This window comes from Hungatella effluvii, from assembly GCF_003201875.1.
GTDB lineage: Bacteria > Bacillota > Clostridia > Lachnospirales > Lachnospiraceae > Hungatella > Hungatella effluvii.
The window spans coordinates 1-57,671 of record NZ_QJKD01000001.1 but is presented as its reverse complement, the minus strand read 5'-3'; the positions used below and the strand labels follow the sequence as shown (position 1 = coordinate 57,671).

Below are 57,671 nucleotides of genomic sequence, written 5' to 3'. Positions count from 1 at the left end.
CTGACGGCACTGGCGCTGATTGCATCTTATATTGATAAGGTCAAACAGCTGAATCCGGATATCGCGCTGAATCTGACCATCACAAATCCGACAGTCTTAATCGGCCTGTTCATCGGCGGCATGCTTCCGTTTTTATTCGCCGCCCTGACCATGGATGCGGTGGGAAAGGCCGCTCAGTCTATCGTGGTCGAGGTGCGCCGGCAGTTTAAGGAGATCAAAGGGCTGATGGAGGGAAAGGCGGAACCGGATTACGCCGCCTGTGTGGATATGTGCACGAAATCGGCACAGAAGCTGATGCTGGCGCCGGCTCTGATCGCAGTGATCATTCCCATCGTTGTCGGGCTTTTGCTGGGGGTGAATGGTGTCGCAGGCCTGCTGGCCGGCAATACCGTGACCGGCTTCGTCCTGGCGGTCATGATGGCCAACTCCGGCGGAGCATGGGATAATGCGAAGAAATATATTGAGAGCGGAGCCCACGGCGGAAAAGGAAGCGACCAGCATAAAGCCGCGGTCGTGGGAGATACGGTCGGCGATCCGTTTAAGGATACGTCGGGACCCTCCATTAATATTCTGATTAAACTTACCTCCATGGTCTCCATTGTATTTGCAGGATTGATTGTGGCGGTGCATTTGCTGTAGCTTTTAGAACGGCGGTGGAGGAACGGTTATGAAAAGAAGGAGAAGGCGTCTGCCTTCTCCTTCTGTATGCCGTGGTTTTGATATTCTGTTTTGTGGCGGGAACAATCCAGCCGCGGCTACTCTTCCTCTTCGGAATCCTTGAACGCTCTTTTTTTCCCGATGCGGAAAATAAGGGAATCCACCAGGTACATGAGCCCAAACATGAAAAAGAACAGAAGAAGGAAAGAGATGACGGCTATCGTGAGGGAATAGCGGACGTAAAAGCTGTAGGCGATAATCAGTGACGCTGCCAGGGAACTGATGAAGTAGAGCAGGAACAGCTTTTTGCGATTCGCATTTTCCGCAGTGTAAATGTTGCCGTCCCTGGCATCCAGAAATAAATTATAAACAGACGCGGCAAGGACGACGACTGCCTGCGGTGCTATGTATTTCAGCTCCCATTGGAGTAAATGAAGCTCCGCCAAAAGGCAGAAGCCGGTTGCAAGGAGAAGAAAATTCCAGCTCTTTCTGGCATTCCTAAGACTTTGAAGTTCCATTCGTTCATCTACGATACGTTTCTTAAACAGTGATTTCATTCTGATACCTCCCAAAATAATTCATCCAGTGTCCTGTTCAGTTCTTTACAGATTGCGATACAGAGATTCAGTGTCGGGTTATAGTTCCCGGATTCGATCATACTGATGGTCTGCCGCGTGACGCCAACCCGTTCCCCTAACTGCTCCTGTGATAAATCGTGTTCCACACGGGCAATTTTCATCCGTTTGTTCTTCAATAAAAATCCACCTCCAGTTTCTGCGTTATTCTCGTTTCTTACCTACATAGTACACTAAAAAAGACTAAATGTCAAATATAATTTACAAAAAGAGTGATTAAGATGGCAAAACGAAAACACGTTTGTAAATTTTACAAAATGTGGTAAAATATTAAATAAATGTTACAGGAGAATACCATAAAACCATCAGGAAAGTGAACGGGAATAATATGAAAAAATGGCTTTTGGCAGTACTTGTCTGTACGCTGGCGGTTACGGGATGCAGCAAATATAAGCAGGTATCCGACTTGCCGGAAACGGATGAGACAACAGAAACAGAGAGTATGAGCGGAGAAACCACGGAGGAGACGCTGGAAGTCCAGCAGGAGACAGAACCGGCAGAACCGCAGAAGGAACGGGTTCGGGTGAAGGGCGTCTATATTTCCGGATATATGGCAGGATCAGAAGGCTTTCAGGCGATTCTTGACAAGATCGATCAGACGGAGATTAACGCGGTGGTCATCGATGTGAAGAACGACGACGGAAGAATTACATTTTCCATGGATGATGCGCCTACGGTCAATGAGATCGGCGCATCGGAGCGGTATATCAGGGATATCGGAGCGCTCATGGCGGATTTAAAGGCCCGGGGCATCTATACCATCGCCCGGGTCGTGGCTTTCCGCGATCCTTATCTGGCTGAGAAGAAGCCGGAGTGGAGCTTAAAGAACGCGGATGGCAGCCTTCACCGCGACAATAAGGGGCTGGCCTGGGTCAATCCCTACCGCCAGGAGGTCTGGGACTACCTGGTAGAAGTGGGCACGCAGGCGGCGAAGGTCGGGTTTGATGAGATACAGTTTGATTATATCCGGTTTGCCACGGACAGCACCATGAAGCAGGTCGCATTTGATGAGGCGGATACGAAGGGACGCTCCAAGACGGACATCATCACGGAGTTTATTACGTATGCCTATGACAAGCTGTCGGCGGAGGGCATCTTCGTTTCGGCCGATGTTTTCGGCACCATTATCGGAAGTAAGATTGACGCGGATGCGGTGGGCCAGGTGTATAATGATATGGCCAGGCATTTAGACTATATCTGCCCGATGATTTATCCGTCCCATTACGGCGACGGCAATTTCGGAATCGAGCATCCGGATACTCAGCCCTACGATACGATCCATGCGGCATTGATGAAATCGAAGCAGGATCTGGCCATTGTGACGGCGGCGGGGGAGGACCATGCCATCGTGCGCCCGTGGCTCCAGGATTTCACCGCTTCCTATTTACAGCATTACATCAAATACGGTCCCGCCGAGGTGAGGGCCCAGATTCAGGCCGTCTATGACGCCGGATACGATGAATGGATCCTTTGGAGCGCATCCAACAAATATACGTGGGATGGCCTTCTCTCACCGGAAGAAGCCAGCCAGGAGGATCAGAAGATTGCCGAATCGAGAGCGGCCCTGCCTCCGGAAACGACGGCAGCGCCGCCGACAGAAGCGGCGAAGCCGGAGACGGCGCCGACACCGGAGGAGACGCTTCCGCAGGAGGGACAGCCTTCTGAAGAGACCTCGATGGAGGAGACAGAGGCGCCGGTGGATGAGACATCCGCCAGCGAAGAACTGCAGACCAGCGAAGACCCGGAAACAGAGGCCACGGATCAGGCCGCTTCCGCCCAGCCGGAGACAACGGCGCAGGGAGAGAAGAGAAGCAAGCCCAATGTTGTGATCGTCACGACAGGCGGGGCAGGAGAATAGCGCGGTACTGCGCAGGTATGACAGAAAATCAGGAAAGGAAACGCATATGGGCAGAATACCAAAACCAGGAGAATGTTACAGGCATTTTAAGAATAAGCTGTATCAGATCATTACAGTAGCCGAACATTCCGAGACAGGAGAGAGGATGGTGGTTTACCAGGCGCTGTACGGCACATTTGGGACGTATGTGCGGCCGCTGTCCATGTTCATCAGCGAAGTGGACCATGAGAAATATCCGGAGGTGAAGCAGAAATACCGGTTTGAGCGGGTCGAACTTAAAGAAGAGACGGCGGGAGAAACGAGTGGGGAACATGCGGCATTGACGGAGACTGAGGAATCCGAAGAAGAAACAGCTGTTTCCAGTAAAATTCTTCTTGCTTTTTTAGACGCGGAGACGTATTATGAAAAGCTGGAAGTTTTAAAAGAACGCCGTGAGATATTTTCCGAGGAGGAGCTTGCGGCCGTCTGCGAATCCCTGGATATCGGAAGCGGAACGGGTACGCGGGAAGGCATGTACCGCGCCGCCGTCAATTATCTGGAGATGCAGACGAAATACGATGGAGCGAGACTGAGGTGACAAATACGTGGAGCAATCCGGATACAATGGATTTAATATAGAAGAAGAACTAAAGAAACTGCCCGCCCAGCCGGGGGTCTACATCATGCACGATAAAAGGGATGAGATCATCTATGTGGGAAAGGCCATCAGCTTAAAGAACAGGGTCCGGCAGTATTTCCAGAGCAGCAGGAATAAGACGTCAAAGATTGAGCAGATGGTTTCCCGGATCGCCAGGTTCGAGTATATCATAACGGATTCGGAGCTGGAAGCCCTGGTTCTGGAGTGCAACTTAATCAAGGAACATCGTCCCAGATACAACACAATGTTAAAGGACGACAAGACGTATCCGTATATCAAGGTGACGGTCTACGAGGATTTTCCCCGGGTATTATTTTCCAGGGACATGAAAAAGGACAAAAGTAAGTATTTTGGGCCATACACCAGCGCAGGAGCGGTTAAGGATACGATTGATCTGATCCATAAGCTGTATAAGATCCGTACCTGTAACCGCAATCTGCCGAAGGATATCGGCAAGGACCGCCCCTGCTTAAATTACCACATCAAGCAGTGCTCGGCGCCCTGCCAGGGATACATTAATAAAGAAGAGTACGGAAGGGCCATCAGTCAGGCCCTTGATTTTCTGGGCGGCAAATACGATCCGGTCATCTCCATGCTGGAGGAAAAGATGCAGACGGCGTCGGACGAGATGGATTTCGAAAAAGCCATCGAATACCGGGATTTGCTGACCAGCGTCAAGGCGGTGGCCCAGAAACAGAAGATCACTAGCAGCAGTATGGAGGACCGCGATATCATCGCCATGGCGAAGGACGACAAGGACGCGGTAGTCCAGGTCTTTTTCGTAAGGGAAGGCCGTCTGATCGGCCGGGAGCATTACCACGTTACCATTGCCACGGCAGAGGATGACAGGCAGATCCTGACCAGCTTCGTCAAGCAGTTTTACGCCGGCACGCCGTTCGTTCCAAGGGAGCTCTGGGTTCAGACAGAGCTTGAGGACAGCGAGATCATCAGAGAGTGGCTCAGCGCCAAACGCGGCCAGAAGGTGAAGCTCGTCGTCCCTCAGAAGGGGGAGAAGGAGCGCCTGGTAGAGCTTGCGGAACGCAACGCTGCCCTGGTGCTTTCCCAGGACAAAGAGAAGATCAAACGCGAGGAGCTGCGGACCATCGGCGCCATGAACGAGGTCTGCGGCTGGCTCGGCATAACCGGAGTCCACAGGATCGAGGCCTTCGATATTTCCAATATCAGCGGTTTCGAATCGGTAGGTTCCATGATTGTTTATGAGGATGGCAAGCCCAAGCGGAACGATTACCGCAAATTCAAGATCAAATGGGTCAAAGGCGCCAACGACTACGCCTCCATGCGTGAGGTCCTTACGCGCCGCTTTTCCCACGGTCTCGATGAAGCTGCTTCTTTAAAGGAAAAGGGCGTGGACGAGGAGTTCGGCAGCTTCACAAAATTCCCGGACTTACTCATGATGGACGGCGGCCGCGGCCAGGTCAATATCGCCCTGGAGGTACTCGATGAGCTGAAGCTTTCCATCCCTGTCTGCGGCATGGTAAAGGACGACAACCACAGAACGCGCGGTTTATACTACAACAATGTGGAGATTCCCATCGACAAGCGTTCTGAAGGCTTCAAGCTGATCACCCGTGTCCAGGATGAGGCTCACCGCTTTGCCATCGAATACCACCGCAGCCTCCGCAGCAAAGGCCAGGTCCATTCCATCCTGGACGATATCCCCGACATTGGACCCACCCGCCGCAAGGCGCTGATGCGTCATTTCAAGGATATCGAAGCCATAAAAGAAGCGTCCATAGAGTCCCTGACGGCCACACCGGGCATGAATGGTAAATCGGCGAAGAGCGTCTATGACTTCTTTCATTAAAAGTGTGGAGGGAAAGTGTTTTGTTGGCTTGGCTATCTCGCTAATCAAACCAGAGGGAGCCGGCAGCGCAGGACCGGAAAGCAAGGGGACCTGGGGCGGATTGAGGAATTTCCTCCCTCTTATCTCTTTTCAAAACACGAAATCTGTGTTAGTATGAGAAAAACAGATGGAAAAGGAGCATGAGACCATGCATGGAGTTGCGATTACAGAGTTAATTGAAAAAATGAACCTCCGGAACATGACACCGGAGATCGATGCGGAGAAAATCGTGCTGAGCCATCCGGATGTCAATCGTCCGGCGCTGCAGCTGGCAGGTTTTTTTGACCATTTCGATAATGAGAGGGTCCAGATTATCGGCTATGTGGAGCAGGAGTACATCCGACAGATGGAACATGACCGCAAGGTGGAGATGTATGACAAGCTTCTGTCCAGTCAGATTCCGTGTCTGGTTTATTCGAGAAACCAGGATCCTGATGAGGATATGATCGCACTGTGCGACCATTACGGCGTGCCCTGCCTTGTTTCGGAGCAGACGACCTCCGATCTGATGGCGGAGATCATCCGGTGGCTGAAGGTAAAACTGGCTCCATGCATCAGCATCCATGGCGTTTTAGTGGACGTATTCGGCGAAGGCGTCCTGATTATGGGCGAGAGCGGAATCGGTAAGAGTGAGGCGGCTCTGGAGCTCATAAAGAGGGGCCATCGTCTCGTAACGGATGACGTGGTGGAGATCAGAAAGGTCAGCGATGAGACTCTGATCGGAAGCGCTCCGGAAATTACAAGACATTTTATCGAGCTGAGAGGTATCGGTATTATCGATGTGAAGACGCTGTTCGGTGTGGAGAGCGTAAAGGACACCCAGGCCATCGACATGGTGATCAAGCTGGAGGACTGGGATAAGGATAAAGAGTACGACAGACTGGGACTGGAAGACCAGTATACGGAGTTCCTTGGAAACCGTGTGGTCTGCCATTCCATCCCTGTCCGTCCGGGACGGAATCTCGCCATCATCGTGGAGTCGGCGGCTGTCAACTACAGACAGAAGAAGATGGGGTACAACGCGGCACAGGAATTATACAACCGCGTCCAGGCAAACCTGTCAAGAAAACAGGATGATTGAGGTGTTTCATGACGATGTTTTATGAGCAACTGCTGGAAGTGTCAGATAGCAGCCATGTGAAGACGGAAGAGAAAATGAGCAGACACACGACCTTTCGCGCCGGTGGTCCCGCAGCCTACTACGTAAGTCCGGCGGACGCGCGCGAACTGGGAGAAGTGATCCGGCTGTGCCGGAGAGAAGAGGTACCGTACTGCATTCTCGGAAATGGAAGCAATCTTCTTGTGGGAGACGGCGGTTTCGATGGTGTGGTCATATCCATGACAGCCGGATTTTCCGGGTGCCGTGTGGACAGTGACCGGTGTGAGATCACGGCTGGTGCGGGAGCATCCCTTTCACGGGTGGGGAAGGCGGCATTGGAGGCCGGGCTCACAGGCTTTGAATTTGCAGCCGGAATCCCAGGTACGGTGGGCGGAGCCGTCGTGATGAACGCGGGCGCCTACGGTTCTGAGACGAAGGATATCATGGAATCAGTCCGGGTTATGACCATGGAAGGCGAGGAAAAGGTACTTTCTCTGCCGGAGCTGGAGCTGGGCTACCGGACCAGCTGCATTCCTGCAAACCATTATATTGTGCTGGAAGCGCGGTATCGCTTAAAGCCAGGCGACAGGGATGAGATCAAGGCGTATATGGACGATCTGGCGGGCAGGCGAAAGAGCAGGCAGCCTTTGGAGTTTCCCAGTGCCGGGAGCACATTTAAGCGGCCGGCCGGCAATTTTGCCGGGAAACTGATCGAAGAGGCGGGCCTTGCAGGATACCGTGTGGGCGGTGCGGAGGTTTCCGGGAAACACTGCGGTTTTGTGATTAACAGAGACCATGCCACGGCTTCGGATATTATGACGCTCTGCCAGGATGTGAAGAGAAGAGTAAAAGAACATTCCGGAGTGGAACTGGAGATGGAAGTAAAGACGCTGGGACGATTTTAAAACGGCGTAGAGGAGACTTTTTGTGAGACTGGTAATTGTGACAGGCATGTCAGGCGCCGGTAAGACAAGTGCGCTGAAGATGCTGGAGGACATGGGGTTCTACTGTGTGGATAACCTTCCTATTCCTCTGGTGGAAAAATTTGCCGAGCTGACCCTGAGCAATCAGGGCGGTATTAAGGATGCCGCGCTGGGGATCGATATCCGCAGCGGGGATGAACTGTCTGCACTTAACCGGATCTTTGATGAATGGTCCAGGAGCAGGGTCCCGTATGAGATCCTGTTCCTGGATGCAGGCAGTGAGACACTGATTAAGCGGTATAAGGAGTCGAGACGGATCCATCCCCTTGCGGGAGAGGGCCGGATTGACAGCGGTATCGAGAAGGAACGCCTCAAACTGGCATTTTTAAAGGAAGAGGCGGATTATATTATAGATACCAGCAAGCTGCTGACAAAGGAACTGAAGGCAGAGCTGGAAAAGATCTTTATGGCAAATGAAAGCTATAAGAATCTGTACATCACGATTCTGTCCTTTGGCTTCAAATACGGAATTCCTTCTGATGCAGATCTCGTCTTTGACGTCAGATTCCTTCCGAATCCGTATTATGTGGACGAACTGCGTCCGAAGACAGGTGAGGACAGGGAAGTGCGGGACTATGTGATGCAGAACGGGACAGCGGCCATTTTCCTGGATAAACTGTACGATATGCTGGAATTTCTGATTCCGGGCTACGTATTGGAGGGAAAGAACCAGCTGGTCATTGCGATTGGATGTACCGGAGGGAAGCACCGCTCGGTGACCATCGCGAAGGCGGTCTACGGGAAGCTGAAAGCCCACGGGGAATTTGGCTTAAAGATCGAGCACCGTGACATTGATAAGGATAATAAAAGAAAAAAGGAATGAGCTGCCATGTCATTTTCCTCCAAAGTAAAAGACGAACTTTCCAGGCAGTTAAGCCCGGCGAGGCACTGCCAGATTGCCGAAATTGCAGCGATCATCAGCCTTTGTGGAAAGATCATAATCTCGGAAGAGGACCATTATGCCATTAAAATCCACACGGAAAATGTGGCAGTTGCAAGAAAGTACTTTACATTATTGAAAAAAACATTTAATATAGTTACTGATGTCTCTATTAGAAGGAACGCCTATTTAAATAAAAACCGTACATACACGGTGACAATCCGGGAGCATGAGGATGCCCTCCGGGTGCTTCATGCCGCAAAGCTCCTTGACGAGCATGGAGAGGTGGGGGAAAATTTAAATGTGGTTCAGAATGTGGTGATTCAGCAGTCATGCTGCAGGCGCGCATTTGTCCGCGGGGCGTTTCTGGCATCGGGGTCCTTAAGTGATCCCGAGAAATTCTATCATTTTGAGATCGTATGTGCAACAGAGGAGAAGGCGAAGCAGCTTCAGGGAATCATTGCCACCTTTGACTTAGAGGCGAAGATTGTTAAGAGAAAACGTTACTATATCGTGTACATCAAGGAAGGCAGTCAGATCGTCGATATTTTAAACGTGATGGAGGCGCCGGTAGCACTGATGGAGCTGGAGAATATCAGAATTCTGAAGGACATGCGCAACAGCGTAAACCGTCAGGTAAACTGTGAAACCGCCAACATCAATAAAACGGTATCAGCTGCTGTGAAGCAGATAGAGGATATAGAATATATCAGAGATACAATAGGCCTGGAAAACCTGCCGGAGAATTTGGAAGAAGTTGCGCGCGAGCGGGTAGAAAGACCGGAAGCTACATTAAAAGAGCTTGGGGAAGCTCTGGACCCTCCTGTTGGAAAATCAGGAGTAAACCACCGACTTAGGAAACTCTGCGATATAGCAGAGCAACTGCGGGACAGGAGCGAACGCAGCAGAATGGAATAGGGTCCGTTCACAGGAATGAGGAGGATAATTATGGTAAAAAAAACAGTCACCGTCGAACTTGCATCAGGATTAGAGGCCAGGCCGGTAGCCATGCTTGTACAGGTAGCCAGCCAGTATGAAAGCAGTATTTACGTGGAGATCGATACCAAAAAAGTAAATGCGAAGAGCATAATGGGTATGATGACCCTGGGTCTTGCAGCAGGAGAGCAGGTTACTATTTCTGCTGATGGTGCAGATGAAAACCAGGCCGTTACCGATATTGAAAAATATTTGAGCAACAACTAGAGAGTGTTTATAGCTCCAAATGGGAAAAGGAAAACAGGCATGAATGATTCCGCGAAGGCCGCGGAGATTCATGTCTGTTTTTGGTTATATTTCCCCTGAACGAAAAATCCCGCGCGTAAATAAAAAATATGCTATAATAAACGAATAGGATATGTTAAAATAATTTTGACGAGATATAAGAGATAAAACAAAGGAGATTAGAAACGTGGCATTTACACATTTACACGTCCATACGGAATACAGCCTTTTAGACGGCTCCTGTAAGATTAAGGAGCTGACGGCGAGGGCAAAAGAGCTGGGCATGGACAGCATGGCTATCACGGACCATGGCGTCATGTACGGCGTGATCGATTTCTACCGGGCGGCCAGAGAGGTGGGAATCAAACCCATCATCGGATGCGAGGTATATGTGACGGCCGGTTCCAGATTTGACAGAGAAACCACGAACGGGGAGGACCGCTACTATCATCTGGTGCTGTTGGCCGAGAACAACCAGGGTTATCAGAACCTGATGAAGATCGTGTCCAAGGGCTTCGTCGATGGATTTTATTATAAACCCCGCGTTGATTATGAAGTGCTGGAGACGTACCATGAGGGCATCATCGCCCTCAGCGCCTGTCTGGCCGGCGAGGTACAGCGCTATATCGAGCGGGGGATGTACGAGCAGGGAAAGAATGCGGCGCTCCGCTACCAGCAGATTTTCGGGGAAGGGAATTTCTTCCTGGAACTGCAGGACCATGGCATTCCGGCGCAGCATACGGTGAACCAGGGATTGCTGCGCATGAGCAGGGAGACCGGCATCAAGCTGGTTGCGACCAATGATATTCATTATACATTTGCGGAGGATGCCACACCGCACGATATCCTTCTGTGTATTCAGACCGGTAAGAAGGTAACCGATGAAAACCGCATGAGGTATGAGGGCGGCCAGTACTACTGCAAGACCGAGGCGGAGATGAGAAAACTCTTCTCCTATGCTGCCGAAGCGATCGACAACACACATGATATCGCCGAGCGCTGCAACGTGGAGATCGAGTTCGGCGTGACGAAGCTGCCCCGGTACGATGTGCCGGAGGGCTACGACTCCTGGGGATATTTAAACAAGCTCTGTTTCGAAGGATTTACGAAGCATTACCCTGACGACGACGGTACGCTGAAGGCCAGACTGGAGTATGAGCTGGACGTAATCCATACCATGGGATACGTGGATTACTTCCTGATCGTATGGGATTTCATCCATTATGCCAGATCCCAGGACATCATCGTGGGTCCGGGGCGTGGTTCTGCGGCTGGCAGCATCGTATCATACTGTCTGGGGATCACCAATATCGATCCCATCCGGTATAACCTGCTGTTCGAGCGGTTCTTAAATCCTGAGCGAGTATCCATGCCTGATATTGATATTGACTTCTGCTTCGAACGGCGACAGGAAGTTATCGATTATGTGGTGAGAAAGTACGGCAAGGAACAGGTCGTGCAGATCGTCACCTTCGGTACGCTGGCGGCAAAGGGCGTGGTGCGCGACGTCGGACGTGTTCTGGACATGCCTTACGCCAGATGCGACGCCATTGCGAAGATGATACCGGGTGATCTGGGAATGACTCTGGAGAAGGCATTAAAACAGAGCCCGGATTTAAGAAGTGCCTATAATGAGGACCCGGAGGTCAAATATTTAATCGACATGTCCATGCGTCTTGAAGGCCTGCCAAGACATACCTCCATGCATGCGGCCGGAGTTGTTATCAGCCGTACCTCGGTGGACGAGTATGTGCCGCTTTCAAAGGCAGCTGACGGTACGATCACGACACAGTTCACCATGACCACACTGGAGGAACTGGGGCTTCTGAAGATGGATTTCCTGGGACTTCGGACGCTGACCGTTATTCAGAATGCGGTGAAGGCTGTGGAGAAGAACCGCGGCGTGACGCTCGATATGGATTATATCGATTACGACGATAAGGCGGTGCTGGAATCCATCGGAACTGGAAAGGATGACGGCGTGTTCCAGCTGGAGAGTTCGGGGATGAAGAGCTTCATGAAGGAGTTAAAGCCTCAGAGCCTTGAGGACATCATTGCCGGTATTTCCCTCTATCGTCCGGGCCCTATGGATTTCATTCCCAAATACTTAAAGGGAAAGAATGATCCTTCGTCCGCAACGTACGACTGCCCCCAGATGGAACCGATCTTAAGCCCGACCTACGGCTGTATCGTATACCAGGAACAGGTTATGCAGATCGTGCGGGATCTGGCCGGATATACCATGGGCCGGAGCGACCTGGTTCGAAGAGCCATGTCAAAAAAGAAGACGTCGGTCATGGAAAAGGAACGCCAGAATTTCGTTTACGGAAATTCGGAAGAGGGCGTTATGGGCTGTATCGCCAACGGGATCGATGAGAAGATTGCCAATCATATCTACGATGAGATGATTGATTTTGCAAAGTATGCATTCAATAAGTCCCACGCGGCGGCTTATGCCGTGGTTTCTTATCAGACCGCGTTCTTAAAATACTATTACCCGCAGGAGTATATGGCTGCCCTGCTGACCTCGGTTATGGATAATGTGACCAAGGTTTCGGAGTACATTTTAAGCTGTCGGCAGATGGGGATCTCCATTCTTCCGCCGGATATTAATGAAGGGGAGAGCGGTTTCTCAGTTTCCGGAGGCGCCATCCGCTACGGCCTTTCGGCAATCAAGAGCGTGGGGAAATCCGTCGTGGAGCTGATCGTCTCAGAGCGGGAGAGCAACGGGCTTTTCACCTCCATCGAGGACTTTGTGGACCGCATGAGCAATAAGGAGGTCAACAAGCGGACGCTGGAGAACTTCATCAAGTCGGGTGCGCTGGATACCCTTCCGGGAACCAGGAAGCAGAAGGTCCTGGTGGCGCCGGAGCTTCTGGACCAGAGGAGCAAGGAGAAGAAGAACTCCATGGAGGGGCAGCTGACGCTGTTCGACATTGCCAGCGAGGAAGAGAAGACACGGTACCAGATTACCTTCCCCAATGTGGGAGAATTTCCGAAGGAGGAGCTTCTGGCCTTTGAGAAGGAGGCGCTTGGAATTTACGTAAGCGGCCACCCTCTGGAGGCTTATGAGACGACCTGGAGGAATAATATCACCGCGGTTACCATAGATTTCATAGTGGATGAGGAGACGGAAGCGGCTCGAGTCCAGGATGGCGCTTATGTGACCATCGGCGGTATGATCACAGGCAAGACGGTGAAGACGACGAGAAACAATAAGCTGATGGCATTCCTCACGCTGGAGGATTTAGTCGGTTCTGTGGAGGTAATCGTATTTCCAAAGGATTATGAGAGCAAAAGGGAGCTGTTTGTGGAGGATGCCAAGGTATTTATCCAGGGCCGCGCATCCATCGGGGACGATCCCATCGGAAAGGTCATCTGTGAGCGCGTAATCCCCTTTCAGAGCCTTCCAAAGGAGCTGTGGCTGAAGTTCCCCGACAAAGATGTTTACATGGCCAGAGAGGCCGAAATCCTTTCAGAACTGAAAGAGTCGGAAGGAAACGACACTGTGATCATTTATCTGGAAAAGGAGCGGGCGAAAAAGGTTTTACCGGCCAATAGAAATGTAAGTGCTTCCAATGAACTTGTCTCTGTTTTGACTGAAAAACTTGGTGAAAAAAATGTCAAGGTTGTAGAAAAAACAGTTGAAAAGATAAGGAAAATGAATTAGAATACAATTTGTATGATTTGGTATGAGTGAAAAAGTTTACTATAAAAGATATTCAGAAACAGGAGGAAGTTACTATGGCAAAACAAGTAAAGACGATCGGCGTATTAACCAGCGGCGGTGACGCACCAGGAATGAATGCGGCAATCCGTGCGGTTGTCAGGACGGCTATCCATAAAGGATTAGAAGTAAAGGGCATCATGAGAGGATACGCGGGCCTTCTGCAGGAAGAAATTGTTGATATGACGAGTACCAGCGTGTCGGATATTATTCACCGCGGCGGTACGATTCTCTATACAGCCAGATGCCAGGAGTTCACAACGGCTGAGGGCCAGAAAAAGGGCGCCGATATCTGTAAGAAGCATGGGATTGACGGTCTGGTGGTAATCGGCGGTGACGGTTCCTTCCGCGGAGCGGGAAAGCTTTCCGCACTTGGAATTAATACCATAGGACTTCCGGGAACCATCGATCTGGATATCGCATGTACCGATTACACCATCGGTTTTGATACTGCTGTGAATACGGCGATGGAGGCCATCGACAAGGTGCGTGATACATCTACTTCCCATGAGCGCTGCAGTATCATTGAGGTTATGGGACGCAACGCCGGTTACATTGCCCTGTGGTGCGGCTTCGCCAACGGAGCGGAGGATATTCTTCTTCCGGAGCGTTACGACGGCGACGAGCAGGCGCTGATTAACCGCATTATCGAGAACAGAAAACGCGGCAAAAAGCATCATATTATCATTAACGCGGAGGGCATCGGCCATTCTTCTTCCATGGCGAAGAGAATCGAGGCGGCAACCGGCATTGAGACGAGAGCAACGATTCTGGGCCACATGCAGCGTGGCGGTGCGCCTACCTGCAAGGACAGAGTTTACGCTTCCATCATGGGTGCGAAGGCGGTAGAGCTTCTATGCAAGGGCGAAAGCAACCGCATTGTGGCTTACAAGCACGGCGAATACGTAGATTTCGATATTCAGGAAGCACTGAATATGCACAAGGATATTCCGGAGGATCAGTATCAGATCAGCAGAATGCTGGTTCGGTAATCTGCGGAGCATGGGTTTACCGGTCGGCGGACTGTAGGATTAGGAGAATCGGGTAAAAGGGTTGGGAGAATTCCCGCAGACGATACACGGTGTTTGGTGTATGGAGGCGGCGGGGATTCTCCTTTTTGATTGAAAATGGGCTTGCGGAATGATTGAATGCATGATATACTATAAAAACAAGTAATTAGTACTGTAAAAACAGATAATAGCCTTCCATAAGAAGCTATCACCATATCCAGAATTCTGTTCCGTATTCACGGGTCATAGTGCCGTCCGGCATCTGGTTTTCCTGCGTCGATTCTGACGATGTTTCCTGATTTGTTATAGAGTGTTATAGAGTTTCAATAGAAAATAATATGGAAAGCAGGGTTATTGTCTGTCGGTTTTAATGCTGTTATTATGGAGATAGGTTCTTATATAGCTTGGTTTGGAGGCTATATGCAAGAAAAGAGGAAGAATGATTCAATGGCTGGCGTATCAGGCGTTGGCAATGCACCTGTTCCGCCGGAAAATCTTCCGCTGGAGGACATGATTCTAAAGTCCGCTGTCACGTATTTTGGGGAGGTGCTGCTTCCATATCTTGGGATCGACTATGAGGTTAAGGGGATTGCGCCCACGGAACTGGTATAAGCAGTGGAGATTCTGAGCGAGCTTCATGAGGGAATCAATACGTATCGGGTTGTTCCTGTGCGGTTAAAAGACTGGAACGCCGATCAGCTGTATGATCAGTTGAAGCAAAAGCAGCAGGCGGGAAAGAGCATTGATCGGAAAGATGTGATTCCGGTACTGCTGGCGCCGCTGATGTCCGGGAATATGCCGGAAAAAGAGCGATTTATAGAAGGAAATCGTCTGCTTCAGACCTCCGCAGAAATTACGGCTGATGAAGGGGCGAAGATGCAGGCGGTTCTCTACGCACTGGCTGTGAAGTTTTTGGACTCGAAAGATTTAGAAGAAGTAAAGGAGGAATTTTCCATGACATTATTGGGGCAGATGCTTGTAAATGATGGAATCGAAAGAGGAATCGAAAGAGGAATTGAAAAAGGCAGAAGTGAAACGCTGAGAGAACTTGCTATCGAAATGCGGAAAAACGGAGAGCCATATGAGAAAGTTTCCCGGTATACAAGGACCGCTGTCGAGACGATCCGGCTATGGGAAAAGGAAAATGAATGTGACATTGTCAGGGAATCTTGAGTCAATTTTCAGACCCGCAGTTTGAGGACCATATAGATCGTAAATATCAGGCCTGGAGCGATGGGGGACGACGCGCTGTCTGCGGACTGCTTTTGAAATAGAAGAGACTGGTACGGCAGCAGGTATCTTCGCAGCAAAAGGTATTTGTAATTTATTTTCGTGCGTAAGCCAGGATAAACTTGTAAACTTACAGAATTATTAAGAGGTGTGGTTCCTCGTGAGGCGGAACGAACCCCCCGAAATCCCAGCTTAAGTTAATGACGAAAGCAGCTTTTCATAATTCTGTAAGTTTACAAGTTTATCCTGTGAGTAAGCGCTTACACATTGACAGTATTTGGTAATGATGATAAACTAAAAATGCAGTTATTTTACTGATTTAAAATAAAGAAACAGAGATGTAAGCGATTACATAATTGGGAATGGAATATGAGCTGAGCCCTGTTATGCACCGCGGGAATGAATGATGAGGAGATGTAAAATCATGGAAGATATCTATGAGCTGTCCGGTTTGATGCAGATGTACCAGGCAACGGGCGCAGCCGGATATGGAGATCGTGTTCTGGAACGAATCAACAGGACCGGTCTGTCGGCAGGCGGAAACCTTCTCTCCGGGAGGGAAGCCGGAGCATATCTGTTTGCACTGAGGCAGACTGGGAAGCGGGAATACCGGAATGCGGCAGATCTTGTTTTTAACCGGCTGGTGAGTGGGGAAGAAGTGATAAGTGAGACGGCCATGCCCTTTTATGCGGAGTATGATACTCTATTTAATAAGAAGGCCCACTATGGAGAGATCGCAGCGTATTTTGAGAGAAAAGAGGCGTGGTCAGGTCAGGCTGCTGCCGCATTGATTGATACAATTGATCAGATGTCAATGGAAATCTATGAATACTACAGGGCGTTGTGTGATTTGTTTAAGCAGGTAGTCCGCCAGGGAATGCTGGCAGAAGTTCAAAATACGGAAGTACAAAGTGCGGAAGCGCATTTGAATAACGGAAAGGCCTGGTCTGGCTACGCAGTTTTAAAGGCGTGCAACATGGGGATATTAAACCGTGAAAAATATGGAGAGGCTGGACTCCGGGTCTGGAGATGCTTCAAAGTGCAGCAGGAACAGGAAGATGGACTTGGGAATATGCTGAAGGCACAGTACCTGGTCTTTGAAAAAGACAGGGAAAAATGGTCTGTTGATATGCGAGGATGAAGAACATGGAGCTAAAGGTGATTTGTACGACCGCCCGGTCAGCGACATTGGAGACAGAGGCAGGCCGGATTTTTGAATTTGATACCGAGGGAGAGATTTACGTAAACGGAAGCCTTTATAAGAGGACAAACCGGGTGATTTTCAGTCTGTTTGGATTAAATCCGGATACGGAGTATGAGGTATGCTTAAAGCGGGACGGGAAAGAGGCGAGAACCGTTTTCCGTACGGATTATGAATTTGTGACTCTCAATGTCAAAGAGATCGGAGCAAAGGGAGACGGGATACAGGATGATACTGGATTTATACAGGCGGCGATTCTGGCATGTCCGAAGAATGGACGCGTGCTGATACCAAAGGGAGTATACCGGATTACCAGTTTGTTTTTAAAAAGTCATATCAGGCTGGAGTTGGGAGCCGGAGCTGTTTTGGCGGCGGATACCGACCGCTTCAGATATCCAAGATTTCCAGGTATGATTGAAAGCTACGATGAGACAGCGGATTATAACTTAGGGACGTGGGAGGGAAATCCTCTTCCCATGTTTGCTGGAATTATCAATGGAATTGAAGTGGAAGATGTGGTAATCTATGGAGAGGGACTGGTGGATGGCCAGGCCTCCTTTGAGAACTGGTGGAATGATGTGGGAACAATGCGGGGAGCTTTCCGGCCGCGTATGGTATTTCTGGAGAGGTGTAAGAGCATCACGCTTCAGGGATTTCATCTGAAGAACAGCCCCACCTGGGTGCTTCATCCGTATTTCAGCCAGGGACTGCGTTTTTTGGATCTGGATATTAAGAATCCCGCGGACTCGCCCAATACAGACGGACTGGATCCGGAATCGTGCAGAGATGTGGAGATTGCAGGGCTTCATTTTTCCCTCGGAGATGACTGCATTGCCATAAAGTCAGGAAAAATCTATATGGGGCGCCGCTATAAGACTCCGTCGGAGAATATTGAGATTCGCCAGTGCCTGATGGAAAATGGCCATGGTGCAGTTACGGTGGGAAGCGAGGTCGGAGCCGGTGTAAAGGCGGTGCATGTGAAGGACTGTCTGTTCCGTTGCACTGACAGAGGTCTCCGGGTGAAAACCAGGCGCGGAAGAGGAAGGGATTCGGTTCTGTCTGATATTTCTTTTCAACATATAATTATGGAGAATGTCATGACTCCATTTGTGGTCAACAGCTTCTATTTCTGTGATCCGGATGGAAGGACGGATTACGTGCAGTGCAGGGAAGCTCTGCCGGTGGACGAGCGGACACCGGAGATTAAAAACCTGTCCTTTAAAGATATTAAAGCATCGGACTGCCATGTGGCGGCTTCTTTCCTCTGCGGTCTGCCGGAGCAGAAGATCCATAAGATCAAACTGGAAAATGTGGAGATCTCCTTTGCGGAACAGGCAAGAGAAGGCGTTCCAGCCATGATGGAAGGGGTAGAGGCCTGTTCCAGACGGGGATTTACCGTCATGAATGTGGATACGCTGATCTGTAAAAACGTTACGATTACCGGACAGAAGGGCGATGCGTTTATTATGAGTAATATTGATTGTTTTGAAGAGGCATAGAGAGAACACGCAGTGTGTTCATGATAAGGAGGAAATGAAGTTGCAGATAGGAATTCGATTACACGATATTAAACCAGGAACACTGGAACAGAGAGTTATGAAAGCACATGAACAGGGATTTACCTGTGGCCATCTGGCGCTTGCAAAGACGGTGATGGAACACTCTGTTGCCAATTCAGCGCTGACACCCGGGTACGCTACATATTTAAGAAAGATGTTTGCAAAGTACGATGTGGACATCGCAGTCCTGGGCTGCTATTTGAATCTTGCCCATCCGGATCCGGAAGAATTGAGGAAGATACAGGAACGGTACTTTGCTCATATTCGGTTTGCTTCTATTTTAGGATGCAGTGTGGTGGGAACAGAGACGGGGGCTCCAAACGCGGATTACCACTTTGAACCGGCGTGCCATACGGAAGAGGCGCTTCAGACATTTATAACGAATGTTCGCCCGGTAGTAGCGTGTGCGGAAAAGTTTGGCGTTATTCTTGCTATCGAACCGGTCTGGAGTCACATTGTTTACGATTCGAAACAGGCGCTTCGGGTTCTGAAGGAGATCAATTCTCCTAACCTCCAGATCATTCTGGATCCGGTCAATCTTCTTTCTGTGGAAAATAGCAGGGATTATGAGTCTGTCTTTACTCAGGCGATTCAGGATCTGGGAGAGTACACCGCGGTTCTGCACATGAAAGATTTCGTCGTGAAAGATGATAGAATCGTTTCCGGCGCTCCGGGTACCGGAATCATGAAATACGATACCATCATGGATTTTGTGCGGAAGGAAAAACCGTATATTCAAATGACGATCGAGGACAGCACACCGGAAAATGCGGTGGAATCAAGGGAATTCTTAGAGAGTTTTGAGGGGGAAAGGACGCAGGAATAACGAGCGCTGATATCATCGGACTGAGTCGAATGGAACAGAGAAAGGGACGTGTCTTAACAGGACCGTCCCTTTCTCTGCTGCTGTCTGCTGCAAAATTCTGCTGCTAAATATGGCTGCTTTACTGGAAATGCTTATTTACGCTTAACCGGAATCCAGATTTCACTTTCATAATCCGGCTGACTGCAGTCGCTCATGGAATACCATTCGATATTCATATTCATGGCAAACTCATAGTCCGGGTTGCCGGGAAGCCATTCCTTGAAAATCTTTGTGTTGACTGCCTGCAGGGAGCCGGGAAGCGGTCCGGTGCAGTGGAATTTTGCCCACTCCGCGGCGGGAATCTCGAAAACCTTCATACCTTCGGGAACAGGGCCTCCGTTGTAATGGCCGGCAATCAGATAGTGAAAGGTGCCTCCGCCGGGATTATCGTCCATGCAGATGCCGAATTCCCCGATTTTACAGATGTCAATTGCCTGCTGTACTTCGGGAGAATTTTCTCCGCGGTCGAAGTGCTCACAGAACTGATCCCAAAGTTTCGGAATTGTCTGATAGGAATCGTCATAACGAACCTCGTATTCATAGCCGATTACCGAAAATACATTCATCTTTTCTACTGCATAATCCATGTCATTTCCTCCTTGTACTGAAACTGTTATTTTTAAAGGCAAAAACGTGTGGATTTTATTGGTAGTTCTCTTCATTTGCGCCGGCGAAACTCCATGAAAACGGCTGAATGCCTTTGTGAAGCTCTCAGGTGTGTCGTATCCGTACCGGTAAGCCAGATCAATTACCTTAGCGCTTCCGGCAATGACATCCAGTGCGGCCAGATACAGCCTGCGGTATCGGATATACTCTCCGATGGAGTAACCGGTCATGATGCTGAAGCCTTTCTGGAGATAAAACGACGAGATATGTACCTCAGTGGCCACATCGTCGGGGCTGATATCCTCCAAAAGATGGTTTTCCATAAAATTAATTGAACGTTTTAAACTTTCTGTCCATTCCATTGTTCCTGCCTCCTGGTTATGAGCACTTCGCGTCTGTCGCTTGGACGCTTTACGTGCGATCAGAGTGTACCTTTCATGAGTTTCGTGCAGTGACTATAATGATAGTAACGCATAAACGGAATAAAATCCTGTCATTCCGTGGCTTTATTTGTCCGGTTGACATGGAGCCGAAAAATCGTCGGTGCTCCTGTATGTTCCCGCGCGTGGGTCGACTGATTCTGATTTTTTCAGTTCTGATAAAAGTATAATGATCTGTTCCGCGTTCTCTCTTGCCTGCTCCAGAGAAGTAAGAAGGTGGTCACAGGCAGTCAGAATGTCGTCATCCGGCCTCGGCGTATCGATGGCATCACGGATACTGGCCTCCGGATTGAGGGACAGCGCAGACAGCATCCGCAGGATGGCGGAAAGAGAGTAGTTGGCGCAGCGAAGGGATTTGATGATAATCAGCCGTTCCAGATCGCGGGCTGTGTATATGCGGCGACCATTCTGGTTTTTCGCTTCCTCCAGCAGTCCGTTGCGCTCCCAGTTGCGCAGTGTGTCCACGGTGATGTGCAGGTAAAGAGCGGCCTGTGTTCTCGTGAGAAGCCGGTTATCGGAAATAAGCGTATGCCCGGAAAGGATCTGATCTGCAATCTGTATGGCCGTCTCCCCATTCAGTTTTTCTTCGCTGATCTGTCTCAGATAGATATCAGTGAGGAGCAGCGCCTTATCGATGTCTCCGGATGCACACGACTTTACGATTGCAGCCGCCTGTTTCCGCAAGCCGTTCTGAAGGACTTCAACCTGAAAGGCCAGACGCGCAATCCGAAACTGGGTCAGGTGGTGATCCGTGAATACCCGGTAACCGTTGGCTTTTCGCTCCGGTCTCGTAATCAGCCCCAGGTCTTCGTAAAGCCGCACTGTATTGGGATGGATTCCGATAAGCTTTGCCATATCGGAAGTTGAGTAAGTATTTATCATGTCAGCTGCCTCCGGTTTTAATATCATAATCATATCATAACCAAGAATCCTGGTGTTATAGTGGAGGGTTTCCTAAAAAATTGAAATTCAAACGCGTGACGAATGCAGGCGTTCTGTATTTCTGTCTTTCTCCAGTTTACCACAGAAATACCATTCAGTTAAGAAACTGATAAGAATTTGACAGCAGTTTTCTAAGGACTTTTTTTCAGCGGCCATTTATAATGGTGGTATCGGAGGAAAGAGACAGAAGTTTTAAAGCAGAACATTTAAGATAGAATGTTCAAATATAGAAGGGAGAAAGACGATGAAAGAAATCGTTATTCAGACAGATAAATTGTGTAAGAGCTTTTCCAGCGGCGGGAGGCAGCAGCATGTGCTTAAAAATCTGGATTTGAGTATCTATAAAGGAGACTTTACCGTGATTATGGGGGCTTCCGGCTCGGGTAAGTCCACATTGCTTTACGCGCTGTCGGGAATGGATAAGCCGACGCTGGGAGAGGTGATGTACGGAGATGTGAAGATTAACCATCTGGGAATCAGCGATATGGCTGTGTTCCGCAGGAAAAACTGCGGGTTTGTATTTCAGCAGATTCATCTTTTGGACAATATGAGTGTTCTGGACAATGTGCTGGCCTGCGGTCTTCTGGTGTCCAGGGATAAAAAGGCCGTTGCAGCCAGGGCAAAGGAGCTGCTGGGCGAAGTCGGAATTATGAAAGAGGACTGGGGAAAGTTTCCGTCCCAGCTTTCCGGCGGCGAGGCTCAGCGGGTGGGCATTGTGAGGGCACTGATCAATGAGCCGGCCGTGATATTTGCAGATGAGCCAACAGGAGCCTTAAATTCGGCGTTTGGAGAGCAGGTGTTAAATACCCTGAGCGATGTGAATAAGAAGGGCCAGAGCATTGTTGTCGTCACTCACGATGTGAAGACTGCGAGGCGGGCAGACCGGGTGGTCTATTTGAAGGACGGTATGATCTGCGGCGAGTGCCGGCTGGGGACGTATACCAGCAATGATATGGCGCGTCATGAGAAGCTGAACGCGTTTTTGACGGAAATGGGGTGGTAAGATGCCGGTTTTTATGATTGCCATGGCAAATATCAGAAAGAAAAAGGGTGTGGCCGTTTCCATGGGCGTACTCATACTGCTGTCAGTGGCCATTTTTAATGTGGGACTCACTTTGCTGGCGGGAATTAACCATTTTTACGACATGGAAAACGACAGGCTGGGCGGAGCGCATTACATGGTCCGGTTTACGGGAAATGAGTACCGGGAAGAGTATCTCGACTTTTTCTTACAGGATCCGAGGGTGGAAACCGCAGAGACGGATGAATTTGTAATGATGGATATGGCCTCCTTCCCGGAAGGCGGCGTTATCTCCGCCAACTTCTTAAATATGGACCGCAGCAGGAAGATCGGCGGCTACTTCGTGGCAGAGCAGACCGAGGTGCCGGAGGAGGATGAGGCAGTCTACATTCCGGTGTTTATGAAGGACATGGGATATGGACTGGGGGATGAGCTGATCCTGAATTATAATAAAAAAGATTACCATTTCCGCATAGCGGGCTTCACACAGTCCACCTGGCTTCACTCTTCGGTCAGCAGCATGGTGAATTTCTATATGCCGGAGAAGGCGTATGAAAAACTGTACGAACAGCAGGGCGGCGGATATATGCTTCTGGTGCGGGTGAAGGATCAGGCTGATTTAAAAGGATTAATCGCGGATTTTAAGAAAAATACGGACGTAAATATTGAAGCGATTTCCATGGATGCGAAGGCCATGGAAATAACCATCGACGACATGAGAAACGGAACCACCATGGTGGTTACCATTATTTCCGTGGTACTGTTTGTATTTTCGTTTTTGATGGTGATTGTCGCTGTGATAGTGATGAAATTCAGGATTTCCAATCATATTGATTCCCAGATGCGTAATATTGGAGCGCTGGGAGCGGTGGGGTATACGGGAAGACAGATCCGGTGGTCGGTGGTTCTGGAGTTTGTTATCATCGGAATGATCGGAACAGTGCTGGGGATCGCCCTTTCCTATGGGATCATCGCAGCCCTGGGAGGGCTGATCACAAGCTCGGTAGGCGTTACCTGGAGGAGCGGGGGACATATCGGCTTCGATATCCTGAGCGCGGCCTTTATCATGGCTGTAGTGGTGCTCGTCGCATGGCGTTCCGCGGCGGCAGCAGCCAGAATTCTTCCGGTGGAGGCGCTGCGGGGCGGCATCAAATCCCACAGCTTCAAGAAGGAGCATTTCCCGCTGGAACGGACGCGGGGCTCTCTCTCCATGGCGCTGGGATTAAAGAGCATGGCTTTTAACCGGAAAATGTACCTTATGGTCGGCATCATTTTCGCCGGCATTGCATTTGCCAGTGCGTTTTCTCTTATCACCTGGTGGAATATGGGGATCAACGACGAGCTGGTGCTTAAGATGACAGGATATGAGATCAGCGATATCATGGTCTATAAGGCACCTCACGAAAATTATGAGGAACTGACGGAAAAGATCGGCGCCATGGAGGGCGTCAGAAAAGTGAGCCTCTATGAGATGGAGTCCCTGAGCGTGGAGGGCGAACTGTTAAGCTGCTACGTGTCGGACGACTTCGGTAAACTGGAAATGGTAGAGGTCTATGAAGGGAATTTCCCGGAATACGATAATGAGATCGTGGTGACGGGACTTCTCGCCAGGAGCTGGGGAAAGAAGATTGGGGATACCATCGCGGTATCTTCAAACGGAGCTTCCGCTGAATATGTGATCTGCGGGCTGACACAGACCATGAATAACTTCGGCCGCATCTGCTTTATGCATGAGACAGGACTTTTAAGAGTGAAGCCGTACTACGAAAAGAATTCCATTCAGGTGTACTTAGAGCCGGGACTGGATATTGATACGTTTATCGGAAGGATGGAGCATAGTTTCCGTGTGCTTTCGCCTTCTGCGGCGATCGGTAATGCAGGAACAGACACGGATAACGGCATAAATCCCAACACGGACAGCAGCACCGGCACAAGCATGGATACCGGCACGAAAAAACAGGAAGCGCTGGCCGCGGCAAAGAGAAAGGCGGAAGAGAAGCTCGCCGCCCTGATTTCCATGTACGGCGTGGACAGCGCCCAGTATGCCCTGATGGTAGACGGCGAAGTCGTCTTAAGCGGTGATACAAACGATTATGAGATAGACAGGATTGAAAACAACAGACGGCTCTTTGTGTCCAATGTGGACAGTATTGCCGATTCCACACGCATGATGGCAGCCCTCATCATCACGGGAACCGTGCTTCTGGTGGTGCTGGTGCTTTATATGGTGATCAAGTCGATGCTCACAAGGCGGAGAGGAGAATTCGGCATCTACAAGGCTCTGGGCTATACGGACAGACAGCTGATGGAACAGATCGCCATAAGTTTTCTGCCTGCATCTGTGGGCGGAACGCTTGCCGGTTCCCTTGCGGCCTGCCTGTCGGTGAACCGCATGGCCAGTCTCTTATTTGAACAGCTGGGAATTTCGGAGATGAATTTTGTAGTGGAGCCGTGGCTGATTCTTCTTATGGCTTTCGCTCTGGTAGTATTTGCATTTGCGGTTTCTATGGTGCTGGCGGGAAAAATCAGGGGAATCACAGTATATGGATTGTTGACGGAGGAATGATGAGGATGAAGAAGAGATGGTACCATGTAACCGCAGTTCTGGCGGCTGCGGCAATATTTTCCGGAATGAACGGTTTCGGCCGGGAGGCCTGCCTGGCGAAAGAGACGGTACCGGCGGGGGCGGAAGGCGTGGGAGTGCAGGCTGCGGCTGAGCCCCTCATGTACGGGATCGGCTCCACCAGTAAAGTGGTGACCGCGGCTGCGGTCATGAGGCTGGCCGATGAGGGGAAGCTTGATCTCAGGAAACCACTCATCGCATACATTCCGGAGTTTGAGATGGCGGATGAGCGATATCGCAGAATAACGCCGGAAATGCTCCTGGATCACAGTTCCGGGCTTCCTGGCAGCACGTTAAATAACGCCATGCTGTTGGGAGACAACGATACGGAAAATCATGATATGCTGCTGGCGCGGCTGAAGAAGCAGCGTTTGAAATCCGATCCGGGCGATATCCAGGTGTACTGCAACGATGGCTTTACACTGGCGGAAATACTGGTGGAGCGGGTGACCGGACTTAGCTTTACGGAGTACATCGACCGGGAATTTTCGGAAAGTCTTGGCCTGACACAGTTCAAGACGCCTCAGAGCGGTAATCTGTCGGGCCGCCTGGCGAAGATATACGATGAGGGCAGCGGGGAGGAACTCCCGCCGGAAAATGCCAACGTGATCGGCAGCGGCGGTATTTATGCGACGGCCATGGACCTGTGCCGTTTTTCAGAAATATTTATGCATAACAGAGCGGGAAATGCCGGACTGCTGTCCGACGGAGCGCTGCTTGCCATGGAAAAGAGCCGTTACAACGAGGAGATCAATCCGAACGGCTATGATACGACCTTATCCTATGGACTTGGATGGGACAGCGTGGATACGTATCCATTCAGCCGCTATGGGATAAAAGCCCTTGTTAAGGGCGGCGATACGAACTTCTATCACGGCAGCTTAACGGTTCTTCCAGAAGAGAATATTTCCTGTGCCGTGCTTACCAGCGGCGGATCCAGCACGCTGAACCAGCTGGCTGTTCAGGAGATTGTGATGACGTATCTGGACGAGGTCCAAAGAATTGAGCGGGGAGATGAAGAGAGTGTAAGCCACAGAGAGGAGGCGGGCTTAAATCTGGCAGAGCGGTCCGGATGGTACGCCGGCAGCGATCTGTTAAAACTCTCGGTCTCCGGCGAAGGGGAGATGACAGTTGCCTCCGAAGGAAGCGGAAGACGGAGAGAGCAGGTCTATCGACTTGGAGAAGACGGTGGATTCTACTCTACGGACGGCAGCTATATCAGTGCCTCGGGAGAGCTGTCGAAGGGAAGCGGCGGCCGGATCGGGCGAACCAGACTGAGTTTCCAGGAAGGAAAAAAGGGAAGAGAGTATTTGATGGCAGAAAGCATGGAGGTCTACCCTGGCCTTGGCCGTGTGGCCACATATCTTCCTGTCGGCACCCGGTATACCGGAAACGCGCCGTCGGAGACTGCGGTATCAGCCTGGAAGGCGCTGGATGGCCAGGAGTATTATCTCTTAAGCGAAAAGTATAATTCCAGTGCGTGGCTGAAACGGTTCATGGTAAAGCCTCTGCTGCTTGACGAACCGAAGGGAATTCTTTCCTTTGAGAATCTGGAGCTGCGTATGGCAGAGGTCACGGATGAGGCGCATGCGAGATTTTTTACGGAGGTTCCGGGGCAGGCGGGCCGCGATTTAAATGATTATACGCGGACAAAGGAGAATGGGAAACATTATCTGGAATCGGGAAGCTACCGCTATATTGCAGCAGCGGACGCAGAAGCGTTTCCTGATGCAGACAGTGAGCGGACCATCGGAGCAGACGGGGAGGCGATCTGGTTTACCACCGGAGACAGGAATCAGAAACGTCCGGTTATCATCGAAAAACCGGAGAACGGCGCATGGTACGTGTATGACCATACCGGCCGCGACATGAAATGTGTATCGAGTTCGTGGACATTGAGTGAGGACCGTCCGTTCTATCTCCCGGAGGACGGCAGAGTGGTACTGGTGGGCGAAGCGGGAGCCGCGTTTACGGTCCGTTATGCGGATTAGAGCGTGTCTGAAAATTGCTTTCTGCACAGCGTTCCCGGAACACAGAGGCCGGCCCGGTCCTGACGCACGGTCAGGTACCGGGATGGCGAAGCGGAAGATAGAGAATGACTGAAAAACCGTCACTGCGGTTCCTGCATTCGATGATGCCGCCCATACGCTCCATCAGATTTTTGGAGATATAGAGTCCAAGTCCGGAGCCATCGGCTTTTTTGTCTGAGTTGGAGCCGCGGAAGAATTTGGTAAAGAGGCTGGGGAGTTCCTCATCGGGGACTCCCTTTCCGTAATCCATAAACTCGATGCGCAGACCGTCTTCTGTTAAGTCAGACACCACGTTTATATCGCTTCCAGCGTATTTGTAGGCGTTATTTAAGATGTTGCCGATGACCTGTTCCAAGCGGAACGGATCGATGAGGAGAATGCAGCCGGGAAGCGTAAATGACGTTATTCTGCCGCAGTAATCGGCATCCCGGATCATGGTTTCGACTAAACGGCTGCTCGCCTCCGACAGATTTACGGTCAGTTCCCCCAGCTCGTCTAAAGAGGCCTGAAGCATGTTGGTGATCAGATGGTCGATCTGGTCGGATTTCTGGTAAATGGTCTGAAGGCGTTCTCTGACTGGCTCCTCTTTTTCTGTAACCAGCAGAAGCTCACTGGTCAGCTTAATGGACGCGACAGGAGTCTTAATATCGTGGCTCAGCGAAGCAACCAGCTCTTTCTTGCTCCGGTTCGCCTCTGCTTCCTTAAATCTCGCCTCCCTTAACTGATCCCGCATGATGTCAAAGCTTTCGGTAAATGCGCCGAACACGTGCTTTCTGTCCATGGGAAGGGGGAAATCCAGATCGCCCATGGCGATGTGCCGGGTGAAATCTTTCATCCGCCGAAACGGCTTTAAAACGGCATGATTTAAATAAGCGGTATAGATCAAAATAGGAATCATCGGCAGCAGCAGAAGAAGAACGGCAAAAAAGGCCAGTTCTTTTTTTGCTTTCAGAAGAGCAGCGTCGTATCCGGTGGCAATGAACACATGGCCCTTCACGGCCTGACCGATGGTGATATCCAGTACGGTATCGTGCCTGCGGACCGCCTCTGTCATGGTTTCAGGAGCGGCGGCAGAGGTCTTTAACAGAACGGCTCCCGAGAGGTCTGCGACCGTGTAATCGTAGGGACAGGAATCCGGTTTAAAAAAAGTTCCCCGTTCCCACTGGGCGGCTGTCTCTTTTTCGATGCGGTTGATGGAAACCATATCGATCGCCGGCATCTCCAGAGAGGAAAAAAGCCGGAACAGAAAGACGGCGCCGAGAAGGAGCCAGGAAACCAGAAACAGTAACGTCCATTTTTTCTTAATCATCGCATTCTCCGTTCTCCATGCGGTATCCGGTACCCCATACCGTTAAGATGAGCAGCGGGTGATTGGGATCTTTCTCAATCTTCTCCCGCAGATGGCGGATGTGGACCGATAAGGTGCCCTCGCCCACATAGGGGTCCGGCCAGACGTTCTCCAGAAGCTCTTCCTTCGTGACGACGCGTCCAAGATTCTGTGCCAGATAAACAAGCAGCCGGAATTCCATCTCCTTCAGTTTGACAGGCTTTCCGCTCACACTTACCTTGTGGGCGGAGAGGTCGATCTCGACATCGGCGATCCGCAGGGGACCGGTTTCCACAGTCCGTGCACACCGCTTTAAGACGGCCTTTACCTTGGCCAGCAGAACGCTTAAGGTGTACGGCTTGGTGATGTAATCATCTCCGCCGATGTTTAACGCAGTCAGGATATCGTCGTCGCTGGTGCGTGCGCTGATGAACAAAATCGGAATATCCGTCTGTTCACGCAGCTTCTTGCAGAGTCCGAAACCGGACTGATCCCCCAGATTGATATCCAGCAGGAGAAGGGAGACCGTATTCTCTTTTAAAAAGTTAATGCACAATTCGTAGCTGGTTACATAGGCTGATGACAGCTCAAATAAGTTAAAGTATTCCGAGGTAGAACTGGCGATTGCTGTCTCGTCGTCTACAATCAAGCAGTCGTAATGCATGGCGCTCTCCTGTTCTTGTCACGATGACCCGTGCGCAGCGCGTACGAGTCATCATTGGTTTGTTATTATTCTTCTGGATTCGTGTAGTTCCACGGTTCATCCAGCGCAGTCTGTAATTCTTCCGCAGGACGGTTATAGCGCAGGTTTAAGAAGCCCTGGAAATCTTTTCTATATAATTGCTCCAGATCCTTTTGGTAGCCGATCACCATGTGCGGCTGCTGCTGTTTGTAGATATTTAATGCGGCAGTAGCCTGCTTTTCCGATGCATTCAGGCTGTGTTCATGCTGGTTGATGTCATACAGACGCAGAGCGCTCTCGGAATGGCGTCCGGAACGGTAGTAGTAATAGCCCCAGACCAGATTCTTATTCTCAAGAAGATCTGCATAGATACCGGCAATCCGGAAGGTCCAGCGCCTTCCAACCCAGATATTGCCGGATACCGCGGTGGCGGACGCGAAATCGGCTTCCAGATTCTCCATGGTTACGGTTGGATTGGCTTCCAAATACTTCTTTAATTTTTTCTGGCTGCTGCCCGTAAAGTATTGAACAAGGCTGTAAATCAGAAAAATAATAGCCAGGGCAATAACCGCCAGGCAGATGTAGATAGAGACATAGGTACGTTCTCCAACGTTATTCGTGTCAATATAATAGGGAAGCGCCATATCAAGGAATTCTGCGCCAAGATCATCGGTGATCTGCTCCTGATAATACTGAAGCCGTTTGCCCGTGAGTGCTGTCCATGTTCCTTTAACGGATTTGACATTGGTGAGTTCACTCACCTCTTCATTTAACCAGCTGATCGTATCATCAATATACTGGTTCATCTCTTCCTCCTGGGAAGATGGAACCTCGATTCCGAAAAAGTATCCGTCCTCCTTATAATAGACAAAATAGCTGATGTTTTTCAGTTTTTCTTTTTTGGTGTCTGTATTGCGCTCGGTCTGACGTACATATTCATCGATAATATACTGTGCATCAAAGCTTACAAAGGTGCCTTCGGCAGCGTCATAGTCCATGCCCGCCGTAATCGGTACCGGACCTTTTAAAAACATCAGGATTGATTTGCCGCTGAAAAAGAAGACGGCACCGATAATGATGGCTGATAGGACAATACGTCCAATCAGGTTTTTTGTTACGTGCTTTTTGAAAGTCTCTAACATACTTGTTCCCCTTTTCTTTTGTGATATTTGTTATTTCTTTATCATACAGGAAATTGTGTACTATTACAATGCAATTATGCATTTTTCCTTATTATTGTGCAGCAGTTCAGCCTTCGCTCCCGGCGGCGGCTGTCCGGCCCGCTGCTTTCGGGTTCCAGTTTCCTCCAGCCTTTGTGAACGGTAACTTTCTTCTTGCTCCAGGGTACAGAATATGGTTAAATAGTATCATACACAGGAGGATAAGAAAATGAGATATCAGCATATTGTATTCGACGTCGACGGTACGCTTTTGGATACGGAGGAAGCAATCCTTCAGTCATTTCAGAAAACACTGAGAGAACACGCGGGGATTGAAAAAGAATTTTCAGAACTCTCATTCTGTCTTGGAATTACGGGAGCAGCGGCTCTCAAACGGCTGGAAACCGGTCATGAGGAGGAGATGCTCCTGCGATGGAAGGAAAATCTGGCGGCTCTGAGAGATTTCGTCCGTGTGTTTGATGGAATCGAACTGCTTTTAAAACGGCTGCGGACGGATGGGTTTCATCTGGGCGTTGTGACCAGCAGATGCCGGGCGGAGTATGAACGGGATTTTAAGCGTCTGGGGCTCGACGGATACTTTGATACGGTCGTCTGCGAGGAGGACACGTTGTGCCACAAACCGGAGGCGGAGCCCCTGGAGTGCTATATGAGAAAGGCCGGAGCGAGACCGGAGGAGGTGCTTTACATCGGGGACAGCATCTACGACATGGAATGCGCCAGGTCGGCGAAGACCTCCTGTGGTCTGGCTCTGTGGGGAGCCGTCAGCGTGAGGCATATCCACGCGGATTATTATTTCCCGGATCCTGCCTCCGTGCGGTCGGTTCTGGAGCGGCTGGACGCAGAGGATGAAGGGAGAAAATGGATTTCCTGGGCCATGGAGCTTCAGTTCATCGCTCAGGCGGGCGTCACTTATTCAAAGGATCGGTTTGACTTGGAGCGGTTTGAGCGGATCCGGGAGCTGTCGGGAGAGATCATGAGCGGCTATACCGGCCTGTCAAAGGAGCGGGTGACGGATTTATTCTGCAGCGAGACGGGATTTCAGACTCCGAAGCTGGATACGAGAGCTGCCATCATCGAGGCTGGAAAGATCCTTCTGGTGAAGGAGATGGACGGACGCTATTCCATGCCGGGAGGCTGGGTGGATGTGAATAAGACGGTGGGAGAAAACGCCGTCAAGGAGACGCTGGAGGAGGCCGGACTCACGGTAGTTCCGGTGCGCGTGGTGGCGCTTCACGATAAGGGACTCCATAATCCGCCGGCATATCCATACGGTATCTGCAAGGTGTTCTTTTTATGCGAGATCGTGGATGGTGAGTTTGCGGAGAACATCGAGACGGTAGGGAGCGGGTGGTTTTCCCCGGATGAACTGCCGGTGCTGGCCGAGGATAAGAATACGAAGGAGCAGATCGAGATGTGCTTTGACGCGTATGCGGATAAGAATTGGAAGACGGTGTTTGATTGACTGACGGACTCTGAACGGACAATTAAAAGAAAAGCCCGGCATGGATGAACACAGTGAAGGTTCATTCATGCCGGGTCTGGTACTGCATTCACTGTTTCACAGCTCCGGTTCCGGGGCCAGCGTCTTTTCCTGAAGAAATTCCCGTGGAGACACGCCTTCCACCTTTTTAAAGACCTTGCTGAAGTAGCAGGAGGTCTCAAAGCCAAGACGGTCGGCCACCTCGTAGATCTTTAAATTCTCTTCCAGAAGCATGGCTTTGCTTCTGGTGACCTTCATCTGAGTGATGTATTCAGAAAAACCAATGCCGCAGTTTTTCTTGAACAGGACGCTTAAGTAATTGTGGCTGATTCCGAACACGTCAGATACTTCATTCAAGGTCAGGCGCTCCTCGATGTGGTCGTTGATGTAGTGCTTGACATTGGTGACAATATGGTCTTTATACGTCTTCTTGCGCGTTTTCAATATTTCACAGAGCCCATCCCGCAGAGTTTCCATCCATACCGTGATCTGTTCTACGCTGCTGCAGCGGTAAATGGAACGGTAGGAGCCGTTCCAGCCTTCAAAGATCTCTGAGAGATTCACCTCGCCCTCCGGCAGGAGAGACATGGCCAGGTACATAATGTTGCAGGCGCCGTCAATGGCCTGCAGATAGCGGTTGGGATGGGAGGCAAACAGTTCGATGATGGAACTTAACGTCCTGGAGAGAACATCGGTGTCAAATTCTTCAAAGGAACGGATCATATCCCGTTTAAAGATGGACAGATTAAAGGAACTCTGGAGCAAATTGGCGGAAGAGGATGAGAAGCTGATGACCGGCTGGCTGTCGGAAGCCTTTCTGGCGGCTTCGCGCGCTTCCTGATATGACTCACTGACGGCAAAGGGAGTGCTCACGGCAGTCCCCGCTCCGATTCTTAAGTTCACATTAAAATAAGTATGGACAATGGAACTGGCATCTCCTAAAGCTCTGGACGTCAGATCGCCCGACTCTTCGCCAGAAGGCAGGCAGAAGATGACTGCAAAATGTTTCTGATCCAGAGACACGAGATGGCATCTGGAGTATCGGGTCAGGACGTCACGGATCATCTGGAGACAGCCGGAATAGAGCTGGGCCAGTTGTTCACGGGTCAATGGGAATCGGTCAGACTCACAGATTTCACAGCAGGCAGCCTGGTAGGAAAAATCCTGAAATGGAAATTTCAAATCCCGTGCCTGGAGTTCGAACTGTTCCCGGCTGTCAAATAAATTGTATAAAAGCCGCATAAAAAATTTCTCCGACATACTCTGATTTAAGAGCACTGCCTGCGGGTCTTCCGCTTTGCGGATATCCTCCAGGCGCTTGACGGCCTTGTCCACGGCGGCTTTCAGGCTGTCTGCACTTAATTCCAGCTTTACCAGGTACTCAATCACTTCATAATGAATCGCTTCCTTTACGAGACCGAATTCCTCATAGCTGGTCAGAACAATAAAAAGTGGGAGCCGGCCATATTTTTCTGAACACAACTTGATGAGCTCCAGCCCGTTCATGACCGGCATCCGGATATCTGTGATGACAATCTGGGGGGAAGTCTCCTCGATCAGCTCCAGGGCATGTTCTCCGTTTGTCGCGATACCGCAGATCTCGATGCCAAGACGTTCCCAGTCAAGCATGGATTTGATGCCAATCTGAACGAGCGGCTCATCATCTGCAATCAATAGTTTTATCATGTCTGTTTTTCCACTCCTTCCTCTTTACGGATATAGGGTATCCGAATCGTCATGGTGGTATAGACGCCGGGCTCACTGGTGATCGTGATTCCGTAGCTGTCGCCGAAGTCATACTTGATCCGGTTATTTACATTGCTGATTCCGATGTGCTTAAAAAAATCTGAGCCTTCCAGAGACTCACCGGATATTATTTTTTCAATCGTCTCCTGTGACATTCCGATGCCGTCATCGGTGACGGATAAAACGAGATCTTTCGTCTCACCAGAGCCCGCAGAGGAAGCAAATACTGAAATTGTGCCAGGAGCACGTTTCGGCTCAAGACCGTGGAAGAGGGCGTTCTCGATGAGTGGCTGAAGAGAAAAACGGTGTACCATGCAGCCGAATAAATCTTCAGAAGCGATCTCGTACCGGATAGAGATGCTGCTGCCGTACCGGTACTGCTGAATCTGAAAGTAATCGCCTGCCAGCTCCAGTTCTTCCTTAAGCGTAATCATGGATTCGCTTCGTTTGGACACATTCTTCAGCAGCCTGGCCAGTACGGTCATCATGTCCGCAATTCCCGTGGCTCCCTGAATGGTTGCCATCCATTTGACGGAGTTTAAGGTGTTATAGAGAAAATGCGGATTGATCTGGCTCTGCAGAATCTGATATTCCAGATCCTTTTTCTGCCTCTCCTGCTCGATCCTGGTGTTCATTAAGTTCACAACATTCTCTGATAAGTCGTTGATCCCTTTCCCGATTTCTCCCAGCTCGTTTTCCCATTCTATATCGGGATTTTTATCAAAATTTCCGCGGGAGATGGAATCCATGTTCTGGCGGAGCTGGTGAACCGGCTTTACGATCGTCCGGTTTAAAAAGTACATGAGAACGACACCGAAGGAAAGCGCGGCAAACAGAATTCCAGCAATCATACAGGTATAGAGAGTCTGCTGGGCACGGTCCCGCCTGACAGACAGGACTTCTGTAAGCTGAAAGTCGGAAATTCCCAGAGAACAGGTGAGAACCGTGCGTTTTCCGAGCCCGGGCAGTATGGCTTCCATGGCTTTGGAACTGGTGCTTATGGTACTGCCTGTTAAATCGGACACCTGCTGATATTCAAAGGGAGATTCCGTCAGTGTACCCTTATCACAGAGGTAATTCTTCTCGCCGATGGTAAGGTAGAGAAGGCTGTCCGATTCCAGCGGATAGGCTTTTAGACGGCTTGTTATCAGCTCTGGAGAGATCTCTACGTAGAGCCAGCCGGTGGTCTGGCTGCTTTCGCCGCTGTAAATGGGTCGAACCACTGGTATGATGAATTCATCACTGATCCTGTTGAAGGGGTTCTGTACAAGCCCATCCCATTGAAATGACGATGCTTCGTAAAGCGGAATGAAGAAATCCTGGGAGGCAATCAGGGAAGCGGCATCTGCACGGTCGGGAACAGAAGAGTAGAACATCTGCATATAGGCCAGAGGATTATCTGAGGACAGGATAAGTCTTCTGATGTAGTTGGATTGATTATGCAGGGTATATTCTTCCCAGATCCGGTCATACGTATCAAATGCCATCTGCGCCACCCGGGGATTTTTTGATGATATCTGGCCCAGTGTTCCCTGGCCGTGGATGGTATCCATATATTCGGCAACATCACTGCTGGAGCAGCACCATTTTACGAATGACAGGATATTGTTTAAGTCCGCCGAGGTGTTGTCTGCAATGGATTGAAGATTGAATTCTGAGGAACGGATCATCATCTTTTTCTGATAGGAATGAAACGCATAAAAGCAGATGGTGACGGCCAGTACGGTCAGCGTGATGGTGAGGGCCGCCGTGAAGAATGTGATTTTGCCGCGGATAGATTTCAGCAGGCTGTTTTTTCGCATGGTTCCTTCCTCCTATTATAATAAGTTGATTCTACATCATTTTGAGGCTGATTTGAATACAATCTAAAAAAATTACTTTATTTGAGAAAAAAGTATATCTTTTCCGGATTGAAAGTACAAGAAAGTAAAAAAGTGAAACATTTTGAATGTTTTTCCATTCAAACAGGAGGGGACAAGGTTATATAATACAGGTACAGCGAATGGCTGGTATGAAAAAAAGATACGGAGGGGAAGAGATCATGTATAAGAAAAGAGTATTGAGTCTGGTATTGGCCGGAATTCTTGCGGCATCGGCACTCGGAGGCTGTGGTAAAAGCGATCAGGGAGGATCCTTAAAACAGTCGGAGGATACAGCAGCTGATACATCCGGTCAGGCAGAGGGAGAAGGAAAAACGGTTCTTAAATGGGCCTTATGGGATTTAAATTCCGTCTTCTATTATAAGACGATGGCAGAGGCATATGAGGCTGCTCATCCGGACACAGAGATTGAGCTGGTGGACCTGGGAAGCGCGGGCGGAACGGATTATATGACCAGCCTGAGCATTGAACTGACCGGAAAAGACACGGAATTTGATATGGTGTGTATCCAGGATGTTCCGGGCTATTCCACACTGGTGAAAAAAGGAGTACTGGAACCCCTTACCGGATATATTGAGCGGGATGGCTTTGATTTATCCGGATATGGCGGTCTGACCGACCAGGTGACACTCGATGGAAATTTGTATGAGCTGCCGTTTCGAAGTGATTTCTGGGTGCTCTACTATAACCCGGACTTATTTGAGAAAGCCGGAGCAGAGTGTCCGACCAACGATATGACCTGGGCAGAATATGATGCTCTTGCCAGAAAAGTGACGGATACCACACCAGGAAAAGAGGTTTACGGCACTCATTACCATACCTGGAGATCCTGCGTGGAATGCCTTGGACTGACGGAGGGAAAACAGACAATGGTGGATGGAACGTACGATTTCCTGAAACCGTATTATGAGATGGTGTTAAAGCAGCAGGAGGATGGAGTATGCCATAACTATGCGGAACTCAAGACGACGGGACTTCATCATTCGTCTGCATTTGCCCAGGGCAATGTGGCCATGTATATCATGGGAACGTGGCAGATTTCCGGATTTATCAATAAAATCAAAAGCGGAGAGTTTACAGAGATTCCCAACTGGAGAATCGCGAAAATGCCCCATCCCGAGGGTGTGGAAGCGGGATCTACCATTGCAACGATCACGGGAATTGCAGTTCCGGCCATGTCCGATCACAAGGAAGAGGCATGGGAATTCATCAAATTTATGGCAGGACCGGAAGGCGCGGAGATCGTGGCGGACAGCGGTTCTATCCCGGCCGTTAAGACCGAAGCGGTCATTGATAAACTTGCGGCGATGGATGGCTTTCCGCAGGATGAGCAGAGCCGGGAAGCGCTTCATACGGCAAACACTTACTTAGAGATGCCGGTCCATGAAAAGACCGTTCAGATTGATACTGCTTTAAACGAGGTACATGACAGTATCATGACAGGGGCCGTATCTGTCAATGACGGAATTGCCCAGCTGAATGAGGAAATACCGAAGATACTCGCAGAGTAAAGCCATACAGGAAGGCAGGGAAGCTTCATGAATCAACGTCTGATTGAAACCGCATCCTTTATTAATCGACACATTCCTGATTTGAAAAATAAAATAATTTGTGAAGCTGATTTGGCGCTGGAGGGGATGCTGATCCTTCCGGGAAGCGGCGGAAGTCCCGTGTTTGTCGGGAATCCGCCGATGTGGAAGGAGAATCCGACGCCGCAGAAAGACAGGGAGGCTGTCTTTGTCCTAAACCGGATGGGACACTGGAAGACGCTCATCGAGGCATTTATGCTGACGGGAGACGGAAGGTATGCCAGTAAGGTGACGACAGAGTTTAAAGACTGGGTGCAGGCCTGCCAAAGGCCTGCTATACCGTTAAGCGGTGCGGGGGTATATTCCGAAGAATCGCAGACAGCCGATTTAATTGATAAATTTGACGCGGGGGAGCCGAAGTATGCTCCCTGGCGAAGCCTGGAAGCGGGCTTTCGCATGTTCCTGTCCTGGTATCTGATCGGGGACTGTCTGGAAGATACTCCTTATGTGACGGAAGAGATCAGAAAAGGACTGCGGCAGTCCGTAACGGAACACGCTGAGGTGCTGGAGTTTGTAAGCCCGCGTCTCTATCCGGGAGCGGACCATAACCACTATCTGATGGAGATGTGCGGACTGTTATTTGCAGCCTGTAAATTTCCGGAACTGACGGGGGCAGGAGAATGGCGTGCTTTGGCCGCGGCGGAACTGGAACGCTGTCTGGCGAGGCAGTATACAGAGGGCGGGGGGCAGCTGGAAGGCTGCCCTCACTATCATAATGAGTGCCTTGTACTGCTGCTGCGTGCCCTTCTGGCGGTTAAAGAAAAGAATGGAAACGTCTGCTTTACCAGAGCATTTGAGGAAGGGCTTCGCCAGGCACTTATCTATACGCTTCATACGTGCAGACCTACAGGCGTGGGGGTGCCGTGGGGGGATTCGGATGCGACAGCTGCTCCAATAAAGAGTGTGTTGTACGGGTGGTTCGTGTTTGGTGATACAGAGCTTTTAGAGATGGCAGTGCGGCTTGCAGGCCAGGATACCGTGCGCGGGGTATTTTTATCTTGCATATGGGACTGTCCGGCTCCGGAACGGTTTGAAGAGCTGATGAGGCAGTTTGAAAACAGAATGAGAAAGGGGGAAAAGGAGAGCTGGAAGGCAGGACTCCCCTTGACGGCATGGTTTAAGCCTCTGTCACAGGTTTGCATTCGTACTGCCTGGGACAGGGAGGCTGTCAGCCTGTTTTTTGCCTGCCGCCTTCCGGTGCAGAACTCTCACGCGCATATGGATCCGGGGGGATTCGACTTTACGGCGTATGGCAGAAATATGATCGCGGATCCGGGGCGTTTTACTTATAATGAAATCCCGGAGAGGGCACTGCTTAAGTCGGCATTTTCCCATACCACATTGACTGTCAATGGAAAAGAGCCGTTTGAATACCGATCCTCATGGAGCTACGGGGAACAGGGGAGAGGAAAGATTACGGAGTTTTCGCTGGAAAACAGACGGAATCCCGGGCTGTACCGGATTGAGGCAGAACACATTTTGGAAGGATACCGTCACCAGAGAGTCCTGATTACCGGTTTTTCAGAGGTGCAGCCGTTCCTTGCGGTGATTGACCGGGTAGAGGGGCTAGGGAGAGAGGACTGTGTGGAGCTTCATTTTCAGGTTAATTATACGAGGGGAAGATCGGCCGGACAAACAACTGTCTTCTGGGAGCCAGGAGCCCCTTCATTAATCATTGCAGGAGACGGCAGAATGAAACCATCTTTACGCAATGGGTGGATTTCAGAGGTGATGGATCAGAAACGCCCCTCACTTATTCTGGATTTCCAGGAGGAGAAATGCAGGAAGGAATATGACGGTTTGAAAGATGGAGGGGGAAACAGTGATGAAGAGACACGGTACTTTGCCACGGTTTTATTGCCTGTGAGGGCGGAATGCAACGTGGACGTCCGCGGCCTGTACGCAGATAAGTCCGGTTTTCATATGGAGCTTGACGGGATGACATATCACATAGATTGAGAGAGAGAACAGAGTCATGAATGTAGAAAATGAGTACATGGAATTGTTAAAAAACTGGTGTGACGGGCTGATCGGGCTTCAGTTTAAAGAGGAGAATAATCCACGTCTTGATGGCGGCATCTTCTGCCCATCCTGTATGATGATCCATGGGCGATGCCATGACGCGATCTATCCGATGATGGTTCTGGCAGACCGATTAAACGAGGAGAAATATTTAACCGCTGCTAAACGTCTGTTTCAGTGGAGTGAGAATCTGCTCTGTGATGACGGAAGCTACTATAATGACGCTCAGAATGACTGGGCGGGAATTACCGTTTTTTCTGTGATTGCTTTGACCCATGCATTGGAGTTTCATGCCTCCCTGCTTTCTGAACAGGAGAAAGAGTTGTGGGAAGAGCGGCTATATACGACGGCGGAATGGGTCTTTCAGACGATCACGCCGCAGTTTGATGTCAATATCAATTACCATGCCGCCTGCGCGGAGGCGATGGCACTTACCGGGACGTATTTTCAGCGGGAAAAATATCTGAGGCGTTCGGATGAGATGGCAGATTTTTGTGTGCGGTATGTTTCGGAAGAAGGTCTGTTTTTTGGAGAGGGGAAGCCGAGGGACGAGGTGTCACCAAAAGGCTGCAGGCCCGTGGACATCGGCTATAATGTGGAAGAGAGTCTGGCTTCTCTTCTGGCCTATGGAACAATCAGGAAAAATGAGCTGGTACGTACTGAGGTAAAGAGCATGCTATGGGCGCATCTGGAATTTATGAACCCGGATGGAGGCTGGGATAATACGGTAGGGACAAGAAACTACAAATGGAGCTATTGGGGCAGCAGGACTTCCGATGGCTGTCAGCTGGCCTATGGACTTCTGGGAGATGAGGAACCGGTATTTTCGGAGGCTTCATACCGGAATATTCAGTTATATAAACAGTGTACCCATGACGGCCTGCTCTATGGAGGCACCGATTATTATGCGCACGGGGAGCTGCCCTGTGTACACCATACATTCTGCAAGGCAAAGGCCCTGGCGCTGCTCCTGGATTCCGGAGCCGTGAATGTAACTCCGTCAGAGCTTCCCTCGGAGCACCTGGTTCCAATAAAATATTGGCCGGTAATTGACACATACCGGATGGCGCGGGGCGGTTTTATTGCAACGGTGACGGCATACGATATCGAATATAAGCCGGGCGGCCATGCTTCGGGAGGAACGATGACCATGCTGTGGCACAGAAATGCGGGAATGATTATGGCTTCCTCCACCGTTGAGTACGCTCTGATCGAGCCCACCAATGGTCAGCTTTCCTTAAAAAAGAGCGGTCACAGACCTATGACGATGAGGCTGGAGACTTGCGGGGAACCATATTTATCGAGTGCATATGATTACCGAGCCGTCTTTAAACGTGACGCTGCCATGAGCGAAATGGCAGTCTGCCTTGAGGCCTGCGGACATCTGACAGACCGGTCGCAGAAGGCAGTATCTTCCGGACGGGACGGAGCATACAGATTTTGTTATCACATGGAGGAGTCCGGGGTTATGATCCGTGCAGTCGTGGAAGAGTGTGCTGAAAAGGTACGCTGGGTGATCCCGCTGGTTGGAAAACATGAGGGCGGACTGGAATGTCTGAATGGAAAAAATAGATTCCGGATCTGCGGAGAATGCGGACACGTAATTCTGGAGCTGGACAGGGAACCGGAAGAAGTAAATCCGATTTTCTTCCTGAACGGTGGCTTCGAGGGATGGGAAGTGGTTCTCTGTATGGAGAAGGGAGAAGCCGGAAGGTGTTGGATCCGTGTGGAGACGTGAGAGGAATAAGAAGAATAGAAGCCAGGGTGTGGAATAATAAAGCAGGGCAGATGCATCGCGTGGGGATTCGTGCATTTGCCCTGTTTCTTTTTCGTTATGATACTATTTATCCAGACAACCCTTCATCACTTCATAAGCGCCCTTTTCCCAGATATCCGCCACATAACCAGCGACGGCGTCCTCGAATCCGGCGATGGCGGTTAAGTCCTCACCCCAGAATTCTTCGTTGGAGCAGACTGCGTGAACCAGAGTCCTTGCATCGTCCTCCCTGTGATCGTAGAAAAACTTAAGGATCGGGCGGTCATCTTTTACCGTGTATTCATTACCGGCCGGTCTCGCTGCAATCAGTCCGTCTTCGGTAAGCTGCTTTCCGCGGTAGAATGCGATATAGAATGCAAAGGAAGCGGTGATGCATTCCGGAAGCTTGCCGGTGTTTGCAATATAGCCCTTTAAGGAAGGCATAACGCGTGCTTTCCACTTGGAGGTGGAGTTTAAGGAGATGGAGAGCAGCGCGTGGTCGATAAATGGATTCTTAAAACGCTCCGTAACGGAAGCGGCGAAGCTCTTAAGCTCTTCCTTCGGGAGCGTCAGAGTCGGGATGATCTCATCGTAAATGGTCTTGTTCATAAAGCCGCAGATCACTTCATCTTCCATACAGTCACGGACAATATCCTGGCCGGCTAAGTATGCGCCTAAGACGAAGGAGGTGTGAGCACCGTTTAAGATACGGACCTTTCTCTGCTTGTATGGCTTGTGATCGTCGGTGATGAGGACCGGAAGACCGGCCTTCTCAAATGGAAGCTCTTCTTTTAAACTCTCAGGTCCTTCGATGACCCAGAATCCGAAGACTTCTCCGGTGTCGATGATGTTGTCCTGGTAGCCAAGCTCTTCACAGATGGAAGCGGCTTCATTTCTCGGATATCCAGTTACGATCCGATCTACCAAAGTGGAGCAGAAGATATTCTCCTGTTTGATCCAATTGACGAATTCTTCTCCTAATTTCCACTGATCCGCATACTGCAGGACGCATTTCTCCAACTCTTTTCCGTTGTTGTCGATCAGCTCGCAGGAGAGGATGACAAAGCCTTTTCCGGATTCTTTTCCGAACGTTTCAAATCTCTTATATAAGAACTGGGTCAGCTTTCCGGGATAGCTGTCCGCCGGCACATCGGTGAAGCTGCAGGCCGGATCGTAGGTGATGCCGGCTTCCGTTGTATTGCAGGCGATGAAACGTAAATCCGGATTCTCCGCACAGGCGAGAACGGCGTCGTAATCCTGATAGGGATTTAAACATCTGCTGACACAGGAGATCACGCGCTTGTCATTGACCTTCTTTCCATTTTCAAAACCGCGTAAAAACAGAGTATATAAGCCTTCCTGCTCATTGATCATATCGGCAAGTCCGGGAGCGATGGGCTGGCATAAAACGACTTTGGAATGAAATCCTGCCTTTTCGTTCATCATATCAATAAAATAGTCCACGAAAGCGCGCAGGAAATTACCTTCGCCGAACTGCAGCACACGTTCCGGTGCGTCCTTTAACAAATATCCGTCGTAGCCCTGTTTCTCCAGTGTCTCATAACATAACTTTTCCATTTGAAATACTCTCCTTTATATGATTTCTATAGTGTGACTCCCTGCTTAAAGATGGCCATATCATGGAAGCCTGCTTCTTCTGATTTCACTTTCTTTCCGGAAGCAACCTCCAGGACAAAATCAAAGAAGTCATTCTTTAATGTATCCATATCCGTGTCTTCTACCAGTCTGCCGCAGTTAAAATCGATCCAGTTGCTCTTCTTCGTGCTGAGCGCGGTGTTGGTCGATATCTTCATGGTTGGGACCGGACAGGCAAACGGCGTACCGCGTCCTGTGGTGAAGAGTACGATGTGGGCGCCGGAGGCAGCCAGCGCGGTGGAGGCGACCAGGTCATTACCAGGGGCGCTTAAAAGGTTTAAGCCCTTTGTATGAACGGGTTCTCCATACATTAAGACGTCCATGACCGGAGCGCTGCCGGATTTCTGAACGCATCCCAGCGACTTGTCCTCCAGGGTAGAGATACCACCCTTTTTGTTGCCGGGAGACGGGTTCTCGTAGATGGTCTGATTGTGGCTGGTAAAATAGTTTTTGAAGTCATTGATCAGATGAACGGTTTTTTCAAAGGTCTCTTCATTGACACAGCGGTTCATGAGCAGTGTCTCCGCCCCGAACATCTCGGGAACCTCGGTCAGTATCGTGGTTCCGCCGGCGCCCACCAGCATGTCTGAGAACGCACCGACCGTGGGGTTGGCTGTGATGCCGGAGAGTCCGTCGGATCCACCGCATTTCATGCCGATGATGAGTTCGCTGCAGCTGACTGTTTCCCGTTCGAAGCTGCCGGCATAAGCGGCCAGTTCGCGGATCAGTTCCAGAGAGTCGGCGATCTCATCATCAGATTCCTGTGCTACCAGGAACTTGATACGGCGTTCATCATATTCTCCGATATAGCGTTTTAATTCCGTAATGTTGCTGTTTTCGCATCCGAGGCCGAGAACGAGGACACCCCCGGCGTTGGGATGATTGATTAAATCGGCCAGAATGGTTCTGGTATGCTCCTGGTCGTCACCCATCTGGGAACAGCCATAGGGGTGTGGGAAAGCCACCACATCTTCTACGGTTCCGCTTATGAGACTTTTTGCCTGGCGCTCGATGGCCTGGGCAACGTTATTGACACAGCCTACGGTTGGGATGATCCAGATCTCGTTGCGGACGCCGACTTTTCCGTCCGGTCGGCGATAACCGTTAAAGAAGCGTTCCTCCGCCGGCGTGGGAGCAGTTTCCTGTTTGTCGTAGGAGTAGGTGAGCAGATCGCCCAGCCCGGTCTTTAAATTGTGTGTGTGGATCCAGCTTCCTTTTAAAATCGGTTCCTTCGCGATTCCGATGGCGCAGCCGTATTTCATGACGGAAGCGCCCTCTGCGATGTCGGCTAAAGCGAACTTGTGTCCCTGAGGGATATCGGAGACGAGCGTGACCGCCTGATCATTCACAGTCACGATGGTGCCGGAGGCCAGCGGCTTTAAGGCTACAGCTACATTATCCCCGGAGTGAATTTTAATAAAGTCCTGCATAATCGTTCTTTCCTTTCTGCAATTCCATGTAACGATTCAGCTGTGCGGCAGTTTGTGCAGAAAAGTGTGTTACAAGCTCGCTTGTATAAACACTTTTCTGTATAAACTACCATAGGGCGGAACGCCCGGGCTTCTTGTTTTCGCGCTTTTCGAAAACAAGAAGATGCACGGCGCACGGCTTCAGGGTTACAATTTAAATATTCCAATTGATATGGAATGTAAGTACTTACATAAACCATACACCATTTTTGTCACTTCGTCAATAGGGAAAATAAAAAGAATACGGTTGCTTTTCATGAATGGATCAGATATAATGTAAGAAAAAGTGTAAGCGCTTTCGCACTGCATTCCAGAGCGTCGGTGTATCAGGATAAAGAGGGTTCAAAATGAATATTTACGATATAGCAGAGCTTGCAGGGGTGTCCATTGCCACCGTATCGCGTGTGGTGAACGACAGCCCGCGTGTCAGCGAGAAGACAAAACAGAGGGTCCGCGCCATCATGGAGGAGAACGGTTATACGCCAAACGTGTTTGCGCGGGGTCTGGGACTGGACTCCATGAAGACCATCGGGATTATCTGCCCGGATGTATCGGATTCCTATATGGCATCGGCGGCATTTCACCTGGAAGGCCGTCTGCATGAGTACGGGTATGACTGTATTCTCTGCTGCAGCGGATCCCGGCAGGAGAATAAGGAAAAGTATGTGAGTCTTCTGTTAAATAAGCGGATCGACGCGCTGATTCTGGTAGGATCGACGTATGCCGGCGAGGGCGGAGACGACCGGAAGGCGGATTACGTGCGGAATGCGGCGAAGACGGTTCCTGTATTTATGATTAACGGTTATATTAAGGGCGATCATGTGTATTGTGCCTTCAGCGACGATTACGGCGCTACCTATGACGTGGCTTCGCAGATGATTGAGGCGGGAAGAAGACGGATTCTGTTTCTGTGTGATTCCCATTCTTACAGTGCGAATCAGAAGCTGGCGGGATATGAGGCGGCCTTGAAGGACCATGGACTGCCTGTGCTGGGGGACTTAAAGCTTTATGTAAAGAACCGGATCCATTCGGTGAGAGACATTCTTTTAGAGAGGCGGGATTTGAATTTCGACAGCGTGCTGGCCACGGATGACGGCCTGGCTGTGGGTGCGATCAAATACGCTAACGCCAAGCTTTTAAAGATTCCGGAGGAACTCTGCATCACCGGATTTAATAATTCTGCACTTTCCATCTGCTGTGATCCCGAGCTTTCTTCCATTGACAACAAGGTAGAAGAGCTCTGCGCCATCACCACGGATCAGATGATGGCGGTTCTGCGGGGCGAGGAAAAACCGGTGGCACAGAAGAGCCAGGTCCCCTGCAGACTGGTGAAGAGGTGTACTACGGATTTTTAGGAGCTATTGTCATTCATTCTGTCTTGTGATATACTACGTTCGGATGAAATAACCATAGAAGGAACGGTGTTTTTATGATAGAGGAGAAACAGGATCGTATCGTATTATGCGGAGCCAATTCCTATGAGCAGAAATACTATTTTAATGAACAGTTTTCCAATCTTCCTGAGAACATACGGCAGGAGCTTCAGATTATGTGTGTGCTGTATACAGAGGATGTGGGCGGAATTCTGACTCTGGAATTTGAAGAGGATGGTACTCTGGAGTTTTTAGTGACGGCTGAGGAGACGGATTATTTATTTGACGAAATAGGAAGCGTGCTGAAAATCAAACAGTATCAGATGGAAAAGAGGGATCTTTTGGAGGCCCTGGAGATGTATTACCGGGTCTTTTATCTGGGAGAAGAGATTGATGAGGAAGAGGAATCGTGAAGCTTAAGATTGGTAATGTAACACTTGAGAATAATCTGATTCTGGCGCCGATGGCAGGGGTAACCGACCTGCCATTTCGCATTCTCTGCAAGGAGCAGGGCTGCGGCATGGTGGTGACAGAGATGGTGAGCGCGAAGGCGATTCTTTATAAGAACAGGAATACGAAGGCGCTCCTGGAAGTAGAAGAGAGAGAACGTCCGGTTTCGGTTCAGCTGTTTGGCTCCGATCCGGAAATTATGGCGGATATTGCGAAGCTCATCGAGCCGGGACCTTTTGATATTATCGATGTCAACATGGGATGCCCCGTGCCGAAGATCGTTAATAACGGCGAAGGCTCAGCGATGATGAAGAATCCCAAGCTGGCGGAGGCGGTTCTTGGCGCCATGGTGAAGGCTGTAAAAAAGCCTGTGACAGTGAAGTTCCGCAAGGGTTTTACGGACAGCGATGTGAACGCGGTGGAATTTGCCAGGATGGCCGAGAACTGCGGCGTGGCTGCGGTTGCGGTTCACGGCAGGACGAGGGAACAGTATTATTCCGGGATCGCAGACTGGGATATTATTCGCAGGGTAAAAGAAGCCGTGAAGATACCGGTCATCGGAAATGGAGACGTCTTTGCCCCCGAGGATGCGAAGGCGCTGCTGGACGAGACTGGCTGCGATGGAATTATGATTGCGAGAGGGGCAAAGGGCAACCCGTGGATCTTCTCGAGAACGCTCCATTACCTGGAGACGGGGGAACTTCTTCCGCCCCCATCCATGGAGGAACTGCAGAACATGGTTCTGCGCCATGCGAAGATGTCGGTGGAACACAAAGGAGAGTATCTGGGAATCCGGGAGATGCGCAAGCACATGGCCTGGTATACGGCCGGACTGCCCCATTCGGCAAAACTGCGGAATGATATCAACGCGGTGGAAACATTAGCGGATTTGGAAACACTCGTGATGGAACGGTTTGCAGGACATTTCAGATGATGAAATGTCCTGTTTTACTTTCAGGAAAAATGTTCCGTCAAAGGAAAAAACTTTACAGACATATCCGCGCACTCTAAAATGTGATAGAATTAAGTATAAATAATGAAAATTTGAGGGAGGCGCGTCATGACCGATGTCTATGAAAATTGCCCTGTATTTGAGAATGACCAGTCAGGAGGATAAATCCGATTTGTTAAAGGTTTATTCTGACAAAGCTGCAGTATTATTTTTTAACAGTGATAATTGCGGCGGTGACGACTTTTATTATACACGCTGCGGACTGTTTTACGGACTGCGGACTGCTCAGATTGGATATCCGGAGCGATTACGAAAGAGCAGGCGAAATTACAAAAATATTGGGAATGATCATTGAACCCGCGTATACACTTTTTCATTGCGATAAAATTGCTGCAAAAGCCATTGCCGCAGCAGCAGAGCGAATACGCGCGTTAGAGCGGTTGGGTTTTAAGTATACAGACGAAAAGTTAATCGGACATGATGGAACGAAATATGATGCATACTTTGTATTGAACAGAAACGAGTAATACGGATAAATGATCTGTCCAGCTAAATGAAAGGAGAGTACTGTGAAAAAAGATTTCTTATTAGATATTCACACTCATACGATAGCCAGCGGTCATGCTTACGGCACGATTCGGGAAATGGCGAAAGCAGCCAGCGAACAACATTTACAGCTGCTGGGGATAAGTGAACATGCGCCAGGCATTCCAGGAACGGTGAATCCCTTTTATTATAATAATCTTCAGGCGATACCCAGGGATTTGTATGGCGTGGAAATTTTGCATGGCTGTGAAATAAACGTCCTGAAAGGCGGGCTGCTTTCCCTCGAGCAGCAATATATAGAAAAGTTGGATTATGCAATAGCAGGAATCCATACGCAGTGTTATAAAAATGAGGGAAAAATTAAAAATACGGATAATATAATTCAGTGTATGAAGCATCCCAAAGTGTTCTTTGTTTCCCATCCGGATGATGATCATACACCACTGGATTATGAAAGACTCGTACAAGCCGCAAAACAGTATCACGTTGCTTTAGAAATAAACAACAGTTCTTTGAGAAAAAAAGATAAGCGTTTGAACTGTGTGGAAAATTACAAGATCATGCTTGCGCTTTGCCGGCAGTCTGAAGTTCCTGTCATTGTAAATTCAGATGCCCATGATCCCAGTGATGTAGGAAATTTTGTTTTGGCTGAAAAGCTGCTTGATGAAATAGGATTTGACGAAACATTAATTTTAAATACAGATGTAGAAGCCTTCCAGGCATTTATTGGATACAGCCGCAACCGGTGAAATTCCGGATAATCTGCTGCGGGAGGGCGTGTCAGGAATCATAAGAAGACCGGCCTTGCCGTCCCTGATGCGCCCTCCCGCTTTTCTTTCGGATCAATGATTCCAGAGATTCCGCACAACTCACCTTCGGCGTCTGTCACTCATCTGATGGTGCCTGAACCGCCTCTTCCAACACTTTCAACAGCGCAGCAGTTGATTTTTCCATGGCATCAAACTGTTCCTTCTGTTCCGTACTGCCTGCACGGTTGTTCTGGCTGTCCAGCAGATCCCAGAGATTTTCCGGAGGAGTGAAGTCGGAGGGACCGGCGGTTACATGAAATACTTCGGGAAATATCCGGCCGAGTCCGGCTGCGATGCAGGAAGCCAACAGGCACGCCCCGTACTCATTGGTGTGGGTGTAGTCACCGGGATGGAAGTACCCGCAGGAGCGTTCCATTCCGGTCTTTTCATAGAAGCGTACCGAGAACTCATGCAGGTCGATGACCGGGGTATTCGTGGAAACGGCCACATCTTTAACCGCCTGCACATGTTCCGCCAGCAGCTCATGGTAGGTGCCGTCCTCTTTCCAGATGTTGCGTCCGGGAGAGGTCACCAGCACGGGGATTCCGCGGAGGTTCCGGACTTCTTCTATGTATCTTCGCAGATTGACGGGATACTCCCTGTCGGCCCGCAGATGGGGAAGCTTCTGGTCGTTATGGCCGAACTGGATCAGGCAGAAGTCACCCGGTCTGAGAAAATGCTTCACGATGTCCATGTGGCCTTCCTGACGGAAGGTTTCCGTCGTCAGCCCGCAGTGCGCCTGGTTTTCCACGGCTATTCTGCCGTCTAAGAACGCGGGAAGTGCCTGGCCCCAGGAGGCGTAGCAGGCACCCGGAAGATAGGGGATTTCTGCGGACTGGTCTGTGACGGTGGAATCCCCGCAGAGATAGACTGTCGTTACGCCGTCGGACACATTAGCTGCCTCGGCATAACAGGCTTCGATCCGGACAGCGCCGGGCTCCGGGGTACAGAGCGTAACAAAGAGGTTTTCCACCGGATAGTACGCTTCGTGGTAGCGTGGAATGATGCCGGCTACGGACTGGTAAAAGGTGCGTTCGTACCGGTCCCCCTTCTTCAGGGAGATGATATCACGCAGAAGTTTCCGTCCGGTGAAGAGAAAGAGCTGTTCCACATCCTGAACGGCGGTCAGTGCGATATGAACCGCGTAGAGCCCGCAGGGGAGCCGTTCTGTGATATAGCTGTAGGGAATCATACTTCCTTCGATGCCGTTGGCTAAAGAAAGAAGCGATGGGTCAAAGCCGTCTGACAGCTCCGGTATGTCAAGCCGGTCGGAGTCAGCCGTGAGATGGTCTGCGGCTGTATTGTGAAAAAATGGCTGAAAATGATACTGCATCTTAAAGTTCCTCCTGAAATGAATTTTCAAATACGCTAGTGCATCCCGGCGTAAATACACCACTATATAGTGCCTGATATCCGCGTCAGGTGTGCGTCTGCGAAGCGACGGTGTAGTGGGCGCTACGACTAGCTTCGCAGGCGTGCGCCTGGCGTGGAGAGCGGGTGCTATATAGTGGTGTATTTACGCTGGGATGCACTGGGTTCCGCTGGGCCGGACGGTCCGCGTAAGCCGGTGATGTAGGCGCTGGGGGCCATGCCGGTCTTTTTCTTGAAAAGCTGGGAAAAATACTGTGGATTGTTGCCGAAGCCGACCCGCTCGGCAATATCCGAGATCCGGTCCATCTCCTCGTTTTCGATGTATTCCTTTGCCTTTTGAATCCGCTCATTGGTCAGGTAATCGGAAAAGCGTATGCCGGTCTCCTTCTGAAATTTTCTGGATACATAGTCTACATTCATATATAATTGCTGCTCCGCTATATATTTCAGCGTCAGGTTGGGATTCTCCAGATTTTCCCTGATATATGTAAATATCTGCCTGGTCATGCTGCTGACAGTTTCCGTTCTGGAGCAGCCTTCCATAAGCTCTGTGAGCTTTTGAAAGACAGATTTCTTCAGCGCGTCAAGATCACTCTCCCCCTCGGCCTGCATCAGCCACTCCGTGAGGCCGGAGCCGGATATATTCGGGTTGCCGAGCGTGATTTTCAGGAACATACTGCCGGACAGCTGTTTGAGGAAACGGATGTCCATGATATCGGAGATCAGTTCCATGAGGCTTTCCATGGCGGAGGCGCTGCCCTCGGCAATGGCGCGGCAGTAATTTTCAGTTTCCTGGGTGATTGCGGTATAATTGCAGGTGCATAATGCGTGGTAATTGTTTACGTAGTAAAAGGTGCTGAATCTGCGGATCTTCTCGAGGACGACGCCGAACAGGCCTTTTAAGTCGGAATACGTCTCCATTTGAAGCTCCAGGCTGGTGTGCTGGCCCTCTAAGCTGACGCGGTCCAGCTTCGCCTTCAGCTGGCCGAAGTCAAAAGAGATGTCCTGACAGAAGATCAAAAAGGTATTTCGCACATAGATTCCGTAGATGCTGACCTGCGGCAGACAGTTCTGGGCAAAATCGCTTAGAAGGCCCAGAAATTCTTCCAGATTCTCCTGTTCCAGATAGTAAATGTAGAACAGACGGTAGGGCGTAAAGTAAAAATCCATGTAGGGCTCATAGGTGGGAATAATCTCATCCAGCGATTTCTCCAGATAGAGAGCGTCGTTGATGATACTGGAGACTACATTGTGGCGGATGCTGTCCGCCTGGCTGAACTGGGAGTCCAATATCCGGCGCGCCTGGCGCTTGGCGTAGCAGTCGCTGACACTTTCCTTTACGGCGTCAATGATCTGCTGCTCATTACAGGGCTTTAAAAGATAGTGGCGGACTCCGTATTTCATGGCCTGTTTGGCGTATTCAAATTCCCCGTAGCCGGAGAGCAGGATGAACTGGGTATCCAGATCCGTCTCGGATATCCGGCCGATCAGCTCCAGCCCGTTCATGCCCGGCATGCGGATATCTGTGATGACCAGGTCCGGAGATTCATCTAAAATCATGTTGTAGGCCTCGATTCCGTTGGAACAGAGACCGGCCAGTTCAATTCCATACTGGCTCCAGTCAATAATTGTGGATATGGTCTCCCGAATGATGCGTTCATCGTCTGCAATGATCAGTTTCAGCATATGATTGGTTCTCCTTGACTTGAAATGGTATATGGATATCAGCGGTTGCGCAGTCGTCCTCATTTTTTAACTCAAGACCGCAGGCATCGCCAAACAGCAAACGGATGCGCTGGTCAATATTCATGAGACCGATGCCGAAGCCGTTCGGCTGCTTTTCCCGGCTCCTTAATTTTTCAAGAAGGTCTTCTTCAAAAACGGAACCGTTGTTTTTAACCCGGATCAGGACCTTATCGCCTTCGTGGCGCACCAGGAGTTCCACGTGGCAGGTCTCTGTCATCTCTTCCATGCCGTAGCGGATGGCATTTTCTATGAGCGGCTGTATGGTCAGCGGCGGCATCAGGATATGATGCAGATCATCGGCCACCAGGGAGACAAAGTCCAGGCGGTCCTCGAACCGTATTTTCTGTATCGTGATGTAGGCGCGGACCAGCTCCAGCTCGTAGTCCAGTTCCACCAGGGACTCGTGATTGCTGAGGGTAGAGCGGAGCAGCGTTCCGAGAGACTCTGCCATCATGGAGATCTCCGCGTTTTTGGACGCCTTTGCCCTCCAGTTGATGGATTCCAGCGTATTATAGAGGAAATGCGGGTTGATCTGGGATTCCAGCGCCTTGATCTGGGCTTCCTTGCGCAGCAGTTCATTTTTATAATTTGTGTCCACCAGGGTCCGGATCCGGGTGGCCATCCGGTCGAAACGCTGGTGAAGCCGTCCGATCTCATCGTTTCGGACGCTGTAATCGTAGGCGGACTGCTCCAGGGTGAGCTCATTTTTACTGAATCCATCCATCTTAACGATCAGTGCGTTGAAATGGCGCAGAATGGAGTAAATCAGCCACTGCGTTAAGGCAAGGGCGATCAGAATGCCGAGCACCATGATGCCCAGAATGATTTTCGCGGAGCGTCCGATGGAGTGGATGATGGAGTCAAACGGGATCAGGCTGATGTAGCGCCAGTCGTAATACGGAATCTTGCTGCTCACTGCGAAATAGGTGTGGTTGTCCACCCGAAGGGTCTGATACGTGTCGTCCTCCAGCTGGAGCGTCTGGGTTACCAGGTCTTTGGAGAGGCCGGCCGAGGAGTAGATGGTGTCCGGCCCGTCTGCCAGAATGTAGTAGCCGGTATCGAAGGTCTGGAAGGAACGGTTGATCGTATTGATCAGCCTGTCGGTATCCACGTAGATCAGCAGCCTTCCGATGGTGGAGAAATCCAGCGCCTCGATTTTCCTGATATTTCTTCCGAGAAAGAGGCCGGAAGTACTGCCGCCTCCGGTGGTCCAGCTGACCGCACCGTCGCCGGCCTCCGCATTCTCCAGGGCATTATGGATAAAAGCCGAATCGGTCCTTTCGTAGGCGGCCCAGTTGGTCGTATTGGAAAATGCATCGTTATACAGGACGATGTAGGAGACGCCGTTCTGCCGGAATGTCTCATAATAGGATGAAAGGGCGGTGTTGATGCTCCGGTTAGCATTGGAACGGACCACGGCATCATCCGACTCGTGGATCGCGGAGAGAGATGTCTGGATGGATGGCGTCGACAGGATGATGGAGGACAGGCGCTCCACATCCTTTAAATTTGCAGAGATGGTATTTGCTGAAAAACTCAAATTTCCCGCAATGGATCGGTAGAGCAGTTCATTATAGGTCTTTGACAGTATGGTAAAGCCAATGAGGGAAAACAGTAGGAGAGAGACGACGTTTAACAGTACAATAAAGAAAATCTTCCATCTCAGCGAGAGGTTTTTAAACAAGGTAAGGAGCTTTGCTTTTAAGGTTTCTGCCCGTTTTTTCATGAGAATTGACCTGCTTCTTTCTATATTTAAGATTTCGGTTGAAGTAGAAAAGCATGGTTACAAATGGTACATGGACAGTATATAATAATTGCATTGCAAACTCAAGATTTCGGAAAGGAAAGTCGGTTTTTTCTAAAAGGAAGTCGGTTTTATTTATACCGGTATCGGAGGAAACCAGTTTATAATAAACTTACAAACGAAACGGAAGAGCAACACCGTTTTCAGAAAAAGATGGAGGATATGAAAATGAAGAAGAAATTGGCAGTAGTCCTGGCCGCTTCCATGGCGGCGGTATCTCTGGCGGCATGCGGCGGCACGGCGGAAAGCGGAAGCACCACAGGAGCAGATTCTCAGACAACCGCAGGTGCAGCGGCTGAAAATACGACGGCAGCGGCTTCCGGCGACGCGTCCCTGACGGTGGCCTGGTGGGGCAACCAGACGAGAAACGAGAGGACTCAGGCGGCGCTCGATAAGTATTCGGAGCTGAACCCTGGCGTGACATTCGACGGACAGTTCTCCGAGTGGTCTGATTACTGGAATAAGCTGGCGACCGCGGCAGCAGGCCATTCGCTTCCCGATGTAATCCAGATGGATTACGCTTACCTGGATCAGTACGTTTCCAACAATCTTCTGGTGGATTTGACTCCTTATATCGAGGATGGCACCCTGAATGTGGACAACTGCAGCCAGGACATCATTAATTCCGGATCGGTTGACGGAAAGGTGTATTCCATCGCAATCGGCATCAACGCGCCGGCCATGGTCTACAACAAGACCATCACCGACCAGGCGGGAGTGGAAATCAAAGACAACATGACGCTGGACGAGTTCGTAGCAGTCAGCAAGGAAATCTACGCAAAGACCGGATGCAAGACCAACATGGCATACGGCGTCTCCCAGGAAATCTTACAGGCCATGATCCGCGGCTATGACGGCCACGTGCTCTTTGACGAAGGGAAGCTGGGCGTGGACAGCGCAGACGAATTCGTACCATTTTACAAAGTATATGAGGATGGCGTGAAGGAAGGCTGGTACATTGAACCGAGCGTATTTGCAGAGCTGACTCCGGGTTCCATTGAGCAGGATCCTCTGATCTACGGTTCCAGCCCGGAAACCATGTCATGGGTAGCGTTCTGCTGGTCAAACCAGTATGCGGCGTTTACCAACGCAGCTCCGGAGGACATAAATTTAGACTTGACCACATGGCCGTCGAAAGACCCGAAAAAGTCCAACTTCTTAAAACCGTCCCAGCTCTTCTCCGTATCGGTGGATTCCAAGGATCCGGTTACCGGTGCTAAGATTATCGACTACTGGACAAATTCCATGGACTGCAACGAGATTCTTCTGGCCGAGAGAGGCGTGCCGATCTCTTCCAAGGTTGCCGAGGAACTGGCTCCGTCTCTGACTGAGAGCGATCAGAAGGTAATCAGCTTCATCAATGATGTGGTAACACCGAATTCTTCTCAGATCAACCCTCCGTATCCGAACGGAAGCGCAGAGGTATCCGACTTAATCAACAAGCTGGGTGAAAAGGTATGCTACGGCGAACTGACTGCGGAGGAAGCGGCAGAACAGCTTTATACCGAGGGAAATAAGATCATGGCAGAAAAGGCCAAATAACAGGCTGTAAACTGAAAACATATTGAGGGTGTCCCTATTTCGGCATAATCTGACTTACGGGGCGCCCTTTTCTTGAGAATGGGAAATAATCGAGATTGAGAAATAATCGAGATTGAGAAATAATTGAGATTGGGAAAAGGAGCAGATCTATGAAAATGCTGAAAAAAGCAATGAATAATGAGCGCACGGCGGGAATCATCTTTACCATGCCGTTTACCATCGGGTTCCTGCTGTTCATGATAGTGCCGATGGGAATTTCACTGTACTATTCCTTCTGCAGCTATGATATTTTGTCTCCGCCTGTCTTTACGGGCCTGCAGAATTTCAAGACCATGTTTGCAGATGAAACGTTCTATAAATCCATTAAGGTTACCTTCTTCTTTGCATTTGTGTCTGTGCCGCTGCGTCTTTTATTTGCGCTGATCGTGGCGATGCTGCTGCTCAAGAGCACGAAGATGACCGGATTCTACCGGGCGGCTTACTACCTGCCATCCATCATCGGCGGCTCCGTTGCGGTCGCTATCCTGTGGAAGCGTATGTTTGCCACGGACGGCGTGATCAACAAGCTGCTTCAGGCAGTCGGCATCAACTGCACCATGTCCTGGCTGGGCAATACGAAGACGGCGATCTGGGTACTGATTATCCTGGCGGTGTGGCAGTTCGGCTCTTCCATGCTGATCTTTTTGTCCTCGTTAAAGCAGATTCCGCAGTCGTTATACGAGGCGGCCAATGTGGACGGCGCGAACGGCATCTCCAAATTCTTCCGGATTACACTGCCGCTTCTGACGCCGACGATCTTCTTTAACCTGGTTATGCAGATGATTAATGGTTTCCTGGCTTTTACGCAGAGCTACATCATCACCCAGGGAAAACCGATGAATTCCACACTGTTTTACACGGTGTATATGTACCAGCAGTCCTTCGAGTTCTATAACACCGGATACGGTGCGGCTCTGGCATGGGTTATGCTGGCCATGATCGGAATGATCACACTGTTCCTGTTTGCAACGAAGAAATTCTGGGTATACGAAGGAGGGCTTTAATCATGAAGGCAAAGAAAAGAATTCGCGATGTCGTATACCATGTCATTGTTTTCGGTATTGGCATTCTCATGATCTATCCGCTGATCTGGATGTTCATGAGTTCCTTTAAGGAGACCAAAACCATTTTCCAGACGGCAGGAAGCCTGATTCCCAATCCGTTTACACTGGATAATTACATCAATGGATTAAAGGGATTTGCCAAGGTTCCCTTTCTGGTATTCTTCAAAAATTCACTGTTTATCTCCGTAGTTGCCACGATAGGAACCGTGATTTCATCTGCGGTGGTGGCGTACGGGTTCGCACGTTTTGATTTCAAGGGAAAGAAAATACTGTTTGCGGCAATGCTGCTCTCCATGATGCTTCCGGCGCAGGTTTTAATGATCCCGCAGTACCTCTGGTATCAGAAGCTGGGCTGGGTGGGAAGCTACTTACCGCTGATTGTGCCGTATTTCTTTGCGATTCAGGGATTTTTCGTTTACCTGATGACGAACTTTATCGACGGAATACCGAAGGAACTGGACGAGGCGGCCAAGATCGACGGCTGTTCCTACCCGCAGATATTCGGAAGAGTAATCCTGCCGCTCATCACACCGGCCCTTGTTACAGGAGGAATCTTCTCCTTTATGTGGAGATGGGATGACTTCCTCTCCGCGCTGCTTTACGTCAATAAGTCCATTAAGTATCCGGTCAGCCTTGCGTTAAAGCTGTTCTGCGATCCGGGCTCTTCCTCGGATTACGGCGCAATGTTTGCCATGGCTTCCTTATCCATTCTTCCGTCAGTAATTATTTTTATTTTCTTCCAGAAATATCTGGTGGAGGGAATCAGTACCAGCGGGCTGAAGGGATAAAGAAGAAGGTACAAGGCACAAACGACGGTTGAAGATGGAGGAACAGGCAGATGGGAAAACTGAAATTTGACAGAAATTGTATGGAACAGACTATGGACCGGATCGTGGAACGGACGATGCGGATGGATATGACCTGGGACTGGCCCTGCGGCGTCGCGTATTACGGAATCGCGGAGGCGTATGAGGCAACGGGAAAACAGGAGTATCTGGATCTTATGAAGGAGCGGGTGGATGAACTGATCAGTCTGGGGCTTCCCGACTTTACTGTTAACACCTGCGCCATGGGGCACGTGCTGCTGACTCTGTATCAGCACACCGGCCAGGAGGTCTATAAGGATATCATAGAGGCCAAACTGAATTATCTGGAACATGAGGCGCTCCGGTTCGGAGACCATGTCCTTCAGCACACGGTGTCGGCTGACAATGACTTTCCGGAACAGTGCTGGGCGGATACGCTTTTCATGGCCGCGCTCTTTCTGCTGCGAGCTGGAGTAATGCTTGAGAGACCGGAGCTGACAGCGGATGCGCTGAAACAGTGGTACTGGCACATCCAGTATTTACAGGATGAGAAGAACGGGCTGTGGTACCATGGCTATAACCATATCACAAAGGACCATATGAGCGGGTTCTACTGGGGAAGGGCCAATTGCTGGGCGGCGTATACCATGTCCCAGGTGGCACACATTCTCCCGGAGTGTTATTTATATCCGGAGTATTTAGAGATCGCGGGAAGCTTAAACGAGCAGCTGTCGGCTCTGAAGCTGTACCAGACGGACTCCGGTTTATGGCGCACGCTGCTGGATGATAACGATTCCTACGAGGAAGTGTCGGCCTCCGCCGGGATTGCCGCGGCGATGCTGGCGAAAAAGAACCCTCTCTATTTAAAATATGTCAACAAAACGGTGCAGGGCCTTCTGGCCAATGTGACAGAGGATGGCCGCGTGATGAATGTCTCCGGAGGCACCGCTGTCATGAAGGACAGGGAAGGCTACCGCAATATCTCCCATAAATGGATTCAGGGATGGGGACAGGGCATGGCGCTCACATTTTTTGCCGGTCTTTTGCAGTACGATTCCATGAAAGGGGACGGAGCGCTTTAATTGTGTGGCTGAGAGCGAAAAAAGACAGACCTTCTCCCGGAAAAACAGGGGAAAGGCCTGTCTTTTGAATTAGGAAGACGATATTGTTATTATTCTCGTTATGTGGTATACTCCCGTCTTTGACACATGAATGAACGTATAAGTGCCACAACCCCTTTGAAATACTGGGCTTGTGGCACTTTGTACTCTCTTCACGAAATATAGTAATGTT

The 57,671-nt window shown here is 50.1% G+C and carries 45 protein-coding genes (1 of these 45 running past the window's edge); 31 read left to right on the top strand and 14 right to left on the bottom strand.

Going from position 1 to position 57,671, the window contains the following annotated elements; genetic code table 11:
- Positions 1-639 carry the end of a sodium-translocating pyrophosphatase gene (locus tag DFR60_RS00230; protein WP_110321086.1) on the top strand. Its footprint begins 1,446 nt before the window's first position, so the window shows 639 of its 2,085 coding nt (coding positions 1,447-2,085); its start codon lies off the left edge, out of view; it ends in the stop codon at positions 637-639.
- 116 nt (positions 640-755) lie between these two features.
- On the opposite strand, the gene DFR60_RS00225 is transcribed toward DFR60_RS00230, so the two are convergent.
- On the bottom strand, positions 756-1,214 hold the full coding sequence (locus tag DFR60_RS00225) for a DUF6773 family protein (RefSeq protein WP_110321085.1): 459 nt from the start codon (positions 1,212-1,214) through the stop codon (positions 756-758).
- A complete protein-coding gene (locus DFR60_RS00220; RefSeq protein ID WP_025529691.1) occupies positions 1,211-1,411 on the bottom strand; it encodes a helix-turn-helix transcriptional regulator in 201 nt (66 codons plus the stop codon). Before DFR60_RS00220 ends, DFR60_RS00225 begins: the two co-directional genes overlap by 4 nt.
- 209 nt (positions 1,412-1,620) lie before the next feature.
- On the opposite strand from DFR60_RS00220, the gene DFR60_RS00215 reads away from it, so the two are divergent.
- The 15 genes from DFR60_RS00215 to DFR60_RS00145 all read left to right on the top strand — a co-directional run bounded on the left by DFR60_RS00215 (position 1,621) and on the right by DFR60_RS00145 (position 19,387).
- Positions 1,621-3,150, top strand: a complete 1,530-nt coding sequence (locus tag DFR60_RS00215; protein WP_110321597.1) for a putative glycoside hydrolase — start codon at positions 1,621-1,623, stop codon at positions 3,148-3,150.
- 46 nt (positions 3,151-3,196) lie between these two features.
- Positions 3,197-3,727, top strand: coding sequence for a DUF1653 domain-containing protein (locus DFR60_RS00210; RefSeq protein ID WP_110321084.1), 531 nt, complete (start codon positions 3,197-3,199; stop codon positions 3,725-3,727).
- Positions 3,728-3,734: 7 nt separating this feature from the next.
- Positions 3,735-5,612 (top strand): excinuclease ABC subunit UvrC, encoded by a 1,878-nt coding sequence (gene uvrC / locus DFR60_RS00205; RefSeq protein ID WP_110321083.1) that lies wholly within the window; start codon positions 3,735-3,737, stop codon positions 5,610-5,612.
- 187 nt (positions 5,613-5,799) lie between these two features.
- Positions 5,800-6,732 carry an HPr(Ser) kinase/phosphatase gene (gene hprK / locus DFR60_RS00200; protein WP_002600625.1) on the top strand — a complete coding sequence of 311 codons (933 nt, stop codon included), beginning with the start codon at positions 5,800-5,802 and terminating at the stop codon, positions 6,730-6,732.
- An 8-nt stretch (positions 6,733-6,740) separates the two neighbouring features.
- The gene (gene murB / locus DFR60_RS00195) at positions 6,741-7,655 is read left to right on the top strand and encodes a UDP-N-acetylmuramate dehydrogenase (RefSeq protein WP_110321082.1); all 915 of its coding nucleotides are present in this window, start codon (positions 6,741-6,743) and stop codon (positions 7,653-7,655) included.
- Between the two features lie 22 nt (positions 7,656-7,677).
- Positions 7,678-8,556 carry an RNase adapter RapZ gene (gene rapZ, locus DFR60_RS00190; RefSeq protein WP_110321081.1) on the top strand — a complete coding sequence of 293 codons (879 nt, stop codon included), beginning with the start codon at positions 7,678-7,680 and terminating at the stop codon, positions 8,554-8,556.
- A 6-nt stretch (positions 8,557-8,562) separates the two neighbouring features.
- Entirely contained in the window at positions 8,563-9,531 is a 969-nt protein-coding gene (gene whiA / locus DFR60_RS00185; RefSeq protein ID WP_110321080.1) for a DNA-binding protein WhiA, read from the top strand.
- A gap of 30 nt (positions 9,532-9,561) precedes the next feature.
- Positions 9,562-9,816: an HPr family phosphocarrier protein gene (locus DFR60_RS00180; protein ID WP_110321079.1), complete on the top strand. Its 255-nt coding sequence runs from the start codon at positions 9,562-9,564 to the stop codon at positions 9,814-9,816.
- Positions 9,817-10,021: 205 nt separating this feature from the next.
- Positions 10,022-13,504: a DNA polymerase III subunit alpha gene (locus DFR60_RS00175; RefSeq protein WP_110321078.1), complete on the top strand. Its 3,483-nt coding sequence runs from the start codon at positions 10,022-10,024 to the stop codon at positions 13,502-13,504.
- A gap of 74 nt (positions 13,505-13,578) precedes the next feature.
- Complete coding sequence (gene pfkA, locus DFR60_RS00170) at positions 13,579-14,553, top strand: 6-phosphofructokinase (RefSeq protein ID WP_002600619.1); 975 nt, start codon at positions 13,579-13,581, stop codon at positions 14,551-14,553.
- Positions 14,554-15,018: 465 nt separating this feature from the next.
- Complete coding sequence (locus DFR60_RS30205; RefSeq protein WP_167437465.1) at positions 15,019-15,183, top strand: hypothetical protein; 165 nt, start codon at positions 15,019-15,021, stop codon at positions 15,181-15,183.
- A 3-nt stretch (positions 15,184-15,186) separates the two neighbouring features.
- Positions 15,187-15,744: a hypothetical protein gene (locus DFR60_RS00160; RefSeq protein WP_110321076.1), complete on the top strand. Its 558-nt coding sequence runs from the start codon at positions 15,187-15,189 to the stop codon at positions 15,742-15,744.
- 481 nt (positions 15,745-16,225) lie between these two features.
- Complete coding sequence (locus DFR60_RS00155) at positions 16,226-16,942, top strand: glycoside hydrolase family protein (protein ID WP_110321075.1); 717 nt, start codon at positions 16,226-16,228, stop codon at positions 16,940-16,942.
- Between the two features lie 5 nt (positions 16,943-16,947).
- Positions 16,948-18,501, top strand: a complete 1,554-nt coding sequence (locus tag DFR60_RS00150; protein ID WP_110321074.1) for a glycoside hydrolase family 28 protein — start codon at positions 16,948-16,950, stop codon at positions 18,499-18,501.
- 40 nt (positions 18,502-18,541) lie between these two features.
- Positions 18,542-19,387, top strand: a complete 846-nt coding sequence (locus DFR60_RS00145) for a sugar phosphate isomerase/epimerase family protein (protein ID WP_110321073.1) — start codon at positions 18,542-18,544, stop codon at positions 19,385-19,387.
- Between the two features lie 131 nt (positions 19,388-19,518).
- On the opposite strand, the gene DFR60_RS00140 is transcribed toward DFR60_RS00145, so the two are convergent.
- Together DFR60_RS00140 and DFR60_RS00135 are read right to left on the bottom strand one after the other, a co-directional pair.
- On the bottom strand, positions 19,519-20,394 hold the full coding sequence (locus DFR60_RS00140; RefSeq protein ID WP_110321072.1) for an AraC family transcriptional regulator: 876 nt from the start codon (positions 20,392-20,394) through the stop codon (positions 19,519-19,521).
- Between the two features lie 144 nt (positions 20,395-20,538).
- Positions 20,539-21,354, bottom strand: coding sequence for a MerR family transcriptional regulator (locus DFR60_RS00135; protein WP_110321071.1), 816 nt, complete (start codon positions 21,352-21,354; stop codon positions 20,539-20,541).
- A gap of 304 nt (positions 21,355-21,658) precedes the next feature.
- Between DFR60_RS00135 and DFR60_RS00130 the strand changes: the two genes are divergently transcribed.
- From DFR60_RS00130 to DFR60_RS00120, 3 genes are read left to right on the top strand one after another with little or no spacing between them, the layout of a single operon-like run.
- On the top strand, positions 21,659-22,417 hold the full coding sequence (locus tag DFR60_RS00130) for an ABC transporter ATP-binding protein (RefSeq protein WP_110321070.1): 759 nt from the start codon (positions 21,659-21,661) through the stop codon (positions 22,415-22,417).
- A gap of 1 nt (position 22,418) precedes the next feature.
- A complete protein-coding gene (locus DFR60_RS00125) occupies positions 22,419-25,001 on the top strand; it encodes an ABC transporter permease (protein WP_110321069.1) in 2,583 nt (860 codons plus the stop codon).
- Positions 25,002-25,006: 5 nt separating this feature from the next.
- Positions 25,007-27,049, top strand: coding sequence for a serine hydrolase domain-containing protein (locus tag DFR60_RS00120; RefSeq protein WP_110321596.1), 2,043 nt, complete (start codon positions 25,007-25,009; stop codon positions 27,047-27,049).
- A gap of 70 nt (positions 27,050-27,119) precedes the next feature.
- Here the strand turns inward: DFR60_RS00120 and DFR60_RS00115 are convergent, their stop codons facing one another.
- From DFR60_RS00115 to DFR60_RS00105, 3 genes are all read right to left on the bottom strand, one after another.
- Entirely contained in the window at positions 27,120-28,397 is a 1,278-nt protein-coding gene (locus DFR60_RS00115) for a HAMP domain-containing sensor histidine kinase (protein WP_110321068.1), read from the bottom strand.
- Positions 28,390-29,079 carry a response regulator transcription factor gene (locus tag DFR60_RS00110; RefSeq protein ID WP_110321067.1) on the bottom strand — a complete coding sequence of 230 codons (690 nt, stop codon included), beginning with the start codon at positions 29,077-29,079 and terminating at the stop codon, positions 28,390-28,392. Before DFR60_RS00110 ends, DFR60_RS00115 begins: the two co-directional genes overlap by 8 nt.
- Positions 29,080-29,144: 65 nt before the next feature.
- The gene (locus tag DFR60_RS00105; protein ID WP_110321066.1) at positions 29,145-30,239 is read right to left on the bottom strand and encodes a DUF6709 family protein; all 1,095 of its coding nucleotides are present in this window, start codon (positions 30,237-30,239) and stop codon (positions 29,145-29,147) included.
- Between the two features lie 247 nt (positions 30,240-30,486).
- Between DFR60_RS00105 and DFR60_RS00100 the strand changes: the two genes are divergently transcribed.
- Positions 30,487-31,740, top strand: coding sequence for an NUDIX hydrolase (locus tag DFR60_RS00100; protein WP_110321065.1), 1,254 nt, complete (start codon positions 30,487-30,489; stop codon positions 31,738-31,740).
- A 96-nt stretch (positions 31,741-31,836) separates the two neighbouring features.
- Here the strand turns inward: DFR60_RS00100 and DFR60_RS00095 are convergent, their stop codons facing one another.
- Together DFR60_RS00095 and DFR60_RS00090 are read right to left on the bottom strand one after the other, a co-directional pair.
- A complete protein-coding gene (locus DFR60_RS00095; protein WP_110321064.1) occupies positions 31,837-33,444 on the bottom strand; it encodes a helix-turn-helix domain-containing protein in 1,608 nt (535 codons plus the stop codon).
- A complete protein-coding gene (locus DFR60_RS00090; RefSeq protein WP_110321063.1) occupies positions 33,441-35,306 on the bottom strand; it encodes a sensor histidine kinase in 1,866 nt (621 codons plus the stop codon). The genes DFR60_RS00095 and DFR60_RS00090 overlap by 4 nt, the downstream gene beginning before the upstream one ends.
- Positions 35,307-35,545: 239 nt before the next feature.
- Between DFR60_RS00090 and DFR60_RS00085 the strand changes: the two genes are divergently transcribed.
- From DFR60_RS00085 to DFR60_RS00075, 3 genes are read left to right on the top strand one after another with little or no spacing between them, the layout of a single operon-like run.
- Positions 35,546-36,895, top strand: coding sequence for an ABC transporter substrate-binding protein (locus tag DFR60_RS00085; protein ID WP_110321595.1), 1,350 nt, complete (start codon positions 35,546-35,548; stop codon positions 36,893-36,895).
- Between the two features lie 27 nt (positions 36,896-36,922).
- Positions 36,923-38,932: an alginate lyase family protein gene (locus DFR60_RS00080; protein ID WP_110321062.1), complete on the top strand. Its 2,010-nt coding sequence runs from the start codon at positions 36,923-36,925 to the stop codon at positions 38,930-38,932.
- A 16-nt stretch (positions 38,933-38,948) separates the two neighbouring features.
- Positions 38,949-40,733, top strand: a complete 1,785-nt coding sequence (locus DFR60_RS00075) for an ulvan lysase-like protein (RefSeq protein ID WP_110321061.1) — start codon at positions 38,949-38,951, stop codon at positions 40,731-40,733.
- Between the two features lie 102 nt (positions 40,734-40,835).
- Here DFR60_RS00075 and DFR60_RS00070 read toward each other — a convergent pair whose 3' ends face one another.
- Both DFR60_RS00070 and DFR60_RS00065 read right to left on the bottom strand, forming a co-directional pair.
- Positions 40,836-42,329, bottom strand: a complete 1,494-nt coding sequence (locus DFR60_RS00070) for a tagaturonate reductase (RefSeq protein ID WP_110321060.1) — start codon at positions 42,327-42,329, stop codon at positions 40,836-40,838.
- Positions 42,330-42,355: 26 nt separating this feature from the next.
- A complete protein-coding gene (locus DFR60_RS00065) occupies positions 42,356-43,837 on the bottom strand; it encodes a UxaA family hydrolase (protein WP_110321059.1) in 1,482 nt (493 codons plus the stop codon).
- 386 nt (positions 43,838-44,223) lie between these two features.
- Here DFR60_RS00065 and DFR60_RS00060 point away from each other — a divergent pair, with 386 nt between their 5' ends.
- From DFR60_RS00060 to DFR60_RS00040, 4 genes are all read left to right on the top strand, one after another.
- Positions 44,224-45,231, top strand: a complete 1,008-nt coding sequence (locus DFR60_RS00060; protein WP_110321058.1) for a LacI family DNA-binding transcriptional regulator — start codon at positions 44,224-44,226, stop codon at positions 45,229-45,231.
- Positions 45,232-45,305: 74 nt separating this feature from the next.
- Positions 45,306-45,662, top strand: a complete 357-nt coding sequence (locus DFR60_RS00055; RefSeq protein ID WP_002600601.1) for a DUF6145 family protein — start codon at positions 45,306-45,308, stop codon at positions 45,660-45,662.
- Positions 45,659-46,633, top strand: a complete 975-nt coding sequence (gene dusB, locus DFR60_RS00050; protein ID WP_110321057.1) for a tRNA dihydrouridine synthase DusB — start codon at positions 45,659-45,661, stop codon at positions 46,631-46,633. Before DFR60_RS00055 ends, dusB begins: the two co-directional genes overlap by 4 nt.
- Before the next feature lie 587 nt (positions 46,634-47,220).
- Positions 47,221-47,946, top strand: coding sequence for a phosphatase (locus DFR60_RS00040; protein ID WP_110321056.1), 726 nt, complete (start codon positions 47,221-47,223; stop codon positions 47,944-47,946).
- 136 nt (positions 47,947-48,082) lie between these two features.
- Here DFR60_RS00040 and DFR60_RS00035 read toward each other — a convergent pair whose 3' ends face one another.
- The 3 genes from DFR60_RS00035 to DFR60_RS00025 all read right to left on the bottom strand — a co-directional run bounded on the left by DFR60_RS00035 (position 48,083) and on the right by DFR60_RS00025 (position 52,849).
- Positions 48,083-49,339, bottom strand: a complete 1,257-nt coding sequence (locus DFR60_RS00035) for a rhamnogalacturonan acetylesterase (RefSeq protein WP_110321055.1) — start codon at positions 49,337-49,339, stop codon at positions 48,083-48,085.
- A 167-nt stretch (positions 49,340-49,506) separates the two neighbouring features.
- Positions 49,507-51,063, bottom strand: a complete 1,557-nt coding sequence (locus DFR60_RS00030; protein WP_110321054.1) for a response regulator transcription factor — start codon at positions 51,061-51,063, stop codon at positions 49,507-49,509.
- Positions 51,035-52,849, bottom strand: coding sequence for a sensor histidine kinase (locus DFR60_RS00025; protein ID WP_110321053.1), 1,815 nt, complete (start codon positions 52,847-52,849; stop codon positions 51,035-51,037). Before DFR60_RS00025 ends, DFR60_RS00030 begins: the two co-directional genes overlap by 29 nt.
- Positions 52,850-53,095: 246 nt before the next feature.
- Between DFR60_RS00025 and DFR60_RS00020 the strand changes: the two genes are divergently transcribed.
- The 4 genes from DFR60_RS00020 to DFR60_RS00005 all read left to right on the top strand — a co-directional run bounded on the left by DFR60_RS00020 (position 53,096) and on the right by DFR60_RS00005 (position 57,460).
- Positions 53,096-54,469 carry an ABC transporter substrate-binding protein gene (locus tag DFR60_RS00020; protein WP_029465827.1) on the top strand — a complete coding sequence of 458 codons (1,374 nt, stop codon included), beginning with the start codon at positions 53,096-53,098 and terminating at the stop codon, positions 54,467-54,469.
- A 149-nt stretch (positions 54,470-54,618) separates the two neighbouring features.
- Positions 54,619-55,512 (top strand): carbohydrate ABC transporter permease, encoded by an 894-nt coding sequence (locus DFR60_RS00015; RefSeq protein ID WP_002600593.1) that lies wholly within the window; start codon positions 54,619-54,621, stop codon positions 55,510-55,512.
- Between the two features lie 2 nt (positions 55,513-55,514).
- Positions 55,515-56,360: a carbohydrate ABC transporter permease gene (locus tag DFR60_RS00010; protein WP_002600592.1), complete on the top strand. Its 846-nt coding sequence runs from the start codon at positions 55,515-55,517 to the stop codon at positions 56,358-56,360.
- Between the two features lie 50 nt (positions 56,361-56,410).
- The gene (locus DFR60_RS00005) at positions 56,411-57,460 is read left to right on the top strand and encodes a glycoside hydrolase family 88/105 protein (RefSeq protein ID WP_110321052.1); all 1,050 of its coding nucleotides are present in this window, start codon (positions 56,411-56,413) and stop codon (positions 57,458-57,460) included.
- Positions 57,461-57,671: the final 211 nt, after the last annotated feature.

Excerpts from the sequence above, each read along its gene's own strand:
- DFR60_RS00225 (WP_110321085.1), bottom strand. The coding sequence starts at position 1,214 with ATGAAATCACTGTTTAAGAAACGTATCGTAGATGAACGAATGGAACTT.
- DFR60_RS00215 (WP_110321597.1), top strand. The coding sequence starts at position 1,621 with ATGAAAAAATGGCTTTTGGCAGTACTTGTCTGTACGCTGGCGGTTACG.
- DFR60_RS00210 (WP_110321084.1), top strand. The coding sequence starts at position 3,197 with ATGGGCAGAATACCAAAACCAGGAGAATGTTACAGGCATTTTAAGAAT.
- hprK (WP_002600625.1), top strand. The coding sequence starts at position 5,800 with ATGCATGGAGTTGCGATTACAGAGTTAATTGAAAAAATGAACCTCCGG.
- murB (WP_110321082.1), top strand. The coding sequence starts at position 6,741 with ATGACGATGTTTTATGAGCAACTGCTGGAAGTGTCAGATAGCAGCCAT.
- whiA (WP_110321080.1), top strand. The coding sequence starts at position 8,563 with ATGTCATTTTCCTCCAAAGTAAAAGACGAACTTTCCAGGCAGTTAAGC.
- DFR60_RS00180 (WP_110321079.1), top strand. The coding sequence starts at position 9,562 with ATGGTAAAAAAAACAGTCACCGTCGAACTTGCATCAGGATTAGAGGCC.
- pfkA (WP_002600619.1), top strand. The coding sequence starts at position 13,579 with ATGGCAAAACAAGTAAAGACGATCGGCGTATTAACCAGCGGCGGTGAC.
- DFR60_RS30205 (WP_167437465.1), top strand. The coding sequence starts at position 15,019 with ATGGCTGGCGTATCAGGCGTTGGCAATGCACCTGTTCCGCCGGAAAAT.
- DFR60_RS00155 (WP_110321075.1), top strand. The coding sequence starts at position 16,226 with ATGGAAGATATCTATGAGCTGTCCGGTTTGATGCAGATGTACCAGGCA.
- DFR60_RS00150 (WP_110321074.1), top strand. The coding sequence starts at position 16,948 with ATGGAGCTAAAGGTGATTTGTACGACCGCCCGGTCAGCGACATTGGAG.
- DFR60_RS00140 (WP_110321072.1), bottom strand. The coding sequence starts at position 20,394 with ATGGAATGGACAGAAAGTTTAAAACGTTCAATTAATTTTATGGAAAAC.
- DFR60_RS00135 (WP_110321071.1), bottom strand. The coding sequence starts at position 21,354 with ATGATAAATACTTACTCAACTTCCGATATGGCAAAGCTTATCGGAATC.
- DFR60_RS00130 (WP_110321070.1), top strand. The coding sequence starts at position 21,659 with ATGAAAGAAATCGTTATTCAGACAGATAAATTGTGTAAGAGCTTTTCC.
- DFR60_RS00125 (WP_110321069.1), top strand. The coding sequence starts at position 22,419 with ATGCCGGTTTTTATGATTGCCATGGCAAATATCAGAAAGAAAAAGGGT.
- DFR60_RS00120 (WP_110321596.1), top strand. The coding sequence starts at position 25,007 with ATGAAGAAGAGATGGTACCATGTAACCGCAGTTCTGGCGGCTGCGGCA.
- DFR60_RS00115 (WP_110321068.1), bottom strand. The coding sequence starts at position 28,397 with ATGATTAAGAAAAAATGGACGTTACTGTTTCTGGTTTCCTGGCTCCTT.
- DFR60_RS00110 (WP_110321067.1), bottom strand. The coding sequence starts at position 29,079 with ATGCATTACGACTGCTTGATTGTAGACGACGAGACAGCAATCGCCAGT.
- DFR60_RS00105 (WP_110321066.1), bottom strand. The coding sequence starts at position 30,239 with ATGTTAGAGACTTTCAAAAAGCACGTAACAAAAAACCTGATTGGACGT.
- DFR60_RS00100 (WP_110321065.1), top strand. The coding sequence starts at position 30,487 with ATGAGATATCAGCATATTGTATTCGACGTCGACGGTACGCTTTTGGAT.
- DFR60_RS00095 (WP_110321064.1), bottom strand. The coding sequence starts at position 33,444 with ATGATAAAACTATTGATTGCAGATGATGAGCCGCTCGTTCAGATTGGC.
- DFR60_RS00090 (WP_110321063.1), bottom strand. The coding sequence starts at position 35,306 with ATGCGAAAAAACAGCCTGCTGAAATCTATCCGCGGCAAAATCACATTC.
- DFR60_RS00085 (WP_110321595.1), top strand. The coding sequence starts at position 35,546 with ATGTATAAGAAAAGAGTATTGAGTCTGGTATTGGCCGGAATTCTTGCG.
- DFR60_RS00080 (WP_110321062.1), top strand. The coding sequence starts at position 36,923 with ATGAATCAACGTCTGATTGAAACCGCATCCTTTATTAATCGACACATT.
- DFR60_RS00075 (WP_110321061.1), top strand. The coding sequence starts at position 38,949 with ATGAATGTAGAAAATGAGTACATGGAATTGTTAAAAAACTGGTGTGAC.
- DFR60_RS00070 (WP_110321060.1), bottom strand. The coding sequence starts at position 42,329 with ATGGAAAAGTTATGTTATGAGACACTGGAGAAACAGGGCTACGACGGA.
- DFR60_RS00065 (WP_110321059.1), bottom strand. The coding sequence starts at position 43,837 with ATGCAGGACTTTATTAAAATTCACTCCGGGGATAATGTAGCTGTAGCC.
- DFR60_RS00060 (WP_110321058.1), top strand. The coding sequence starts at position 44,224 with ATGAATATTTACGATATAGCAGAGCTTGCAGGGGTGTCCATTGCCACC.
- DFR60_RS00055 (WP_002600601.1), top strand. The coding sequence starts at position 45,306 with ATGATAGAGGAGAAACAGGATCGTATCGTATTATGCGGAGCCAATTCC.
- DFR60_RS00035 (WP_110321055.1), bottom strand. The coding sequence starts at position 49,339 with ATGCAGTATCATTTTCAGCCATTTTTTCACAATACAGCCGCAGACCAT.
- DFR60_RS00030 (WP_110321054.1), bottom strand. The coding sequence starts at position 51,063 with ATGCTGAAACTGATCATTGCAGACGATGAACGCATCATTCGGGAGACC.
- DFR60_RS00025 (WP_110321053.1), bottom strand. The coding sequence starts at position 52,849 with ATGAAAAAACGGGCAGAAACCTTAAAAGCAAAGCTCCTTACCTTGTTT.
- DFR60_RS00020 (WP_029465827.1), top strand. The coding sequence starts at position 53,096 with ATGAAGAAGAAATTGGCAGTAGTCCTGGCCGCTTCCATGGCGGCGGTA.
- DFR60_RS00015 (WP_002600593.1), top strand. The coding sequence starts at position 54,619 with ATGAAAATGCTGAAAAAAGCAATGAATAATGAGCGCACGGCGGGAATC.
- DFR60_RS00010 (WP_002600592.1), top strand. The coding sequence starts at position 55,515 with ATGAAGGCAAAGAAAAGAATTCGCGATGTCGTATACCATGTCATTGTT.
- DFR60_RS00005 (WP_110321052.1), top strand. The coding sequence starts at position 56,411 with ATGGGAAAACTGAAATTTGACAGAAATTGTATGGAACAGACTATGGAC.